The sequence below is a fragment of the Thermostichus sp. MS-CIW-23 genome (assembly GCF_054059455.1).
Genome location: NZ_JBSSCC010000005.1, coordinates 1 through 57,671, shown reverse-complemented (window position 1 = coordinate 57,671; position 57,671 = coordinate 1). Strand labels below are relative to the sequence as shown.

Annotated in this window: 46 protein-coding genes, 1 tRNA gene and 2 pseudogenes (1 of these 49 running past the window's edge); 18 read left to right on the top strand and 31 right to left on the bottom strand. The window is 59.2% G+C overall.

Annotation, left to right across the window (positions count from 1 at the left end; translation table 11 throughout):
- The 3 genes from ACVW0B_RS03185 to ACVW0B_RS03175 all read right to left on the bottom strand — a co-directional run.
- Positions 1-1,018 carry the 5' portion of a cobyric acid synthase gene (locus ACVW0B_RS03185; RefSeq protein WP_457490960.1) on the bottom strand. Its footprint begins 482 nt before the window's first position, so only the first 1,018 of its 1,500 coding nucleotides appear in the window; its start codon is at positions 1,016-1,018; its stop codon lies off the left edge, out of view.
- Positions 1,019-1,221: 203 nt separating this feature from the next.
- Positions 1,222-1,293, bottom strand: a tRNA-Gln gene (locus ACVW0B_RS03180).
- Between the two features lie 52 nt (positions 1,294-1,345).
- Entirely contained in the window at positions 1,346-1,927 is a 582-nt protein-coding gene (locus tag ACVW0B_RS03175) for an FHA domain-containing protein (RefSeq protein WP_457490935.1), read from the bottom strand.
- Between the two features lie 270 nt (positions 1,928-2,197).
- On the opposite strand from ACVW0B_RS03175, the gene ACVW0B_RS03170 reads away from it, so the two are divergent.
- From ACVW0B_RS03170 to ACVW0B_RS03160, 3 genes are all read left to right on the top strand, one after another.
- Positions 2,198-3,034: an inositol monophosphatase family protein gene (locus tag ACVW0B_RS03170; protein WP_414352174.1), complete on the top strand. Its 837-nt coding sequence runs from the start codon at positions 2,198-2,200 to the stop codon at positions 3,032-3,034.
- Positions 3,035-3,221: 187 nt separating this feature from the next.
- Positions 3,222-4,079 carry an ABC transporter substrate-binding protein gene (locus ACVW0B_RS03165; RefSeq protein ID WP_457490934.1) on the top strand — a complete coding sequence of 286 codons (858 nt, stop codon included), beginning with the start codon at positions 3,222-3,224 and terminating at the stop codon, positions 4,077-4,079.
- Entirely contained in the window at positions 4,037-5,098 is a 1,062-nt protein-coding gene (locus ACVW0B_RS03160; protein WP_457490933.1) for a DnaJ domain-containing protein, read from the top strand. The genes ACVW0B_RS03165 and ACVW0B_RS03160 overlap by 43 nt, the downstream gene beginning before the upstream one ends.
- A 16-nt stretch (positions 5,099-5,114) precedes the next feature.
- Here ACVW0B_RS03160 and ACVW0B_RS03155 read toward each other — a convergent pair whose 3' ends face one another.
- The 4 genes from ACVW0B_RS03155 to ACVW0B_RS03140 all read right to left on the bottom strand — a co-directional run bounded on the left by ACVW0B_RS03155 (position 5,115) and on the right by ACVW0B_RS03140 (position 9,138).
- Entirely contained in the window at positions 5,115-6,698 is a 1,584-nt protein-coding gene (locus ACVW0B_RS03155; RefSeq protein WP_457490932.1) for a CPBP family glutamic-type intramembrane protease, read from the bottom strand.
- 98 nt (positions 6,699-6,796) lie between these two features.
- Complete coding sequence (trmB, locus tag ACVW0B_RS03150) at positions 6,797-7,516, bottom strand: tRNA (guanosine(46)-N7)-methyltransferase TrmB (RefSeq protein WP_457490931.1); 720 nt, start codon at positions 7,514-7,516, stop codon at positions 6,797-6,799.
- A 92-nt stretch (positions 7,517-7,608) separates the two neighbouring features.
- Positions 7,609-8,529: an L-lactate dehydrogenase gene (locus tag ACVW0B_RS03145; RefSeq protein ID WP_011433746.1), complete on the bottom strand. Its 921-nt coding sequence runs from the start codon at positions 8,527-8,529 to the stop codon at positions 7,609-7,611.
- Between the two features lie 249 nt (positions 8,530-8,778).
- Complete coding sequence (locus ACVW0B_RS03140) at positions 8,779-9,138, bottom strand: hypothetical protein (protein ID WP_457490930.1); 360 nt, start codon at positions 9,136-9,138, stop codon at positions 8,779-8,781.
- Between the two features lie 695 nt (positions 9,139-9,833).
- Between ACVW0B_RS03140 and ACVW0B_RS03135 the strand changes: the two genes are divergently transcribed.
- From ACVW0B_RS03135 to ACVW0B_RS03125, 3 genes are all read left to right on the top strand, one after another.
- The gene (locus ACVW0B_RS03135; protein WP_457490929.1) at positions 9,834-10,163 is read left to right on the top strand and encodes a hypothetical protein; all 330 of its coding nucleotides are present in this window, start codon (positions 9,834-9,836) and stop codon (positions 10,161-10,163) included.
- Positions 10,164-10,386: 223 nt separating this feature from the next.
- Positions 10,387-12,117, top strand: coding sequence for a diguanylate cyclase domain-containing protein (locus ACVW0B_RS03130; protein ID WP_457490928.1), 1,731 nt, complete (start codon positions 10,387-10,389; stop codon positions 12,115-12,117).
- A gap of 36 nt (positions 12,118-12,153) precedes the next feature.
- Complete coding sequence (locus tag ACVW0B_RS03125) at positions 12,154-13,878, top strand: ABC transporter ATP-binding protein (protein WP_457490927.1); 1,725 nt, start codon at positions 12,154-12,156, stop codon at positions 13,876-13,878.
- A 20-nt stretch (positions 13,879-13,898) separates the two neighbouring features.
- Here the strand turns inward: ACVW0B_RS03125 and ACVW0B_RS03120 are convergent, their stop codons facing one another.
- The 3 genes from ACVW0B_RS03120 to ACVW0B_RS03110 all read right to left on the bottom strand — a co-directional run bounded on the left by ACVW0B_RS03120 (position 13,899) and on the right by ACVW0B_RS03110 (position 16,623).
- Positions 13,899-14,810, bottom strand: a complete 912-nt coding sequence (locus ACVW0B_RS03120; protein ID WP_457490926.1) for a carbohydrate kinase family protein — start codon at positions 14,808-14,810, stop codon at positions 13,899-13,901.
- Positions 14,811-15,050: 240 nt separating this feature from the next.
- Entirely contained in the window at positions 15,051-15,920 is an 870-nt protein-coding gene (locus ACVW0B_RS03115) for a M48 family metallopeptidase (protein ID WP_011433741.1), read from the bottom strand.
- Positions 15,921-15,954: 34 nt separating this feature from the next.
- The gene (locus ACVW0B_RS03110; protein ID WP_414332314.1) at positions 15,955-16,623 is read right to left on the bottom strand and encodes a hypothetical protein; all 669 of its coding nucleotides are present in this window, start codon (positions 16,621-16,623) and stop codon (positions 15,955-15,957) included.
- A gap of 175 nt (positions 16,624-16,798) precedes the next feature.
- On the opposite strand from ACVW0B_RS03110, the gene treY reads away from it, so the two are divergent.
- A complete protein-coding gene (gene treY, locus ACVW0B_RS03105) occupies positions 16,799-19,600 on the top strand; it encodes a malto-oligosyltrehalose synthase (RefSeq protein WP_457490925.1) in 2,802 nt (933 codons plus the stop codon).
- Positions 19,601-19,604: 4 nt separating this feature from the next.
- Here treY and tpiA read toward each other — a convergent pair whose 3' ends face one another.
- The 3 genes from tpiA to ACVW0B_RS03090 all read right to left on the bottom strand — a co-directional run bounded on the left by tpiA (position 19,605) and on the right by ACVW0B_RS03090 (position 22,348).
- On the bottom strand, positions 19,605-20,357 hold the full coding sequence (gene tpiA / locus ACVW0B_RS03100; protein ID WP_457490959.1) for a triose-phosphate isomerase: 753 nt from the start codon (positions 20,355-20,357) through the stop codon (positions 19,605-19,607).
- 216 nt (positions 20,358-20,573) lie between these two features.
- Entirely contained in the window at positions 20,574-20,984 is a 411-nt protein-coding gene (locus tag ACVW0B_RS03095; RefSeq protein WP_414342337.1) for an FHA domain-containing protein, read from the bottom strand.
- Positions 20,985-21,154: 170 nt separating this feature from the next.
- Positions 21,155-22,348, bottom strand: a complete 1,194-nt coding sequence (locus ACVW0B_RS03090; RefSeq protein ID WP_457490924.1) for an RNA-guided endonuclease InsQ/TnpB family protein — start codon at positions 22,346-22,348, stop codon at positions 21,155-21,157.
- A 255-nt stretch (positions 22,349-22,603) separates the two neighbouring features.
- Here ACVW0B_RS03090 and ACVW0B_RS03085 point away from each other — a divergent pair, with 255 nt between their 5' ends.
- Genes ACVW0B_RS03085 through ACVW0B_RS03070 form a run of 4 tightly spaced genes read left to right on the top strand, consistent with a single transcriptional unit; the run spans position 22,604 to position 25,800 of the window.
- The gene (locus ACVW0B_RS03085; protein ID WP_049749648.1) at positions 22,604-22,909 is read left to right on the top strand and encodes a rubredoxin; all 306 of its coding nucleotides are present in this window, start codon (positions 22,604-22,606) and stop codon (positions 22,907-22,909) included.
- A gap of 8 nt (positions 22,910-22,917) precedes the next feature.
- A complete protein-coding gene (locus ACVW0B_RS03080) occupies positions 22,918-23,907 on the top strand; it encodes a photosynthesis system II assembly factor Ycf48 (protein WP_457384559.1) in 990 nt (329 codons plus the stop codon).
- A 30-nt stretch (positions 23,908-23,937) separates the two neighbouring features.
- Positions 23,938-25,041 carry an undecaprenyldiphospho-muramoylpentapeptide beta-N-acetylglucosaminyltransferase gene (gene murG / locus ACVW0B_RS03075; protein ID WP_457474441.1) on the top strand — a complete coding sequence of 368 codons (1,104 nt, stop codon included), beginning with the start codon at positions 23,938-23,940 and terminating at the stop codon, positions 25,039-25,041.
- Between the two features lie 3 nt (positions 25,042-25,044).
- Positions 25,045-25,800, top strand: coding sequence for an endonuclease III domain-containing protein (locus ACVW0B_RS03070; protein WP_457490923.1), 756 nt, complete (start codon positions 25,045-25,047; stop codon positions 25,798-25,800).
- Positions 25,801-26,108: 308 nt separating this feature from the next.
- On the opposite strand, the gene ACVW0B_RS03065 is transcribed toward ACVW0B_RS03070, so the two are convergent.
- The 6 genes from ACVW0B_RS03065 to ACVW0B_RS03040 form a co-directional block, all read right to left on the bottom strand.
- Entirely contained in the window at positions 26,109-27,980 is a 1,872-nt protein-coding gene (locus ACVW0B_RS03065; protein ID WP_457490922.1) for a chloride channel protein, read from the bottom strand.
- 7 nt (positions 27,981-27,987) lie between these two features.
- Positions 27,988-28,776, bottom strand: a complete 789-nt coding sequence (gene map, locus ACVW0B_RS03060; protein ID WP_011433730.1) for a type I methionyl aminopeptidase — start codon at positions 28,774-28,776, stop codon at positions 27,988-27,990.
- 195 nt (positions 28,777-28,971) lie between these two features.
- On the bottom strand, positions 28,972-29,547 hold the full coding sequence (locus ACVW0B_RS03055; RefSeq protein ID WP_457490921.1) for a DUF2062 domain-containing protein: 576 nt from the start codon (positions 29,545-29,547) through the stop codon (positions 28,972-28,974).
- A 152-nt stretch (positions 29,548-29,699) separates the two neighbouring features.
- Positions 29,700-29,861 carry a hypothetical protein gene (locus tag ACVW0B_RS03050; protein WP_457406372.1) on the bottom strand — a complete coding sequence of 54 codons (162 nt, stop codon included), beginning with the start codon at positions 29,859-29,861 and terminating at the stop codon, positions 29,700-29,702.
- A 319-nt stretch (positions 29,862-30,180) separates the two neighbouring features.
- Positions 30,181-31,242, bottom strand: coding sequence for a DUF1611 domain-containing protein (locus ACVW0B_RS03045; protein WP_457474444.1), 1,062 nt, complete (start codon positions 31,240-31,242; stop codon positions 30,181-30,183).
- Positions 31,242-32,294 carry a dipeptide epimerase gene (locus ACVW0B_RS03040; RefSeq protein ID WP_457465874.1) on the bottom strand — a complete coding sequence of 351 codons (1,053 nt, stop codon included), beginning with the start codon at positions 32,292-32,294 and terminating at the stop codon, positions 31,242-31,244. The genes ACVW0B_RS03045 and ACVW0B_RS03040 overlap by 1 nt, the downstream gene beginning before the upstream one ends.
- A 178-nt stretch (positions 32,295-32,472) precedes the next feature.
- Between ACVW0B_RS03040 and ACVW0B_RS03035 the strand changes: the two genes are divergently transcribed.
- From ACVW0B_RS03035 to ACVW0B_RS03015, 5 genes are all read left to right on the top strand, one after another.
- Positions 32,473-34,110: an acetolactate synthase large subunit gene (locus ACVW0B_RS03035; protein WP_457490958.1), complete on the top strand. Its 1,638-nt coding sequence runs from the start codon at positions 32,473-32,475 to the stop codon at positions 34,108-34,110.
- 156 nt (positions 34,111-34,266) lie between these two features.
- A complete protein-coding gene (locus ACVW0B_RS03030; RefSeq protein WP_457490920.1) occupies positions 34,267-36,348 on the top strand; it encodes a GspE/PulE family protein in 2,082 nt (693 codons plus the stop codon).
- Positions 36,349-36,479: 131 nt separating this feature from the next.
- Complete coding sequence (locus ACVW0B_RS03025) at positions 36,480-37,622, top strand: type IV pilus twitching motility protein PilT (protein WP_414352159.1); 1,143 nt, start codon at positions 36,480-36,482, stop codon at positions 37,620-37,622.
- Between the two features lie 197 nt (positions 37,623-37,819).
- On the top strand, positions 37,820-39,046 hold the full coding sequence (locus ACVW0B_RS03020; RefSeq protein ID WP_011433722.1) for a type II secretion system F family protein: 1,227 nt from the start codon (positions 37,820-37,822) through the stop codon (positions 39,044-39,046).
- Between the two features lie 72 nt (positions 39,047-39,118).
- Positions 39,119-43,930: an alpha-2-macroglobulin family protein gene (locus ACVW0B_RS03015; RefSeq protein ID WP_457490919.1), complete on the top strand. Its 4,812-nt coding sequence runs from the start codon at positions 39,119-39,121 to the stop codon at positions 43,928-43,930.
- Between the two features lie 6 nt (positions 43,931-43,936).
- Here the strand turns inward: ACVW0B_RS03015 and ACVW0B_RS03010 are convergent, their stop codons facing one another.
- A complete protein-coding gene (locus ACVW0B_RS03010) occupies positions 43,937-45,811 on the bottom strand; it encodes an Rqc2 family fibronectin-binding protein (protein WP_457490918.1) in 1,875 nt (624 codons plus the stop codon).
- A gap of 264 nt (positions 45,812-46,075) precedes the next feature.
- Here ACVW0B_RS03010 and ACVW0B_RS03005 point away from each other — a divergent pair.
- Positions 46,076-46,292: pseudogene (locus ACVW0B_RS03005) on the top strand (hypothetical protein); the annotation flags it as partial.
- A gap of 43 nt (positions 46,293-46,335) precedes the next feature.
- Here ACVW0B_RS03005 and ACVW0B_RS03000 read toward each other — a convergent pair.
- The 8 genes and pseudogenes from ACVW0B_RS03000 to purF all read right to left on the bottom strand — a co-directional run bounded on the left by ACVW0B_RS03000 (position 46,336) and on the right by purF (position 52,517).
- Positions 46,336-46,941 carry a DUF3727 domain-containing protein gene (locus ACVW0B_RS03000; protein ID WP_457490917.1) on the bottom strand — a complete coding sequence of 202 codons (606 nt, stop codon included), beginning with the start codon at positions 46,939-46,941 and terminating at the stop codon, positions 46,336-46,338.
- A gap of 103 nt (positions 46,942-47,044) precedes the next feature.
- The gene (locus tag ACVW0B_RS02995) at positions 47,045-47,281 is read right to left on the bottom strand and encodes a gas vesicle protein GvpG (protein ID WP_457490916.1); all 237 of its coding nucleotides are present in this window, start codon (positions 47,279-47,281) and stop codon (positions 47,045-47,047) included.
- 189 nt (positions 47,282-47,470) lie between these two features.
- On the bottom strand, positions 47,471-47,860 hold the full coding sequence (locus ACVW0B_RS02990; RefSeq protein ID WP_414342319.1) for a hypothetical protein: 390 nt from the start codon (positions 47,858-47,860) through the stop codon (positions 47,471-47,473).
- 578 nt (positions 47,861-48,438) lie between these two features.
- Positions 48,439-48,540 (bottom strand): annotated as a pseudogene (locus tag ACVW0B_RS02985) (IS630 family transposase); the annotation flags it as partial.
- Positions 48,541-48,630: 90 nt separating this feature from the next.
- Positions 48,631-49,869 (bottom strand): pentapeptide repeat-containing protein, encoded by a 1,239-nt coding sequence (locus tag ACVW0B_RS02980; RefSeq protein WP_457490915.1) that lies wholly within the window; start codon positions 49,867-49,869, stop codon positions 48,631-48,633.
- Positions 49,803-50,300 (bottom strand): thiol-disulfide oxidoreductase DCC family protein, encoded by a 498-nt coding sequence (locus ACVW0B_RS02975; protein WP_414413258.1) that lies wholly within the window; start codon positions 50,298-50,300, stop codon positions 49,803-49,805. Before ACVW0B_RS02975 ends, ACVW0B_RS02980 begins: the two co-directional genes overlap by 67 nt.
- Positions 50,301-50,311: 11 nt before the next feature.
- Positions 50,312-50,836, bottom strand: coding sequence for a peptide deformylase (gene def, locus ACVW0B_RS02970; protein ID WP_011433713.1), 525 nt, complete (start codon positions 50,834-50,836; stop codon positions 50,312-50,314).
- Between the two features lie 52 nt (positions 50,837-50,888).
- Positions 50,889-52,517 (bottom strand): amidophosphoribosyltransferase, encoded by a 1,629-nt coding sequence (purF, locus tag ACVW0B_RS02965; RefSeq protein WP_414413259.1) that lies wholly within the window; start codon positions 52,515-52,517, stop codon positions 50,889-50,891.
- A gap of 346 nt (positions 52,518-52,863) precedes the next feature.
- Here purF and ACVW0B_RS02960 point away from each other — a divergent pair, with 346 nt between their 5' ends.
- Positions 52,864-53,520 carry a hypothetical protein gene (locus ACVW0B_RS02960; RefSeq protein ID WP_457490914.1) on the top strand — a complete coding sequence of 219 codons (657 nt, stop codon included), beginning with the start codon at positions 52,864-52,866 and terminating at the stop codon, positions 53,518-53,520.
- Between the two features lie 33 nt (positions 53,521-53,553).
- Here ACVW0B_RS02960 and ACVW0B_RS02955 read toward each other — a convergent pair whose 3' ends face one another.
- The 3 genes from ACVW0B_RS02955 to ACVW0B_RS02945 all read right to left on the bottom strand — a co-directional run.
- On the bottom strand, positions 53,554-54,951 hold the full coding sequence (locus ACVW0B_RS02955; RefSeq protein ID WP_457490913.1) for an aminotransferase class III-fold pyridoxal phosphate-dependent enzyme: 1,398 nt from the start codon (positions 54,949-54,951) through the stop codon (positions 53,554-53,556).
- Between the two features lie 139 nt (positions 54,952-55,090).
- Entirely contained in the window at positions 55,091-56,806 is a 1,716-nt protein-coding gene (locus ACVW0B_RS02950; protein ID WP_457490912.1) for a succinate dehydrogenase/fumarate reductase flavoprotein subunit, read from the bottom strand.
- Positions 56,807-56,918: 112 nt separating this feature from the next.
- Positions 56,919-57,671 (bottom strand): RNA-guided endonuclease InsQ/TnpB family protein (locus ACVW0B_RS02945; protein ID WP_457490911.1); only part of this gene is annotated, 753 nt, incomplete at its 5' end.

Below are 57,671 nucleotides of genomic sequence, written 5' to 3'. Positions count from 1 at the left end.
TATGGCCGGAGTATTGGCGCAGTTGCTCGGCCAAGCCGGTCTTTTGCAACGCGAACAGATCGTTGAGGGTGGTTTTGCTGCCGGGCAGGATGACCACATCCGGGGATCCCAAACTTTGGCCGGGGTGAACCCAGCGCAGATGGACGGTGGGCTCCGCCAACAAGGGGTCAAAATCCGAGAAGTTGGCTACCTGGGGCAAACGCACCACAGCAATCTCCAGGCGCCCTTCCCTCAGGGCTTGGCCACCGGCCCGGTCGCGGCGATCTTCCCAAAGCAGGGGGTTGGCTGCAATTCCCATCGAATCCTCTTGGGGCAGAACCCAGTCCACCCAAGGCAAGACCCCGACAACTGGGATCCCGGTGTAGTTTTCCAGCCAATCCAGGCCGGGCTGCAACAGTTCCCGCGAGCCCCGAAACTTGTTGATGACAATGCCCCGGATCAGGGCCCGTTCTTCGGGTTCCAGCAGTTGGAGCGTGCCCACCACATGGGCCAGCGCCCCACCTCGGTCGATGTCCGCCACCAGCCAAGTGGGGGATCCCAAATGCAAGGCAACCCGCATATTTGCCAAGTCCCGATGTTTGAGGTTCACCTCTGCCGGACTGCCTGCCCCCTCGCAAAGGATCCAGTCGTACTGCTGTTGTAGGCGAGCAAGGGCTTCTTTGACCGCTTGCCAGGCCGGCGCAAACCAGCGCTCGTAATACTCTCCGGCGCGGTAGGTGCCCACCGCCACTCCGTTCAAGACGATCTGGGAAGTCAGGTTGCCCTGGGGCTTCAGAAGAATCGGGTTCATTTCCACCGCAGGGGGGATCCCGGCAGCCCAAGCTTGCAGAGCCTGCGCGTAGGCGATCTCTTTGCCCTCTGGGGTGACATAGGCGTTGAGGGACATATTCTGAGCTTTGAAGGGGGCGACCCTTTTTCCCGCTTTCTTGAGAATGCGACAGAGGGCTGTCACTAAAAGGGTTTTGCCCACATGGGAAGAAGTTCCCACCACCATCAAGGATCGACCTGAACAGCTCACCCCGGATCCCTCACCCTTGGTTTCTGGTTGTTGCCATTCTCTCCGCGGCCAGTCCTGCCAAGCCAGGGCCTCCGTTGGCAAAAGCGACCCCATGATTCCTCAGTTCCCCAGAGCAACGCGCCCTGCTGATGCCCAGAGCCTCACCCTCCGGTCTGCACGGGATCCCAGGGGCTTGCGCTTTGTGCTTTCGACAGGATTTTAAGCTGGGGCAGATGGATTCGAACCACCGAATGGCGGGACCAAAACCCGCTGCCTTACCGCTTGGCGATGCCCCAATTCACATTGCTTAACCGGCTTAATTAATTTAGCGATTCAGCTTTAGATCTGTCAACGGTTGCGGTGGCTTCCTGTGTCGTGGGGAAGCTGAAGCTCTTCGCCAAGGCCAGGGCCGATGTCAAAGGGGTTCACAGGGAGAATGCGGGCCACCTCGAAGAAATAGGCGCGGATCTCTGGCCCGAAATAGATGACATCTCCGCTCCTCAGGTAGTGAGTAGCCACCCGCGTGCCGTTGACAAACACCCCATTGGTACTGGACTGGCCCTTGCGGTTGCCGTCGATCAGGCAATAGGTAAACCCTGTCCGGTTGGACTTGGTGGGCACCCGCACCAGGTAAGCGTGGTGACGCGAGACAAACCGATTGACGATCTGGATGGCGTTGGAGGGATCCCGTCCAACCGTGTAGATACTCTCCCGCAGGATGTAGCTGCAGGGCCGGACAGGATGGCAGATGGACAGGGTGAACTCCGGATGGGATACCGGCTGCTCAGGGACTCGATCGAACAGATCTGCTGGCAGATCAAAGCTGTAGCTAGAAGCAAGAGGATCCCCCCCACCAACCGCCGTGGTGGAGGCAAAGAAATCGTCGTAGCTATGTGACAACGGCCTTCCCCCCTCAACGCTCAACGCCATTTACAGCAGCTTGGCTTTCCAAATTCAAAGTCTTATCTATAGTTCCCCAAAACCCTACTGCTTTCAAAGGAACTCTGGTCTTGGCGGGCTGCCGGAAAACCCACAAGCCCCAGTGTACTGTACTATACACTATAGGCAGTCTTGGAGATACCCCCTTTCCCAAAAAATTGGGTTTGGGTCGGGCCTATTTTGGCTTTCAGGGATCCCTTGGGAGCCACAGCCTCAGGCGGGCTATTCTGAGTAGCAGGTTTTTAACCTTGAGGTGAGGGTGTGACGGAGGCCCTGCTGCGTCGGTTGGATGTGGCCACAGAAGCTGCCCTGGAGGCAGGAGCTTTGCTGCGCAGTTATGTGGGGGGCACCCTTGCCATTGAGGAGAAACGTCCGGGCGACTTGGTGACTGCGGCGGATCGCGCTTCCGAGGATCTCATCTTGAAAATCTTGAGGCGGCACTTCCCCGAAGATGTCATCTTGACCGAGGAATCAGGCCAGCAGGGATCCCCGGAGGGCGCCTACGCTTGGATGATCGATCCCCTGGATGGCACCACCAACTTTGCCCACGGTTACCCTTTCGCTGCCGTCTCCATTGGTTTGCTGCAGGGGCGGGAGCCAGTTTTGGGGGTTGTTTGTGATGTTTTTCGCGGGGATCTGTTTCGCGCCGTCCAAGGAATGGGGGCCACCCGCAACCGTCAACCCATTCGAGTCTCCACAACGGCTGAATTGTCTCGGAGCCTGCTGGTTACCGGCTTTGCCTACGATCGTCGCGAAACCCCCGACAACAACTACGCCGAGTTTTGCCACTTTACCCATCTCACCCAAGGAGTACGGCGCGGCGGATCTGCAGCTCTGGATTTGGCCTATGTGGCCACCGGCCAGTTGGATGGCTATTGGGAGCGGGGCCTCTCCCCTTGGGACATTGCCGCAGGGATCGTCCTGGTGCGGGAGGCAGGTGGCAAGGTGACTGCTTACGATGGCGGCCCGGTGGATGTTTACAGTGGCCGACTGTTGGCCAGCAATGGCTGGTTACACGCTGCTCTGCAAGAAGAATTGGCCCAAGTACAGCCTTTGCCGGTCTCCTTTCCCATGCGGCGGGATCCACGCCCAACCTAGAAAAACCGGGAAAGCTTGCCGGTTGAACGAGTTGAATTCGAGACAGAAGTAGTTGAAGAATAATCAAGAAGACTACAAAACATCCGTGTCGGGCAGGGTAGGTAGAAGATTGGTTAGCAAGCTCCACAGAAAACAGCGACATTGCTGCCGGGCGGCACAGTTCGGCCTGGCTCTCCTCTTGGGAGCGATGGCCCTTGGGGTTGCCACTGCTGGCCCCGGTTACCCTCAGCCGGCACAAGGGAAAGTCGCCCCCACCGAGCAGGCACAGCCCCCTGATTCCCGTTGGACTGAGATCCAAGCTCGGGGGCGCATTCGAGTTGGCTTGGATCCCAGTTTGGGGCCGGCTTATCTCTACACCGACTTGGAGCGACAAACCTACGCCGGCTTCGAGTGGGATATCCTGGAGGCGTTGGCCCAAATCCTTCAGGTGCAGGTGGATCCCATCTATGTGGCCTGGAGCGAACAGTTGGCGGCTCTGCAAGCGGATGAGGTGGACTTGATCTGGGGGGCGCGGGAAGCTTTGGGATTGGATCCGGAGCAGTTTCTGGCCACCCGGCCCTACTACCTCAGCCCGCAGCGCTTGGTGGTACGGGATCCCTTCCCCGCCTCCGGGCCAGAGGAACCGGCCATTGAAGCACTGTCGCAATTATTTGGCCGCAAAGTGGGCATTGTAGTTAACAGTACGGGGGCAGCCCTGCTGGAGGCGTACAACGAGAGGAGAGGCAACGCCATTCGTCTCTTTGCCACCAGTAACCCTGAGCGCTTGTTTGCTCAGCTACAAGCCGGCCAGTTGGATGCCGTGCTGGTTGATCAGCCTGTTGCCGCCCTGAACCTGCGCCAAGCTGGATCCCGACTGCGCCTGGTGGGGCCGCCCCTGTTCCCCATGCCTCTGGTGGGAGTAGTATCCTCTCAGCATCCTTCCCTGAAGGAAGCTGTGGATGGGGCGATTTCCAGCCTGATCGAAAACGGAACCTTGCAGCAGATTTTAGAGAAGTGGCAACTATGGGATCCAACTCTAATGTCCCCCGCCTCAACCGAGGACTAGCCCGCTACGAGACTGACCATTTCGCCATCTTGGGCGTCCCTCTCACCGCCGACTCCAAGGGGATCCGGCGCGGCTACCTGCAGGCGGCCAAGGCCCTCCACCCGGATCGGTTTGTGGGGGATCCCGAAGGTGCAGAACGCGCCAACATCCTCTTTGCCAAGCTGGTCAACCCGGCCAACGAAGTGCTGACCAAAGAGCGGGAGCGAGGGGAATACGAAACGGTGCTCAAAATGCGGATTAAACGCCTTTTGGAGACGCCCCCCCCGGATCTTTGGCCCTCTGGGGAAGCTGTCAAGGGCTTGGCCGAGCACCCCCATTGGCAAGAAGAGTATGTCAGGCGGGTGGAGAAGCTGGCCAAAGAGCAATACAGCTCCATGGAAACCCTGCTCGAGAAAACCGAGCAATTGAGCGAGCTGAACCTGGCCTATTTGTTGCTCAAGGCCGGCTACCAGGGGAGCCTAGCCCCTGCCTCTAGAACTACTACCGCGACCGGGATCCCAACCCCTTCCCCCAGCCGTACCACTGTGGGTGGGATCCCAGCCTCCCCCGTCGTTGCTCCGCCCAGCCGTCCCCCTGTTCAGCCCGTTCCCACCCCACCTCCGGCTCCCAAGCTCAGCCCTGCGGAAACCCGCTTTATCCAAGCCTTGGACATGATCGAGCGCAAGCAATACCGGGATGCGGTGCAGTATCTGAACTTTGCCATCAGCGCTGAGCCCAACGTGGCCCGCTACTACCTGCACCGGGGCATTGCCCACCTGAAGCAGGGGAATGCTGGCATGGCCAAAGCAGACTTTATGCAAGCCAGTCGCCTAGAACCTGCAAACGCCGAGTTGATGGCAGAAGTGCGCCGTTGGATGCAGCAAGTCACCACCCAACAGCCCGTTCCCGTCCCCAAGGACTCCGTCCCGCCAACGCGAGTGGCCAGCCGTCAAACGTCACAGGCTCAGAAAGTGGTGCCGCCTCCCCGCAAAGAAGACAACGGCGGGTTCTTCAGCCGCCTCTTCGGCAGGAAAAAGTAGGCAGACAGAGACCCCCTTAACGCGCTCCTCCCAGCACCAGCAGCGTCACCAGGGATCCCGTATTCCAGAGGCTGTGCAGTAGGATGGGAGCCAGCAGGTTGCGGCTGTGGCTGTACACCACCCCCAGCACCACCCCCAGCATGGTCAAAGGCAGCAGATCGGAAAGGTTGAGGTGGGCAAGGGCAAAGGTAAAGGCGCTGAGCACAATGGCGGCCCCCATAGGCAGGTAGCGGCTTAGGGTGGGCAGCCAAAAGCCCCGGAACAGCACCTCCTCAAAAACAGGGGCACAGACAGACACCACGGCCAAAAACACCAACCGCGCCCCCCAGCCATGGCTATCCAGCAGCAGGGGCAAAATGGGATTCCCACCCCCCGCCTGCGGTAGCAGCAATTGCGACAGCGCCGCTGCCAGCACCACCAAAGGCAAGGCCACCCAGTAGCCACACAGGCCCCACAGCAGCCAAGGGTCCCACAACCGCACCTGCAGCACCCTCTGCCAGCCGGGGTAGGTGTGCAAGAGACGGTACAACAACCCCGCCCCCAGCACAGCGCCGGAGTTGTAGGTGAGAAACAGGGCTACCGCCTGCTGCCAAGGGCTGAGCTGCCGTGCCCCCAGGCCGAGGATGATGATGTAAAGTCGAGGCACCAAAGCGTTGAGGGCAATAAACCCCAAAAACCAGCCGGTCAGCACCGCTTGCGCCCCGATCCCCGGCCAAGGCACTTCCCAAGCAGGGCCCAGGAGCGGACGTTTGCGCCAAAGGCTCCAGCCCAGCCAGCCCAACAAGAGCATCAACCCCAGCAGCGCCCCCAGCACGGGGATCCCGCCCACCACCGCCAGTCGAAACAGAGCCGCCAAGGCCAATTTTTCCTGCTGTTGGTTGAGGGCATTCAGGCTATCGCTGCGCTGCTGCAGTCGGTAAAGCTGTTGCAGGGCCACCGCCTCAAACCAGCCATCCAGATGATTGCGGATCTGCACTTCCGCTTCTGGCAAGATGCGCCGCGGTGTTCCCCACAGCCCTTGCAAAACCCGCGCTGCCCCCTTTTGGCTCGATTCCAGCTCCACGGGACGTTCCAGGTCGATGATCTGCTGCCATTGCTGCCGAGCAGCTTCCAGATCTTCTTGGTAGGCATAGAGCAAGCCAAGGCGCAGCCAAAGCGCATCCAGCTCCGTCTGCAAATCTTGCATGGAGGCCAGAAGGGCAGGATCCACCTCTGGAGATTGGGCCAGTTCTGGGCTGGCCGCCTCAGATTCGCCAGCAGGAGTTAAACGGGCCAGCCGTTTCAAACGTTTCAGGCGTTCGGTGTAGTTATCGGCGGTCTGCTGATAGCGATTTTGGGCCACCTTGAACACATCCTGACCCAAAAGCGCCCGTGCCAGATCCTGATAGCGGGGATCATCGAGGGTGCGGGAAGCTTGCAGGGCGAGATCGGTTTGCAACAAATCCAACTGCGTTTGGGGCGGCGGCTGGAACCAACTGCTGGAAAGAGAAAGCCCGACAATCACAATGGCCAATAGGCTCAGCAGGTTGAGGATCCCACGGCGAACAGAAAACCAAGCAGAGGAGGGGTCGGCAGAGGCCGTGGTTTCAGAGTGAGACATTGCGGCGACGGATCCAACTCAAGCGGGTTATATCCTATCTTCTGTATTGTCTTGGCGGAATGGAGTTGTTATTACTGCATTACGGATTTGTCCTGTTGTCACCGTCGCTCCAGCCAATAGCGATAGATGGGCAGGCCCAGTTGTAGGCAGTGCCACTCCCGCTCCGTGGGGATGCCGAGGGGATTGGAGTCCAAAGGCCCCTGGTGGGGATCCCAAAACTGCGGATGCTCTAAAAATCGAGCTGCCATTTCTTCGGCCACCTCTTGGATATCCGATTGCAGGAAGACGGGGCTGCCCGGTCGCAGCAGCAGAGCCAGATCCGCCACCAGTTGGGGTTGGACAATCCGCCGTTTGTGATGGCGCTTTTTGAACCAGGGATCCGGAAATAGGATGGTTACGCGGCTGAGATCCCCCGGCGCAAACAGATGCCGCAAAGAGACATTGATGTTGGCAAACAGAAAATGGACGTTATCCAGCCCCAGCTCGTCCCGCCAGGCATTGGCCCGTTCCACCAGCGCCTGCCGAATCTCTACCCCCAGGAAGTTCCAGTCGGGCTGCTCCTGAGCAATGCGCAGCAGAAATCGTCCGCTCCCTGTGCCGATATCCAGATGAAAGGGCTGCCCCAGCCGCCGGTATACCCGTTCCCAATGGGGTGGGGGGGTGGGCTGCTGATACTGCGCCTGCAGGGGATTGACGTGCTGCCGTACCCGGTGACCGAGGCCCCTCTGTAAGGGGATCCCGGCCCAAGGCGGAGAAGGGGGGCGCTTCTCCAGTTGGCCCTCAGGCGATTGCTGCCCCTGTTGCACCTCTGCTTCCATAGACCACCTCCTGCCGCCAGCTGCGGCCCTCGCCCACTGACCAAGGGATCCCCCAGCTTGGAGGGGAGCGACAAAAGTCCAGGAGATCTAGGCTACCACCGGATGCTGTCGATGACTTGCCGCAAGATCTGGGCCGAGCGGTGCAGCTGCTTGCGCTCGCTCTCGGTGAGGGACATGGCCAGCGTGCGTTCCACCCCCTGCCGCCCGACCACTCTGGGCAAGCTGAGACAGACCTCTGGCAGATCGTACTCCCCTTGGGTGAGGCTGCTCACGGTTAAAACGCGGTGTTGATCCCGCAGCAGGGCTTGGACAATTTGCGTCACCCCTAACCCGATGGCGTAGCTGGTGGCCCCTTTGCGACGGATGATCTCGTAGGCAGCGTTGCGCACCTGCTCGAAGATATCCCCCAAATAGGCGGGATCCCAGTCCGGCGAGAGTTCCCCAATCGGGGTGCCGGCGATGTTCACCTTGCTCCAAACGGCCACCTCGCTATCTCCATGTTCGCCGATGATGTAGGCGTGCAGGCTACGCGGATCCACCCCCAGGCGCTCCGCCAAAAGATAGCGAAAGCGGGCTGTGTCCAAAACCGTCCCCGACCCGATCACCTGCCCTGCCGGCAACCCCGACAACTTCAGGGAAACGTAAGTCATGATGTCAACGGGATTGCTCACCACCAAAAGGAGTGTGTCAGGGCAATGCGCCATCAAGGCCGGGATCAAGCCTTTGAAGATCTCGACGTTGCGCTGCACCAAATCCAAACGGGTTTCTCCAGGCCGCTGCTTAGCCCCTGCCGTTAAAATCACTACATCTGACCCGGCGCAATCCGCCAGTTCCCCTGCCCGTATCCGCGTCGGCTCCACAAAGGGGATCCCGTGCACCAGATCCATCACTTCCCCTTCCAGCTTGTTGCGGTCGATGTCGTGAAGGACCAGCTCATCCAGAGTGTTCTGGATTACCATCGAGTAGGCACAGGCCATGCCCACCTGGCCGGCGCCGATGATGGATCCCTTCAAAAGGCGGCGAGAAGTCAGCCCCTCGACCTGCTGCTGGGAGCGCTGCTTGGGTTGGTGCTTAGAAACAGTCATGGCTGCAGCCGCTACTCTTCGTTCTCCAGCTTAAGCCTGCCTAGAGGAAGAAAAAAACAGGCTACCGCTCTCCAGAAGAACTGGAAAGGCGAGAAGAGGCAGGATCGGTTGCCGCAGCGGACTGGATCCATCTGAAACAATAAAAACAGTAAATAGCCCTCTAACCTTCAACAGTCCTCAACCCGGCTGCTGGGTTAGCCGCTGCCAAAGCTCGAGGGGAATGCGCTCGTGAGGACACTTTAGGGACCGAATCTGAGCCAAATCTTCCGGAAAGTAATGCAAGGCTACCCGCGCTGCCGGATCCAAAAGGCTGCGCCGTCGTCGGTTACATTGCTCCGCTTCTCCCAGAAACACGTCCAGCCAGCCATCTCGCTCTTGGTAGCGAATCCTCAAAGCAGAGAGAGAAGGCAGAGCAGAGGAAACTTCTTTGCGGTAGAGCCGAAAGCCCTGCTCCAGACTCCAGCCCAACCACCACTGAGGCGCCCATTGCCCCAACTGCCTACACCACACCCCCGCCTGAACCTGTTGCCATGCCATGCTTGCCACTCCGCAGCTTGTTCTCCTGAGAAGACTTAACTGCAAATCTTTAGCAATTGCTACTTGGGTAAGCACTCTACCAGACTCCTCAAGCTTAATGCAAGTCTTTATCAAAGAGGATCCCTACTTTGCCGGCACGCTATTGAAAGTTAATCTCAATAGAGCTATGCTGTTACTCGGTTGAGTGGTGGAGTTGTATCCATCAGTCTTCCTCTCTTGCCTTGGATGCATCGGGGATCCCACGCCCGCGGAATTAGCCATCCTGGGTCTGGCAGGGATCCCTTTTCCAGGGCTAGCTGAGGTTCTTTCTAATGAGAGCAGTTCTAACTAATAGGAGCCTGGTTCCTTCCCAAGCGTGTCGATGTACGGGTAGAACAAGTTCGGGAGCCAGAAGCGGTTTAACCTTGAAAACGGCAGCGCAGGTCTCCTCACGCCGGCAGGACAGAGTTCTTGATTAACCTGCAAGAGTTGCTTCAAAGAATATCCCCGCCGGAACACCTGAAAGCTCGTGCCAGCGCTGGGATCTTTTGTACTGAGTGATACAAACGCTTCTTCAGCAATCTGTAATTAATGAGCAGATATCTGTAGGGTGAATGCTTATAAGATGAATGTTTATAAAAGGTAGGGCGTACTGCAGAGCCGTCTCTTTCGACTCCTCCTTCCCGTTGTCCGAATCTACTGGGTACTTCTAGCCTATGGTTGAAAGGGGGACTGCTGGGCCAGACCAGGCTGGCAGCGTTTATGATGCGCTGACGCGGGCTGATCTGTGGAATCCCCAAGTCATGTACCGTGGGCGCCCGGTACAGGCTCGGGGACGGGCTGTGCTGCGCACCATGTTCGAGAGCGTCAGCGATGGGTTGTTTGTCCTTGAGTGTCTGCCCCCGGAGCCAGAAAGAGGCTCACCTCAACCGCGCTATCGGTTTTTGGTGGGTAACCCGGCTTTTTGCAGGATGTTTTTTCTCTCCTCTCGACCTATCGAGGGAGAAGAGCATGCCTCTAACCCCCAAAACCCTGAACTTTGCTGAATTTACTGAGCTTTAGGCGGTTTGGCAAAAGTCATTGAGAGGGATATAGTAGACCAAGTTTCCCCCTGATCCTTGAGTCCACCGCAACGGTTGCCGGGAAGTGAAGGGGGAAAGCGCTCGGGGGGTATTCCTCAGGGCTTTGCGGGATACCGCCTTCCTGCTCAGAGATAGGCAGGATGCGATCGCTTCTTTCCTGAACCATGTTCAGGAGAGTTCAGCGTGAATGTATCAGCTCCAGAGTTGTCTACCGCCTTCTCTGGCTGCGCAGATTCAACTGCACACCGAACACTGCCTCAGCCATGGCCGGCAAGTGAGCTTTGAGCTGAGCCTAACGGCCTCTGCCGCTCCCGACCCAGAGTCGACCCATGTTCTAATCGTTACCCTTTCTCCAGTAGTTGAGGAGAACAAGCCGATCAGCCGAATTGTCGGCTCCTGTCAGGACATTACAGCACGCAAGCAAGTGGAGTGGCAGCTACAGCGCAGCCAAAAGCAACTGTTGGAGCACAACCGGGCTCTGAGGGAGCTCACCCGGCACAAAGCCCTCAGCCAAGGAGACTTACAAGCTGCTCTGCGGCAGATTTGTACTACAGCCGCCCATACCCTGGGGGTGGCACGGGTGGGGGTCTGGCTCTACACGTCGGAGCGCTCCAGCATTCGCTGCATCAATCAATTCGAGATCACCCCAGACAACCCCGAGGGATCCCATACTCAAGGGGCGGAGATCTGGGCCAAAGACTATCCCCGTTATTTTCAAGCCCTGGAGCAAGAGCGCACCATTGCTGCCGACCAAGTGGTGGCGGATCCCCGCACCGCCGAGTTCGGCAATTCCTACCTGACAGCAATGGGAGTGGTCTCGATGCTGGATGCCCCCATTCGACTGGAAGGACGGATGGTGGGTGTTCTCTGCCACGAGCACATTGGCTCCCCTCGCCACTGGACCTTAGAAGAGCAAAACTTCGCCGGATCCCTGGCGGATTTGGTGTCTCTGGCCCTCGAGATCTCGGAGCGCCGGCAAGTGGAAGAGGAGCTGCGCCAGGCTGAGGAGCGCTATCGCAATTTTTTCGAGAATGCGGTAGAGGGCATTTTTTTCACCGATGCGGCAGGTCGGTATCTCTCCGCCAACCCGATGCTGGCCCAGATCTGCGGCTACAGCTCCCCCGAAGAATTGATGCGCGAAGCGAAAGAGGCGGGCAAGCGGCAGCTCTATGTGGATCCCAGCCAGTGGGAGGAATTTGTGCGGCTATTGCAGGAGCAGGGATCCGTGCGCGGTTTTGAGTATCGGCTGCGGCGGCGGGATGGCTCGATCATCTGGGTCCGAGAAAAGGCCCGTTTGGTTAAAGATAAAGCCGGAAATATCCTCGGCTATGAAGGCATCTGCGAAGACATCACCGCCCAAAAGCAGAGCTTAGCCTACATGGAGTTTCGCGCTCATCATGATGCCCTGACAGGTTTGGTGAACCGCGAATCCTTTCGAGAGCGGCTGCAGCAGGCCCTGCAGCAATACTACAGTGAATCTCTGGCCCTCTTCTTTGTGGATTTGGATCACTTCAAAGACATCAACGATACCTTCGGCCACGGTGTCGGCGATGCCCTGTTGCAGGGGGTAGCTGAACGGTTAACCAAGTGCGTTCGCCCTGGAGATATCGTCGCCCGCTGGGGAGGGGATGAGTTCACCCTGCTGCTGCCCCGAATTGGCAGCCCCACAGTGGCAGCGCGTCTGGCTCAGCGGATTGTCGATGCCTTTCAAACTCCCTTCTCCTGCGAGGGCCATTCCCTTTCCGTGACCTGCAGCATTGGCGTCGCCCTCTACCCCCAAGACGGCGTAGAAGTGTCCACCCTTTTGCACCATGCCGACTTGGCCCTCTACCAGGTCAAGGAAAATGGCCGCAGCGGCTTTCAGCTCTACCGGCCAGTTTCAGGGATCCCGGCAGCAGTCCGCAACACTATCCTGTAAGCTGGTTGGGTCAGAGGCCCTTCTGGTTTGTGATTTGTGCATCCGGGTCGTAGCTATCGCCGTCTCATTCCCTTCATTCGGCCCCATCTGTGGATGTTGTTGCTGGGGCTAACCTGTACCCTTGGCTTTGTGCTAACCATGCCCGCCCTCGCCTACTTGATCGAGTGGGTGGCCCGCTCCATTGGTGCCGGGGATCTGGGGCAATTGCGGATGCTGGCCTTGATTGGGGTGGTGTTTTTCTTGGTGCGCGGCGCTTTTCAGTATGGCCAAGACACCCTGATGGCGAGGGCCTCCTTGCAAATGGTTTTGGAATTGCGCCAACAGATTTATGCCCACCTGCAGGCGCTGGATCTGGATTATTTTTCCGGCAGCCGCACCGGCGATCTGGTCTATCGCCTTACGGGGGATCTGGATCGGGTGGGAGAGGTGGTGCAACGATTTTTCCATCGCTTCATCCCCAGCGTGCTCACCATCTTGGCGGTGGTGGCCTACCTGTTCTATCTCAACGGCATTCTCACCTTGACCACCTTGCTGATAGCCCCCCTGATGGGAGCCTTGATCAGTTGGTTTGGGGATCGCCTTTTGTTTCGCTCCCGCCTCAACCAAGAGAAGATGTCGGATTTGGCCGCCCTCTTGACTGAAGTGTTTGCTGGCATCAGCCTCACTCGCGCCTTTGCGGCTGAGGACTACGAAATTCGCCGCTTCAGTGCCATTGCCGAAAGCAACCGCCTGGCCCGGTTTCAGACCGAACAGGTGAAAGCCATTCAAGACCCGGTGGTGGGTTTTCTGTACGCCATGAGCGTGTTGGGGGTGTTTTGGGTGGGCGGCTGGCAAATTAGCCAGGGCAACCTGACCGGCAGCCAGTTTCTCGGCTTTATCGCCGGTGTTGCCATGTTGATCGACCCTATTGTTCACATCACCAACAACTACAGCGAGCTGAAACAGGGTGAGGCTTCGGTGGAGCGGATTTTCGAGCTGCTGAACACCCGCTCCCAAATCCGGGAGCTGCCCGGGGCCCGCCCCATGCCTCCCATTCAGGGTTGGGTGGAGTTCGACCAAGTTTCCTTTGCCTACAAACCGGATCAGCCGGTGCTCAAACAGATCAGCTTTCAGGTGTCTCCCGGCGAGATTGTGGCCCTGGTGGGATCCTCCGGCGCCGGCAAATCCACCCTGGTGAGCCTGATTCCCCGCTTTTACGATCCCCAGCAGGGCTGCATCCGCATCGACGGCATCGACATCCGCACCGTCACCCTCAAGAGCCTGCGCCGGCAGATCGGCATTGTGCCGCAGGAGATCACCCTGTTTTCGGGAACCATTGCCAGCAACATCGCCTACGGACAAGAGCATTTTGACCTGGAAGCGGTACGCCAGGCGGCCCAGGTGGCCAACATCGACACCTTTATCGAGAGCTTGCCCGATGGCTACGCCACCCGCGTGGGAGAACGGGGGGTCACCCTCTCCGGTGGACAACGGCAACGGCTGGCCATTGCCCGCGCCGTGCTCCTCAACCCCAAGATCTTGATCCTGGACGAGGCTACCTCTGCTTTGGACAACGAGTCAGAAGCGTTGGTGCAGGAAGCGCTGCAACGGCTGATGCAACGCTGCACCGTTTTTGTGATTGCCCACCGCCTCTCGACAGTGCGCACCGCCCACCGCATTTTCGTCTTGGAGCAGGGGCAATTGCTGGAGCAGGGAAATCACCGAGAATTGCTGGGCAAAGGGGGTCGCTACGCCCAGTTTCACCTGCGCCAGTTTCATTGAACCCTTGGCCTCTGGATCTCCTAGATCCCCCACGCCTGCCGGAAGGGCCGGTAAAACTCCGGATCCGCAGGCGCTCCCCCCGGGATCCCACAGATGGCCGCTGCAAATTGCACGGCTCGTTGCACCAGAACTGCCTCCGGCCATCCCCGCAATAGTCCCAGGATGGCTACGGCGCTAAACGCATCTCCCGCCCCCACTGTATCCACCAGCTGAGGCGCGGGCACTGGGTCGGCCCGATAGACCTGAGCAGGGGTGATCAGCAGCGCGCCTGCCGCTCCCAAGGTCAGAAATAGACCTTTCAGGTTCAGATGAGCCTGGAGGATCTGTCCTTGCTCCAGCAGGTCTCCAGGAGGGATCCCTTCCAGTTGGGCCACTTGCTCCAGCTCTGCCTGGTTCAGCTTCAGCCAATCACAGGTGCGCAGCATCTCCTGGATGGCGTCTGGATGCCACCAGGGATCCCGCAGGTTGAGATCCAGAAACACCGGACAGCCCAAAGCGGGGATCCCCTCTTGAAAGTGGCGATGGGCTGCCTCCCGGCGGGCTGCCAAGCTGCCCCGGTAGAGCAGGCTGGGCTGGAGAGCTTGCAGAGCCCCGATATCCAACTGGATGTAGTCGTAGGCTTGGTCGGGCAAGATGGCAAAGGTGGGGATCCCTTTGTCATCCAGGGTTACTTGAACCTTGCCGGTGGGGTGAACAGAATCCTGCTGCAGACCCTCCAGGCGCAGCCCCTGCCGTCGCAAGGCCCCCAGCAGCTCTCTGGCGGCCTCGTCCTGGCCAACACGGCTGAGCAAGAGGGGATCGGATCCCAGCCCCTTGAGGTTCCAAGCCACATTCAAAGCCGCCCCACCCAGCACAACCTCGGTGGGGAAGCAGTCGAAAAGCACCTCTCCCAAGATGAGCGGCAAACCCAGGGGCACATGAGAGGGATCCATCTTGAGCACTCAGCTAGAAATCGCAGGAGCCCCGTGCTGTACCGGTAGGATCAGTGTCGAGAGGAAAGTCCGCCTCCATGGTTATAATTGTACTGCGGACACCAGAAACGGTTGTTTAAGGCACTGGTAACGGTCGATTGGGGGTGCTGTAAACCACCCCAGAGGCTCGTGGTTGGCTTGCCAACTGCAGGGCTACTAAAAGCCCGCTCTGTACTGCTTTAGCGGTCGGAGTCGGGTAGTTTACGAAGCAGCCGTTGACGTCCGCGGTGCGGAGCCCAATCCCTGGAGCTCCAGGATCTGCTGATAGGTGTTGCTGCGGAACCAACGCTCGATTTCTCTGGCCCGCAGCACCGGCAGCGGATGGGTGCGCCCCACCGTTTGCATCTGCTTCAGCTCCATCTGCCACAGATCCCCGTCCAGCTCATCATAAGTACGGGCCTGCTCCAAAAAGGCGTCCACGTTCAGCTTGGAGGCCAATTGCGGGGATCCCCCACACAATTTCATCAACACCGAGATCACCGTCTTGGCATCTTGGGCTACCAACAGCGCCGCCCGGTCACAGGTAAACTCGGCACACCGCAGCCAGTGCATCAGTTGATCCTGCAACGCCTGATAAAACAACCCCCCGAAGGGGAGCAAGCTGGTGGAGAGCATGAGAATGTTGGCCATCGTCAAGTAGACCCCGTGATTGCACTTCAAGTGGCCCAATTCATGGGCGATCACGGCCTGAATTTCCGGTGGCTCCAACAGATCCAGCAGAGAGCTGTGCAAGACAATGAAGGGCTTTTTCCCCTGCATGGCAAAGGTGTAAGCATTGGGCGTGGGGTTCTGCCGCACGTAGAGCTGGGGCACCTCCAGATCCAAGATGCGACAGGCCTGCACCAAAAGCTGATGAATTTCCGGCAACTGATGCTCGTTAATTTGGATACTAGAAGCAATGTTGTCCAGATAAAATATCTGTCCTGCCGTTGAGCCAAGCCAATTTTGAATCAGCAGGCCCAGCCCCGGCACTTGCTGCAGAGAGCGGGTGGCTTGCAGATCCACGGGATGACGAAATTGGTCGGCCCGCAGGCCCAACAGAATGCGAGGTTCTCGTTGAATGGACGACATAGACAATAGACAACAGAGGGAGAAAGGACTTCGGTTACAACTCGTAGGGCACAAACTGGCGGTGGCGATTCAACAAAAATAGCCGCTCCGGCGGCGGATCCGGCAGGGTCGGCTTGTCAGTAAAATCAAACGGGTTTTCTCCAGAGGGGATCTCCCAATAGACCACATGATCTTGAATGCGAGTGCCATCGGTAACAAAGCGCCCAGTATCGGCGGCAGCACGCTCAGCGCGGCGATAGAGTCGCCCTTGCCAGGTCAAGTGCGGGGGCAGCCCCAATCCCAAAAACAGTTGCTGCCGACTGGATTCCTGGTTGAACACCGTTTGCAGGCGATCCGCCCAGATCCTTGCCAGATCTGCCGGTTGGGGAGCAGCATGAGCCTCTGCATCGGCTGGAGTTACCTCCAACAGCAGTTGCTGGTTCAAAAGAATCCGAGCGGCTTGAGCTGGGGGATCCCCGCTGCCGGTCGTCGAGGGATTGGGACTGGGGATATCCAGACTGACCTGCACCTGAGGGCTGCTGGCCTGTAGCAAAATCTCTTCCAACCGTTGCTTCAGCAGACGGAGGCGAGCGGGGGCATCGGGGGTGCGCAGGGTCAAAACCAGCTCACTCCCCACCCGAAACTCGCTTTCTGCCCAGGTTGCCTCACTCCGCCAACTCCCCATCAGCCCACCCACGAGCAGGATCCCTGCCCACCTCGCCATCCTTGCCGGCCCCCTTACCGGGGGTGAAGCGCTCCTCTGTGGCCTTGACAAGTTCACTAACCTCGCCTCTCCCCTGCAGGACTCCTTGATCTTAGCCGCTACCCTAGATACATCTGTTCTCTTGACCCTATGCCGTTGACAAGCTCGGCTTCTTTGTCATTGTTCTAAGGTCATCATGCGGATCCCGACTTCCACCTATCGCATTCAGTTTCATGCTGGGTTTGACTTCGACGCAGCACGACAGATTGTTCCCTACCTGAAGTTGCTGGGCATCAGTGACTTGTATGCCTCTCCCATCTTCCAAGCCCGCAAAGGCAGCACCCACGGCTACGACGTGGTGGATCCCAGGCAGATTAACCAGGAACTGGGGGGAAGCGAAAAGTTTGAGCTCTTGTGGGAAGCCCTCAATCAGCAGGGAATAGGCTGGATCCAGGACATTGTGCCCAATCACATGGCCTACGATGGCCAGAACCAGATGCTCATGGACGTTCTGGAGAGTGGCCCCAACTCAGATTTTGTCGACTACTTTGATGTTAATTGGAATCACTCTTACCTGGGGATCAAAGGCAGAATCTTAGCCCCTTTCTTGGGAGATTTCTACGACAAATGTTTGGAGTCGGGTCAAATCCAGCTTCGTTATGATGCCGATGGCCTAAGTATTAACTACTACAACTTGAGGTTCCCCCTCAATATTGACACCTATGCGGATGTTTTTACCTACAACCTGAGCAAGCTGCGGCGAAAATTGGGACGCAGCCATCCCGACTACGTCAAGTTACTCGGGATCCTCTTCAGCCTGAAATTCATTCCCAGCAAGGAAGATCTCCTAGAGCGCACTGATCAAATTAGCTTTGCCAAGCATTCTTTGTGGGAACTCTACACGTCTAGCCAACCTATCCAGAGCTTTTTTGACGAGAACATTGCCATTTTTAACGGCAAGCCAGGGGATCCGTCAAGCTTTGACCTGCTGGATAGTCTTCTGGCGCGGCAACATTTCCGCCTTTCCTTCTGGAAGGTGGGTGCTGAGGAGATCAATTATCGTCGTTTCTTTACCATTAACGAGCTGATCTCGCTGCGGGTAGAAGATCGCGAAGTGTTTCGCAAAACCCATCAGCTTATCTTTAAGCTTGCAGAACAGGGACGATTTAATGGTTTGCGCATCGATCATATCGATGGCTTGTTCAATCCCGAAGAGTATCTCCATCGCCTGCGGGAACGCTGCCCAAATCTTTACATCGTGGTAGAGAAAATACTAGAGGCCAATGAAAGTCTGCCCCAAAGCTGGCCGGTTCAGGGCACAACGGGTTACGATTTTTTGGCTAAGCTCAACGGCATCTTTTGTCAAGAAGAAAATGCGGAGGCTTTTGACTCTCTCTATCAAAATTTCACAAATCTACGGCATTCCCCAGAGCAGGTTATCGAAGATAAAAAACGCTTGATCATCGAGCGCAACCTGTCAGGGGATATGGATAATCTTGCTTTTTTGCTCAAGCAGATCACCAGCCATCATCGCTATGCCAATGACTTTACCCTCTACAGTTTACGTCGAGCTTTGGTAGAAGTTTTGGTGTGCTTTCCGGTCTACCGCGTCTATATCCACGAAGGGATCCTCAGTCCAGAAGGTCAACAGGTGGTTCGTCAAGCTGTGGAGAAGGCCAAGGAGAACCTGCCCGTTTTGGTGAATGAGCTGAATTTTATTCAGCGCTTTCTCTGCCTGGAGTCTCTGGACAATTTATCAGACCAGGAGAAACATGAGCAGATCCATTTTGCCATGCGCTTGCAGCAGTTGGCTGGCCCTCTCATGGCCAAAGGGGTAGAAGATACTGCTTTTTATGTGTACAACCGCCTTTTATCTCTCAATGAAGTCGGCGGGGATCCCTGTCGCTTTGGCCTTTCGGTGCAAGAGTTTCACCGCTTTAATCAAGAGCGGGCAGCTCGGTGGCCTCTGTCCATGAATGCTTCTGCCACCCACGACACCAAGCGTGGCGAAGATGTGCGGGCCCGGCTGAATGTGCTTTCTGAAATCCCCGCCGAGTGGGAAAAGCACATCAACCTTTGGCATGAACTGAACCTCGGCTACAAAGTCCGCAGCAAACAAGCCAAGCGCTCAGAACTGCCGGATCGCAATGACGAGTATTTGCTCTACCAAACTTTGCTCGGCTCCTATCCCTTCCAACCGGAAGAGGTGCCCCAGTTCGTACAGCGGGTCAAAGATTATGCCATCAAAGCAGTGCGGGAAGCTAAGGTCCACACCGCTTGGCTTCGCCCCGATACCGAGTACGAAGAAGCCACTACCGCTTTTATCGAACGGATCCTTCAAGGCCCTAACCCCTTTTTGGAGTCCTTTTTGCCTTTCCAACGGAAAGTTGCCCACTTTGGCATTTTTAATTCCCTCTCGCAGACGCTGATCAAGCTCACCAGCCCTGGGATCCCGGATATTTACCAAGGCACGGAGCTGTGGGATTTGAGCATGGTGGATCCCGACAATCGTCGGCCTGTGGATTTTTCCCGTCGCCTCGCCTATTTGGAAGAAATTCAACGGCGGGTTAAACAGGATCCTCTCCAACTCATTGCGGATTTGCTACTACACCGCAGCGACGGACGCATTAAGCTGTTTCTGATTCATCATGTGCTCAAGGCCCGCCAGGAACAGCCCCAATTGTTTCTCGAGGGCAGCTACATTCCTCTGCAAATCAGCGGATCCCATGCTGACCATGTTGTGGCTTTTGCCCGTCAGCACGGCAAGCAGGTATTGCTCACGGCGGTGCCGCGTTTTTTAACAAAGTTGATCGACGAAACCCAAGATCCTCTGGGAGAATCCGTTTGGGCAGATACCGAAATTCATCTGCCGCGTTGGAAGCGGCTGGACTGGGTGAATGGGCTAACCCAGGAAAGGATCCCTGCCGGCGAAACCTTGCCGGTGGGCGTTGTCTTGAAATCCTTCCCGGTAGCCCTGCTGTGGGGACAATCCCGCTAGCGGCCTAGGCGGGAGCTAGGGCCTGAAAGTTGACGATGCGGGCAAACTCTTGGGGGTCTAGGCTGGCCCCTCCCACCAACACGCCGTCGATCTCAGGCTGGGCCATCAGCTCATCGATGTTGCCGGCCTTCACCGAGCCGCCATACAAAATGGGCAGTTGGGCATTGCCCAGGTGTTGCCGGATCAAGCCGATGACCCGGTTGGCCTCTTGAGCTGCACAAGTCTGGCCGGTGCCGATGGCCCAAATGGGCTCATAGGCAATCACCAAGTTCCCCAGATCGATCCCCGGCAAGGCGCGATCCAATTGCCCCACAATCCAAGACTCGGTCAAGCCTTGCTCCCGCTGCTGCTGGCTTTCTCCCACACAGAGGATGGGGGTAAGGCCGTGCCGCTGGGCGGCTGCCAGACGCCGATTGACGGTTTCGTCCGTCTCGCCGAAGTACTGCCGCCGTTCGCTGTGGCCGACGATGACATAGCGCACCCCCAATTCCGCCAGCATGGGGCCGGAAATTTCCCCGGTAAAGGCCCCCTGATCCTCCCAATGTAGGTTTTGTGCTCCCACGGCTATGTCGGATCCGCGGCTTTGCTCTGCCACCACCGCCAGGTCTGTAAAGGGCACACATAGGATGATCTGCCGCTGGGATGCTGACCCTGACGGCGATGATTGTAGGGCCAGGCCCAGCTCTTGCAGAAACTCGCGAGCCTCAGCCTGAGTCTTGTGCATTTTCCAGTTGCCGGCGATGAGGATGGGGCGCAAGATGGATCCTCCCTTAGAGACAACAGAAGGAAGGGATCCCGCAAGCAGAAAGCCCAATAAAACAGCAGGGATCCCAGCTTTGTTTTTTCGTATGACACAGTTTACCAGCAAGCGATCCCGAAAATACGGCGACGGGATCCCCTCTCCAAGCGCCGGTTAACCCTTCAACCAGCATGCAGACGAGACAGGCCAAGACCCAACAGGGAAGGCAGCTTCCTACAGCCCAACGATCTGGGTGTTTTCAAAGGTAGCCAGAATTTCATCCAGATCTTTGTTCTGCAGCGAGTAGGTAGCGGTGGCATCGTTGCCAAACTGAATCTCGTCCCCGTCCTCCAGATCCCGAAATTCCACCCGTTGCCCACGCACGTAAAGGCCGTTGGTGCTGGGGGTGCCCTGAATGTCTCCGTCGATGATTTGGTAAGTGAACCCATCGGGAGAAGAGGGGGATTCTGTCTTAACCAAAATGGCGTGGTAGCGAGAGGCGTACTGGGAGTCGATGCGAATGCTGTTGCGTGGATCCCGGCCTAAGGAGTAGAGCTCAGCCGTCAACCAGTAGGCTTTTGGCCCATGACGATCCTTGACGATGAGCACGTGATTGAGGGCTGGTCGGCGAGGGGGCGTGGTCATGAAAGGCACCCGCTTGCACAACACTGAGGGCAAGATAGCCAAAACATAACATAGGATCCCCCTGGTGGATCCCTGTGTCCACCGGATAAGTCTCTTCAGGTCGGCATCCCAGGCTGGTGCGGGATCCCCCTGAGCAACAAGAAAGGGTGTAAACTACCCGGCTCCGACCGCTAAGCGGTACGGAGCGGGCTTTCAGTAGCCCTGAGCCTGTTCTGCTCTACCAGAGAACAAAACAAGCCCGGACCTCTAGGCTGGTTTACGACAGCCCCCAAGAGCGCAATCACATTCGCACCATTCAAGTCCGCATCTCCTTCCCATCCACAGTGCCCACACTTGAACGACTTGCCACTGCGGTAGGATTGCGCAGGATCGGGATGGATATGCAAACACTTGTGGCAGGTCTGCGACGTGTAGGCGGGCGGCACAAGAATCAGAGAAACCCCTGCAACCCTCGCCTTGTACTCCAGAAACTGACGTAGTTGGTAGAACGCCCAACTGTTGGCCCTGCGCCTTTCGGTTTTGCTGCGGGGTTGTTGATTGACTCTTTTCCGGATCCCTGTCAGGTCTTCCAGGGCAATAGCGCTGTTTGTCGCCTTTGCCCTAGAGACAATAGCTTTGGAGATGCGATGATTGACCCACGCCTGAAAGCGTCTCTCCTTGCCAGACAGCCGTTGCAGCAGTTCTCTGCATCTGCGCCGCGAACTGCGTGTGCCCTTACTGGCTTTGCGTTGGAGTACCACCCTCAACCGGGAGTAGTGGTCGCGGACTCTGTTCAACTGCTGTCCATTCCAGTTGTCCCCCTCTGACGTATGGGCAATATCTGTCCTTCCAAAGTCCACCCCGATCACCTTGTCGGTATCTTGTTGCTTGGGTGGCTTTTTCTCTACGCAAATCTGGATGTAGTAGGAGCCATCCTTCCGCTGGACTAGGGTGGCCGATTTGGGGTTAGAGCCAGCCAGCATCCCACGCTGGTAGTTGCCAATGGCTAGTTCAAAGCGCTCTCGCCCTTCCACCGTGGTCAGCGACACCGTCCAGTCTTTCTCGCGAAATGAGAAGATACGTGCATCGTAGGTAACGAACCTACGCTTGAACTCTTTAACCGGACGGTTGCTCTGTCTCGCCACTTTGCGAGCGCCCGCCACCCGTCTGCACACCTGTTGAGCCAAGTTACTGGACAAGCCGAACCGAGCTCGAATCTCGTAGTAGCAAAGGGATTGCAGTTTGACCGCGTTGACGATCTTCTCCGGCGTGTTCTGGTTGACCCAGTTCAAGGCTTGGCCAAAAGCCTCCATCGTCGCGTCCAATTTGGCGGCTTGCGACTGGGACGCCTTGAGCTTACAGGAGACGGTCAGGACTTGGCTCATAAGTTCATTGTACTTCATCAAAGCGCATTCCTCCCGGCACTGACCCTACGGGTACAGTGCGGGGCTCCTGCGATTTCTAGCTGAGTAGATTTTTGTAACAATTCCTCTCATAATAGAATCGACGATGCGGATGGCTCCCTGACCATGAATGGCTCGCAACCGGATCCCGGTGTTCAACCCCGTTCTCCCAAGACACCGAGGCTCATTGAGTTGCCGGAAGATGAAACCGATGCGCAGCTCAGCGATCCCCTGCGGATGCAGCGCTACGAATGTCGTTCTTGTGGCTATGTTTACGAACCGGCTAAGGGGGATCAGCTCAATCGGATCCCGGCGGGCGTACCGTTTGAGGAATTGCCAGCCGATTGGAAATGTCCGGTGTGCCGAGCCGGTAAGCGCTCGTTCCAAGCAGTGGGCGCCAAGGGCAAGCCTTCCGGTTTTCAAGAGAACTTGCGCTACGGCCTGGGGGTGAACGTGATGACCCCTGCCCAAAAGAACCTGCTGATCTTCTTGGGACTGGCGCTGGGATTTTTATTTTTGATGAGTTTCTATTTCGTCGAGTGAGGGTCAAGATGTTCAAACCCCTGAGGCTGGTGCTGCTGATTGCTGTCTCGGTGCTGCTAATGGCGGCGCGGATGCCCAACATGCGGGTGGTCCCCTGGCAGCAGGTGGAAGTGCCCACCCAGAACATTCTGCTGGACATTGCCTTCACCGGCACCACCCCTTCCCATGGCTGGTTGGTGGGAGACAAGGCGACGCTGCTGGAATCCCGCGATGGGGGTCTGCACTGGCAGGTGCGGGAGCTGCCGGGTCTGGAGCCGGAAGCCTACCTGGCCTCCATTAGCTTTGCTGGGGCAGAAGGCTGGGTGGCCGGGCAGCCGAAGATCCTCCTCCACACCCTGAACGAGGGATCCGACTGGACTTCCATCCGCCTCAACAACCAACTGCCAGGGGAGCCGCTCTTGATCCAGGCTCTGGGCCCTGGCGCCGCCGAAATGGTGACCAATGTGGGGGCCATCTACCGCACCGAAGATGGCGGTCAGACCTGGCATGCCCAAGTGGATGAGCCGATTGGGGCCATCAAAAACATTGCCCGCGGCCCTGAAGGCGAATATCTGGCGGTGTCGTCGCGGGGCAGCTTCTACTTTCTGTACACCCCAGAAAGCCGCGCCTGGAAGCCCTATCCGCGAGAAAGCTCCCGCCGCATTCAAAACATGGGCTTTGGCCCCCACGGCAGCGCTTGGAAATTGAACCAAGGGGCGGAGATCGCCTTTACCGATGACTTCACCTCCGGCCAGTGGTCGTCGCCGCTGCGTCCGGGGCGGGCCCTCAGCTTTGGCTACCTCAATGCCGCCTATCAAAACGACCACGACCTGTGGGTGGTGGGGGGTGGCGCTACCCTGATCCACAGCCCTGATGGTGGCAAAACCTGGGAGCAGGCCAAGAAACTCAGCAACATCCCCGCCAACTTCTACAGTATTGAGTTTTTCGGCCCCGAGCAAGGGTTTATTCTGGGGCAACGGGGCACCCTCTTGCGCTATGTCAGCTCCAACAACTCCTGAAGGTCTCAGGGATCCCTAACCGGCACACGGGTGGACACACGCGCCAAGGATCCAGCTTCACGCCCGCGGCTGCTGGTTGCTGCCAGCGGCACTGGTGGCCACATTTTTCCGGCCTTGGCCGTTGCCGAGCAGTTGCCCGACTGGCAGATCGAATGGCTGGGGGTGCCGGATCGGATGGAAGGGAAGCTGGTGCGGGAGCGCTATCCCTTGCACCGGGTTGTCATGTCCGGCTGGCAGGGATCCCCTCTCCGCAAGCTGCAGGCCTTGGCCCAACTGGCCCGTGCGACCCTACAAGTGCGCCGACTCCTTATGTCGGGACGGTTTGATATTGTCCTGACCACCGGCGGGTACATTGCCGCTCCGGCCATTTTGGCCGCCCGTTCGCTGGGGGTGCCGGTGTTGCTGCACGAGTCCAATCGGATCCCGGGCAAAGTGACCCGTTGGCTGGGGAGATTTTGTCAGGTGGTGGCGCTGGGCATGGCGGAGACGGCAGAGCATTTGCCAGGGGTGGCCGCCCAAGTGGTGGGCACGCCAGTGCGGGCCGAGTTCTACACGCCCCAGCCTTTCCCTGCCGACCTCCCCATTCCCGACGGGGATCCCCTCATTGTGGTCATGGGGGGTAGCCAGGGGGCGCGGGGCCTCAACCGCATGGTGGCCGCCTGTGCCCCAGCTTGGTTGGAGGCGGGGGCCTGGATTGTGCATTTGACCGGCGGCAGCGAAGCTCAAGATCCGGAAGCCAGGATCCCCAGCCATCCCCGCTACCGGCCCTTTCCTTTCCGTCGAGATGTAGCTGCCCTGCTGCAGCGGGCCAACTTTGCCATTAGCCGGGCCGGGGCCATGAGCCTGGCGGAGTTGCTGGTCACCGCCACCCCGGCCATTTTGATCCCCTATCCCTTTGCCGCTGAGGATCATCAGTATCAGAATGCTCTGGCCTTTGTGGGGCGCGGTGGGGGGGTGGTCATGCGAGAATCCGAAGAGAACTTGGACTTGCTGCGGCAAACGGTGTTGACCTGGTTGGCTCAGCCGCAGGTGGTTGCCCAAATGGCCGCTCGCTTGCAGGCCGCAGCTCCTCCCAATGCCAGCAAGGTTCTTGCCCGCCTGTTGCAGGAGATCCGCCAGAGTTCTGCCCGTTAAGCCGTGGTACAGCCAAGATTGGACAGCCTTTCCCAACGCCCGCCTGCGCCCGCCAAAGCGGCGGAGTCCCCAACCCTGCTGGCAGAACTCCCGCCCGCCGACAGGATGGAATCGCTGTTGATGCGGCTAGAACAGTGCTTTGGGATCCCCCAGCGGGCTCCCGATGGCCTTTCCCCCCGCCCGGATCTCCTGGACGAGTTGGTGGGCACGATCCTTTCCCAGAACACCACTGACACCAACAGCAGCCGTGCCTTCCGCGCCCTCAAAGCCGCCTTTCCCTCTTGGGAAGCGGTCTTGGCTGCCGACCCGGCAGATCTGGCCCAGGTGATCCGCTCCGGCGGCTTAGCCCACCTCAAGGCAGTCCGAATTCAGGAGATCCTGGCTGCCATTCAAGAACGACAGGGATCCCTGAGTCTGGACTTTCTGAGAGAGCTAGACGATGCTGGCGCCCTCGATTTTTTGCTCTCCCTGAAAGGGGTAGGGCTGAAGACCGCCACCTGTGTGTTGTTGTTCGGGCTGGGTCGGGATCTCTGCCCGGTGGATACCCATGTGCATCGAGTGGCCAACCGTCTGGGCTTGGTGCGGGCCAAACATCCCGACGACACTTTTGCTCAGCTTTCCCCTCAGATCCCCAGAGGCAAAGCCTATTCCCTGCACGTCAACTTTGTCCGGCTGGGCAAGCGCATCTGCAAGGCCCGCATGCCCGAATGTGGCCGCTGCCCGCTGCGTCCCACCTGCCCCTCTGGGCGGCAGCGTTGATCCCGACAGCAGGGCTGATACATTCACGCTGAACTCTCCTGAACATGGTTCAGGAAAGAAGCGATCGCATCCTGCCTATCTCTGTTCGCGTCAGCGGGACGGAGTCCAAACAGGAAGGCGGTATCCCGCAAAGCCCTGAGGAATACCCCCCGAGCGCTTTCCCCCTTCACTTCCCGGCAACCGTTGCGGTGGACTCAAGGATCAGGGGGAAACTTGGTCTACTATATCCCTCTCAATGACTTTTGCCAAACCGCCTAAAGCTCAGTAAATTCAGCAAAGTTCAGGGTTTTGGGGGTTAGAGGCATGCTCTATTCTGCGGGCGCAGTAGAAGCATCTGGGATCCCCTCTTGTCCGTTCCTGCCGGCGTCTCTCTCTGCTGGGGGAACTTCCAACTCCAGGGCTTGCCGCACCGATTGAATCTCTTGGGAGAGCAGCACCCGCTCTCGATCCAACAGGCCGACGATCTGCTCCGGGTCTTCCCGCGAGACCACTGGCAATTGGCGCAAATCGTATTCGTACATCGGCTCAGCTGCCACCGCTACCGCCTCATCGGGGAAGGTGGTGAGAACCGGAGATTGGCTGACCTCCTGTACGGTTAGCTCCGCCAACTCCGCCGCCTCCTTGTGGGCCAAGGCCCGCTCCAGATCTTCCAGGGTGAGAATGCCCCGCAGCCGCTCCTGTCCGTCCACCACCAACGCGCTATGGCACTTTTGCTGCAGCAAACTCTCCAGAGCTTCTCGCAGCGGTGTGTCTTGCCGAAGCAAAAGAGATGGGGGTACCATCACCTCTTGCACCGTCAGCTCTCTAGGCTCCTGCCCAAGGACTCCGTCAAGCGTTGCGTGGCGATAGCGACGGGCGGAAGGGTAGATGGCCGGCGAATGCAACTGCTCCGTCAGCCAGATGCTCAAACCCACTGCCGCCATCACCGGCAGCGCAATGTGATAGTCCCGCGTCATCTCAAACAGCAGCAAGATGGCCGTTAGCGGAGCCCGCACGCTGGCCGCCAACACCGCCGCCATGCCCACCATGGCGTAGGCAGCAGGGGGAGACAAGGCAATCAAGGGCAAAGCTTGAGATAGCACCTGACCGTAGCCTGCCCCCAGCACTGCCCCCATGAACAAAGCCGGGGCAAAGGTTCCCCCCACAAAGCCGCTGCCCAGGCTCAAAGCGCTCAGCAACAGCTTGCCCAATAGGAGCAGGCCCAGATGGCCAAGAGAAAAGGGAACGGCCTGCAGAATCGACTCAATGGTTTCATAGCCCACCCCCAACGCCAATGGGATCCCCAAGCTCGCGCAGCCCAGGATCCCGCCCCCCAAAATGGGCTTGCTCCAAGCTGGCCAGGCCGCCAGGGGGCCACTGTTGAACAGGTGCTTGCCCCACTCCAGGGTGTAGCTGAAGGCCATAGAAACCAGGCTGGCCAAAAAGCCCAAGCCGAGATACAGAGGTACCTCCAGCAAGCTGTGGATCTCGTAGTCCGGCAAGACAAAAGCCGGCTGGGTGATGGTGGGCAAAAGAAAAGCGGGTTGTGCCCCCAACCCCACCTGGGCAATCAAGGCGGAGACCACCGCCGCCAACACCACCACACTGACGGCAGAAGTGGTGAAGGTGCGGGCCAAAGCCAGCTCCAGTGCCAAAAACACCCCGGCAATGGGCGCGTTAAACCCTGCCGCCAGGCCAGCCGCTGCTCCGGCAGCCATCAACAGTTGCACCCGCTCCCGCGAGAGGCGTAGGTTTTGCCCCAGCAGGGATCCCAGCAAAGCGCCACTTTCCACACTGGGGGCCTCAGGGCCAAGGGAAGCTCCCGCGCCCAACGAGATGGCAGCCGCCAAGAGCTTGAGCGGGATCCACCAGGGCTGAAGTGCCAAAGGACGAGCAGGACTCACCAAGCCGGAGAGGCTCAAGTTGGGAAAGGGCACAACTGCCCCCAAAGCGCCGATCAGCAGGCCCCCCAACACCGGCGCCAAAGCCAGCGGCCAGGATCCCAGCAGCCACAGGCCATAGTGTTCTGCAGCCCTGCCGAGGCCATCCACGAGGGTGTCCTGCAGCAGATAGCGCCACCAGCCAATCAAGTAGCGAAATCCAACCACCGATAGCCCCGTGCCCAACCCCACTGCCGCCGCCAGCAGCAGCAGCAGGTTCTCGGAGGAGAGGCGCAGGCGGAGAGCGGGGGCGCTGTTCATGATCGGCTCAGGGGCTTTGGGAAGGCAGGGTCAAGATCTCTACACCGGTTTCGGTAACGGCGACCGTATGTTCAAATTGGGCCGAGAGCTTGCCATCCAAAGTGACCGCCGTCCACCCGTCGGAGAGCACCTTCACCTCCCAGGTGCCCTCGTTGATCATCGGCTCGATGGTGAACACCATGCCGGGGCGGAGTTTCTCCCCTTTTCCCCGTTCGCCGTAGTGGGGGATCTGGGGAGCAGTGTGGAATTGCCGTCCCACCCCATGCCCGACAAAATCGCGCACCACGCTGTAGCCCTGGGCCTCGGCATATTCTTGGATGGCAGCGCCAATGTCGCCGACTCTCCCCCCCGGCTTGACGGCAGCAATGCCCCGCCGCAGACATTCTTCGGTCACCTCCACCAAGCGCCGCGCCCGCTCAGAAGGCTGTCCGACAAAGAAGGTTTTGGACGTATCGCCGTGGTAGCCATCCAAAACCGGGGTGACATCGATGTTGATGATGTCGCCTTCTCGCAGGATCTGCTTGGGGCTGGGAATGCCGTGGCAGACCACGTGGTTGACGCTGGTGCAGATGGACTTGGGAAAGCCATGGTAGCCCAAAGGGGCGCTTCTGGCCCCATGCGCCCGCGTCCATCGCTCGGCCTCGTCGTTAAGCTCTTGGGTGGTGACCCCTGGCCGCACCATCGGCTCCAAGTGCTTGAGCAGATCTGCCGCCAGGCGACAAGCCCGCCGCATTTTCTCCAGTTCCCGCGAAGAGAGCAACACAATGGGCTGAGGGGCTTGCGTGAGCTGGTTCATACCCGTCTGCAAAGCGGATCCCAACTGCTCCCCCCATCGCTGGGAGCGACGGCTGAGGTCTGTCAACAACGCTCGCATGTCTTCCATCATGAGACCTTATCTGTGAAAAGCTCTGTGAAAACGGATGGATCTCTGCACCTGCAGACTGTCCAGGATTGGGTTCTCAGTTGGGATTCTGAATCGCCTTGCGCCCATTCACAGACCCCTGCCGGCCATTTTCTGCCGCCGACGAATCTGCTGCACCAACCACAGCCCCAGAAAATAGCTGACGAGGGATCCCCAAAAACCGACAAACGCACAGCCGACAAACAGCGTGCCCGACATCTCCAAGCCCCACTGCATCCAGTTTTGCCAGGTAGCCGCCACCAGCTCTGTGGAAGGGGATCCCAGCAGCCATTTCCCCACCTGGTAGTTAAACGCATAGATGGGCACATAGGTGAAGGGGTTACTCACCCAGGTCCCTGCCACCGCCGCCAGCTTGTTGCCCCGAAACGGAACAGCCAACACCAGAGCGGCCAACGTTTGAAAGCCGAAGATGGGGAAACAGCCGGCAAAAACCCCTACCGCCAAGCCACGGGCAATTTCTTTTGGCGACGATTGCAGCCGCAACAGGCGCAGATAAAGATAGCGCAGCCAACGCTTCCAGGAAGGATCCCGGCGGGCTAGGGTCGGCCCTGGTTGAGATCCAGAGTAGGATCTGGAATAAAGCTTAAGGGATCCCGGCGAAGGCCAGGAGAAAGAGGGCAGCCTCAACCAAAAGAGGGGGCTCATGGTGGCAAGGGGGCAACTGAGAGAAGGTGTTAAGTCCTGTAAATCCAGTGTATCTTTCCTGCCCTTGGCGACAAAGGGCTATCGGCAAATCTGGGCCGGCAGCACCTGGGTGATCCTGAGGGATCAGTTTGCTCAGTTTACAAAGTAAGCAGTTAGCTGAGCTTGTCCACCAAGGCCAGCACGAAGTTAAGACCCAAGTAAGAAACCAGCACCACCAAGAATAGGAACAGGGCAATGTTCAGCCCGGATCGCAGGGCAGAGGGCAGGGATCCCGATTTCATTTTGGGATCAGGCTTTTCGGGGGGAGTTGTCATCTGGAGTTCTGGGGAAGACTGTGAATCTAGGATCCCATCTTGGCTGTGCAGGTGTACCCATCGGCTTGCTGGGAGATTTGCGCAGACCTCACCGGGATGAACACCCTCTACGAAACCATTTATACCTCTGGACACAGGAGCAAGCCCAGCTCTTGGCCCCCGGCCAATGGGAGCGACTTGGATCGAGAATACCTGGCTGAGGAGATCGCATCTCAGAGAAGACAACGGCACCGGGAACCATCTGAATCGCTCACCTGTTGAAGATGATGAGTTTTTCCCAGATGGACAATGGGAGTGGATCCGCTGTCTACAAACTGAGTTATCCTGCCGCCAGAATTGCCTCCAACAAGGGATCCGCCCCAAAACGCACCACATCCGTACAGGGCCGTCCGGTCTCGGCTTCCACCCGGCGGATCTGCTCTAGGGCTGCTTCTTCCTCCCAGCCGAAGGTATTGAGGGCAATCCCCACCACGGGCGCGGGGGCAAAAGCCCCGGCAGCCGCTGCCACCTGTTCATACAGCTCGATCACCTTGGGTAAGGGCGGGATGGGCACGTAGTCTATCCCCTTGATGTGGGTCTGGCCGGCGCGGTGTACCAGGATGAGGTGGGTGGGCTGGGATCCGCGCAACAGGGGCAAGGTGGCCGTAGAGGCGGGGTTGAGCAGGGATCCCTGGCCTTCCAGATGCAGAATGTCGTGGTCAGAGCCATAGCGTAAGATCAGTTGCTCCACCGCCCCACTGGCATAGTCCACCCGCACCGCATCCAAAGGGATCCCCTCGCCGCCGATCAGGATCCCGGTTTGCCCGGTGGCCAAAAAGCGGGAGCGCAGGCCCCGTCTCAGGCTGGCCCGGTGCAGCTCCAAGCTGGTGGACATTTTGCCCACGCTCATGTCGGTGCCCACCGTCAACACCCGTTTACAGGGCAGGGTGCGGGCCAGGGCTTTCCCCACCGACAGGTTGGGGGGCTCGCGGCGAATATCCCAGATCCAGGCCCCCGGCTGCAACCACTGCCGAAACTGGGGATCCTCGGCCAAAGGCGTGTGCAGCCCATTCACCAGAGACAGGCCAGCTCGCAGGGCCAGGCCCAACTCCTCCCGCCAGGCTGGCGGCAACTGCCCCCCTGAAGGGGCGATCCCAATCACCAGAACTTCAGGCCGGTGGGCCAGCGCCTCCTCCACCGAGGCCACGATGGGGATGTCTTTGGCAATTCCGGTCAGATGGGCCAGGGATCCCCCCGCCTGCTCCCGGTCGATCACCGCCACCACCGGGAAAGAGCCGTAGCGCAGCAGCCCCAGCCCCGTTTTCCCATGCTCCCCCAGCAACCCCCCGTGGAGCAGGATGGCCACGCGACTTTCGCTGGACAGGGATCCTGGCTTTCCCATCATTCCTCCCTCAGCTCTACCCCCAAACCCGGTCGGTCGGTGGGGAGCAGGCAGCCGTCCTGCAGGATGGCCCCGGCAAAGGGATCGTCGATGAGGTTGAGGTGGCTATCCAAGTCCAGGTAATCCACCAGGGGAGCCAAGTGGGCTGCCGCCGTATTCCCCAGAGCTGTGTTGCTGTAGCAGCCCAACATCACCTGTAGGCCGTGGGCTTTGGCGGTGTGGATCATGCGCCAGGCTTCGCTGAGGCCTCCGCACTTCATCAGCTTAATGTTGATCCCGTGGACGCGATCCACCAGAGGGGGGATATCGCGGCTGTCCATACAGCTCTCATCCACAAAAATGGGCAGCTTCGACTCGTGCCAGAGGGTGATCAGCTTCGCTTCCTGCCCCCTCTCCAAAGGCTGCTCCAGGTAGCTCACCCCTTGCCCCGCCAGCCAGTTGCTCATGCTCAGGGTTTGCTCCACCGTCCAAGCGCCGTTGGCATCCACTGTAATCAGGGATCCCAGCGGGATCACCTCTTGTACAGCAATCAGCATGTTCTGATCCGCCATCAGTCCTGAGCCGCTGCCCAGCTTGATCTTAAAGGCCCGCGCTTGGGTCTGTTCCATCCAGGCCAAGGCGCGCTGGCGGGCCGCCTGCGGGGTGGAGATGCCGATCGTCATCGTCGTGGGCGGAATGCGGGAGCGATCCAGCCCCCACAACTGCCACAGGGGCCTCCCCAGCCGTTTGCCCATCCAATCGTGCAGGGCCATATCCACCGCTGCCCGCGCTGCCGAAGGGATCCCGGCCCGCAGCAGTTCTGCCTCGATTGGCTGTCGCTCCCAGGGGGAATGGCGGCGCAGGATCCCTTTGGCCACGTCCAAGCCCATCAGGATGTCGTCCAGAGACTGGTGGTAGTCGTCGCTCACCGAAAAAGGGCAAGCCTCTCCCCACCCTTCAACTCCCTCCTCCTCAATTCGCACCCAAGCCAAGGTTGTCTCGCTGTGGGTACCTCGGCTGATGGTCAAGGCGTAGCGCTTGTGAACGGTGAAAGGTTCGACGTAGAGCCGCATGGGCATCTCCAGAAGAGGAAGCTTGGAGGGGCAATTGGGCCTGGGCCGCCCCTTTGAGCTTAGCTTGGTTCCCAGCCCAGCCTGCCCCCGTCCCCAAGCCCAGAAAACAAGTTATCCCTTGCCCCGTCCGCCGTCTATGGTGGGATCCAGATCCACCGTTCTCCATACCCTTGCCACCATGAATACCGCCGAACTGCTGGTTCGCTGCCTGGAAAATGAGGGGGTGCAGTACATCTTCGGCGTTCCTGGCGAAGAAAACCTGGAAGTCCTGCAAGCCCTGCGCCGCTCCTCAATTCGCTTTATCACCACCCGCCACGAACAGGGGGCCGCCTTCATGGCCGATGTCTATGGCCGGCTGACGGGCAGAGCGGGGGTGTGTCTCTCCACCTTGGGGCCGGGCGCCACCAACCTGATGACCGGAGTTGCCGATGCCAACCTGGATGGAGCACCCCTAGTGGCCATCACCGGCCAAGTGGGCACCGACCGCATGCACATCGAATCCCATCAATACCTGGATTTGGTGGCCATGTTTGCCCCCGTCACCAAGTGGAATGCCCAGATCGTGCGCCCCAGCATCACCCCGGAGATCGTGCGCAAGGCTTTCAAATTGGCCCAAACCGAGAAGCCCGGGGCCGTCCACATCGACTTGCCGGAAAACATCGCCGCCATGGAAGCCAGCGGCACTCCCTTGAGGAGAGATCGCCTGGACAAAACCTACGCCTCCTATCAAAGCCTGAACGAAGCGGCGTCCCTGATCTCCCGCGCCCGCAACCCCTTGATTTTGGCCGGCAATGGGGCCATTCGCGCCCAAGCCAGCAGCGCCCTCACGGAATTTGCCACCCGCTTGAACATCCCCGTGGTCAACACCTTCATGGGCAAAGGAGTGATCCCCTACACCCACCCCTTGTCCTTGTGGGCCGTTGGCCTACAGCAGCGGGATCTGGTCAGTTGTGGTTTCGACCGCACCGATCTGTTGATCGCCGTCGGCTACGACCTCATCGAGTACTCTCCCAAGAAATGGAACCCCGACGGCACCATCCCCATCGTTCACATCGCCGCCCTGCCGGCTGAAATCGACAGCAGCTACATCCCGCAAGTGGAGGTGGTGGGAGACATTTCCGACTCCCTGATGGAGATCCTGCGCCGCTGCGATCGCACGGGCAAGCCGGATCCCTATGGCCTCAGCCTGCGGCAGAACATCGTCCGCGAGTACACCTGCTATGCCCACGATCAGAGCTACCCGATCAAGCCCCAAAAGCTGATCTACGACCTGCGCCAAGTCCTGCAACCGGAAGACATCGTCATCTCCGATGTCGGCGCCCACAAGATGTGGATGGCCCGCCTCTACCACTGTGACAAACCCAACACCTGTCTCATCTCCAACGGCTTTGCCGCCATGGGCATCGCCATTCCGGGGGCCTTGGCCGCCAAATTGGTGCATCCCGACCGGCGCATCGTGGCCGTAACCGGAGATGGAGGGTTCATGATGAACTGCCAAGAGCTGGAAACTGCCCTCAGGGTGGGCACTCCCTTTGTAACTCTCATCTTCAACGATGGCGGCTATGGGCTGATCGAGTGGAAGCAACACAATCAATACAACGAGGCTGCTTTCGTCAAGTTCGGCAATCCAGACTTCGTCAAGCTGGCGGAGAGCATGGGCCTCAAGGGCTACCGTGTCGAAAAGGCTGCCGACCTGATCCCCATCCTGAAGCAGGCCCTCGAGCAGCCGGTGCCCACCCTCATCGACTGCCCTGTCGATTACGGCGAAAATCTTTACTTGACCCAGCGGTCGCAAGCGCTGGTCTGCGAGGCTTAGGGGACGAGATGGATGTGAATGCGAGATTTGAGCCGAGTTGGGGCATAGTAAGCCCAGGGTTGGCGGCCTCTGGGAAGTCCAGACTTATGTATCTTTACCGTTGACCCTTAGCAGCCAAGTGCAGTGAAATAGAGGCATTGTGGGTGACCCGCCAGCATGAGCGATCTTCCTTCCCCTCCCTTTACCTCGCGCCGCGCCGGCGCTGCCAGCAAAGCTCTGGCCATCGCCAACGTCAGCATTACCCCCTTTGGCCGCAAGTTAAAGGAGCTGGGCTTTGCCGACGATAAGCAGATCCAGGACATCCAAAACGCCCTCAAAGCGGATCGAGAGGGCAACAGCAAGGCCCTGGCTCTGGTGGTCAAGGATATCGTGGGCAAAGAGATCACCCCTGACCTGGAGCGGGCTTACAAACGGCAGCAGCTCTTTGAACTGAAAATCATCTACGGGATCCCCTCCCTCGACATCGACCTGGAGCCGGTGGAGATCTCCGAGATGATTGGGCTGATCGACTCGATCTTGCCCCTCGACATCTGCAACCGCTACAAGTTCTTGCCCATTCGCCGTCGAGACAATCAGGTGACGGTGGCGATGGTCAAGCCAGACAACCTGCAGGCGTTGGATGACATCCAACGGCGCTTCCGCATCCAGGGGCTCAAGCTGCAGCGGCGGGTCTTCACCCAGCGGGATTTCGAGACCCTGATCAACCGCTACATGGATGCGCAGGCGGAGCTGCTGGCCATCAAGGGGATCAACGACGCGGCTGCTGCCCAACAGGCGGCTGCTGCCCAACAGGAAGAAGAGGTGGTGGTCAACACTGCCGAAATCGATCTGGATGCTATTGAGGATGTGGCTGCCGATGAGGTCGGCGAGGGATCCCTGGAGCAGCAGGTCAAATCGGCAGATGATGCCCCGATTATTAAACTGTCCAACCAGATCCTGGTCAAGGCCCTGCAGGATGGGGCGTCCGACATCCACATCGAGCCACAAGAAGAATACCTGCGCATCCGCTTCCGCAAAGATGGGGTGTTGCGGCAGGCTTTTGAAAACTTTCCCAAGAAGATCGTCCCCGCCCTCACTGCCCGCTTTAAAATCATCTCCGACCTGAATATTGCCGAGCGGCGCATGCCCCAGGATGGGCGGATCCGGCGGGTCTTCAAGGGGCGCAAGGTGGACTTTCGGGTCAGCACCCTGCCCTCCCGCTATGGGGAGAAGATCGTGCTGCGGGTTCTGGACAACTCCGCCACCCAACTGGGGCTGGACAAGCTGATCACCGACCCAGAGACCTTGGAAAGCTTCAAGGAGATTGTCAAGCGACCCTTTGGCCTAATCCTGGTAACTGGGCCAACGGGATCCGGGAAAACCACCACCCTCTACTCGGCCCTGGCGGAGGTGAACGACCCGGGCATCAACATCAGCACCGCCGAGGATCCCATTGAATACTCGCTGCCGGGGATCACTCAGGTGCAGGTGATCCGAGAAAAGGGCATGGACTTTGCCATGATCCTGCGGGCCTTCTTGCGGCAAGACCCGGATGTCATCCTGGTGGGGGAAACCCGCGACCACGAGACGGCCAAAACCGCCATCGAAGCCTCCCTCACGGGCCACTTGGTGTTGACCACGCTGCACACCAACGATGCCCCTGGCGCCATTGCCCGTCTGACGGAGATGGGGATCGAGCCTTTTATGATCTCCAGCTCGTTGCTGGGGGTGCTGGCTCAGCGCTTGATGCGCCGAGTGTGTACCGAATGTCGGATCCCCTACCACCCCACGCCGGAGGAGCTGGCCCGCTATGGCCTTACCCTCAGTGGCGACGGCGAGCAGCTCACCTTCTACAAAGCCAACAAGCTCTCCCCCAAAGAAGTGGAGCAGCGCAAGGCCACCGGCAAGCCCATCTGCGAGAAGTGTGGGGGCGTGGGCTACAAAGGTCGGGTAGGGGTGTACGAGTTCATGCGCATGAACGACCGCCTTGCGGACTTGATCAACAAAGAGGCCCCCACGGAGGTGATCAAAGAAGCGGCGGTGGAAAGTGGCATGAAAACCCTGCTGGCCTACAGTTTGATGCTGGTGAAGCAGGGCCTCACCACGCTGGAGGAGGTGGATCGGGTGACCCTCACCGACAAGGGTCTGGAAAGCGAGCTGAAGGCCCGTGCCAAGGCTCTCAGCACCTGCCGCAACTGTGGCGCGGCCTTGCATGTGGACTGGATGGACTGCCCCTATTGCCTGACCCCGAAGTTTTAGGAAGTCGGCTTGGCACTTGACGATGTTGGGGTGCCGACTATAACAGTCCTATACAGTTGCCTTTCTCACATGGCTTTGGCCGGCGGCTCTTTTGATAGACAGTTCTACTCGCCTTTGGAGAACCCAACCCTATGCCCCAACTGATGATCGAAGACCTCATGGAAGCAATCGTCCAAAAGGGCGGTTCCGACATTCATATCTCGGCGGGTTTGCCCCCCTACTTCCGCATCAATGGTCACCTTGAGCCGACAGAGCATGAGCCTCTCTCGGCAGAGGAGGTGCAGCGGTTGATCTTCAGCATGCTGAACAACAACCAGCGCAAGCAGCTGGAGCAAAACTGGGAATTGGACTGCTCCTATGGGGTGCGGGGGATCGGGCGCTTCCGCGTGAACGTCTACCGCGATCGCGGCACCTATGCTTGCGCCATGCGGGCCCTGGCTTCTGAGATCCCCAACATCGACAAGCTGGGCCTGCCGGATGTGTGTAAGGAAGCAGCTCGCCTGCCGCGGGGCTTGGTGCTGGTAACCGGCCCAACGGGATCTGGCAAATCGACTACGCTGGCTTCCATGATCGACATGATCAACCGCGAACGGGCCGAGCACATCCTCACCATCGAGGATCCCATTGAGTATATCTACACCCCCATTCGCAGCATCATCCACCAGCGGCAACTGGGGGAAGACACCAAGAGCTTTGCCAATGCCCTGCGGGCAGCGATGCGGGAGGATCCGGATGTGATCCTGATCGGGGAGATGCGGGATCTGGAGACCATCCAGTTGGCCATTACCGCCGCCGAGACGGGCCACCTCTGCTTTGCCACGGTACACACCAGTTCTGCCGCCCAGACGGTGGATCGCTTGGTGGATGTGTTTCCGCCCGAGCAGCAGCAGCAGATTCGCGTGCAGCTCTCCAACTCCCTCAAGGCCGTCTTCTCCCAAACTCTGGCCCGCCGCCTCAATCCCAAGCCAGGAGAGCCTGGACGGGTGCTGGTGCAGGAAATCATGGTGGTGACGCCGGCCATTGCCAACCTGATTCGGGAGGGCAAAACTGCCCAGATCTACTCGGCTATCCAGACGGGGGGCAAGCAGGGCATGAAAACGCTGGAGCAAGATCTGGCTAACCTTTACCTACAGGGCAAGATCGACTTCGATACGGCCATGTCTAAGACCTCTCGCCCCGAGGAGTTGCAACGGCTTTTGGGCAACGTTACCGGGCCCTCGCCAGCCGCGGCTGCCCAGCAACAGCGGCCACCAGCAGTTGCCACCCGTCGCTAAACCTCGTTGCCACCAGGCAGTGCTGGGATCCCGGGGTGAGGGTTCATTGCCGATCTCTAGCCGCTGACTTGATTTGTGGCTAAGCTCTAGCTGAGAGATTGTTGATCTGCCCAAGGTTTGGGCTGACTTCTCTTTTGCACCTGCGAAACATTTAAAGCCATTTCGTTATTTAGAGCGATCTAGCCGGGGGTACAGCCATGCCGCGCTACAAGGTTCGGGGGTTAAAGGCCGGTCAGCCGGTACGCCTGACGGTGGTGGCCAACAGCTTGACCGAAGTTCGTGCACGGCTGCGCCGAGACGGGATTTTTGCCAAACAGGAAGACATTCAGGAGGAGAAACCCTTCTTTTCCTTGGATACGTCTTTCGATTTCTCAATGCTGGGATCCATCGACATTCGCGACAAGGCAGTGTTCTCCCGGCAATTTGCTGCCTTGATCAACGCCGGCGTGTCGATGGTGCGCTCTCTCACCATCATGGAGGAGCAAACCGGCAACCCCAAACTCAAAAAGTACCTGCGGGCTATCCGAGCGGAGGTGGAGGCGGGGAAAAACCTCTCCGACTCCATCCGCCCTTATCCCGACGCCTTCGACGGCCTCTACTGCAGCATGGTGCAGGCGGGGGAGGTGGGCGGCGTGCTGGACGAAGTGCTCAACCGCCTGGCCAAGCTGCTGGAGGACATGGATCGCCTGCAGAAGCAGATCAAGTCAGCCATGACCTACCCGGTGGTGGTGACGATCTTGGCTGTCTTGATTTTCTTGGGCATGGTGCTGTTCATCTTGCCCACGTTTGAGAGCATCTACAACGACTTGGGTGGGGAGCTGCCCGCCTTTACCCAGTTTTTCATCAACATCAGCAAGTTCCTACGCACGCCCCAGTACAGCTTGGGGCTGGTGGGCTTTCTAGGGGCCGTCTATTTTGCTTTCCGGCGCTTTTACCGCACCCCTGCCGGCAAGGAGACCATCGACGCGCTGGCCCTCAAGCTCCCTATCTTCGGGGATCTGATCCAGAAGTCGGCGGTGGCTCGCTTCTGCCGCACCTTTGGCGCTCTCACCCGCTCCGGGGTGCCGGTGCTGACTTCCTTGGAAATTGTGCGCGACACCTCCGGCAACCAGGTGGTGGCCAACGCCATTGACGCCGCCCGCCAATCCATCTCAGAGGGAGGGCAGATTGCCCCTGCTCTGGACAAGGCCAAGGTCTTCCCAGTCATGGCCATTCAGATGATCAGCGTGGGGGAAGAGACAGGGGAGCTGGACGCGATGCTGATGAAGACGGCGGATTTCTACGAGCTGGAGGTGGAGGAGGCGGTACGCGCCCTCACCAGCCTGCTGGAGCCGTTGATGATCGTGATCCTGGGCGGTATGGTGGGCTGCATTATCGTGGCCATGTACCTGCCCATGTTCAACGTGTTCGAGTTGGTGAAGTAGTGGATTGGGCTGACCCTTGAACCCCCAGGGCGGCCAGGGCACAGGGTAGGAGCAACAAAGGAAAGGGATCCCATGCTGAGGCGATGGTTGGTGGCCCTGGTGGTGTTTTTGGGGGTAGGGCTGGCGGTTCTGCTTTCCGAACAGCCGACGGGATCCCTGGCGGGACGGGTGGAGCTACCGGCAGGGGTAGCTCTGGAGAGCGTCCGGGTGATCGCCGCCGGCCCGGCCACTCGCAGCTCCAGCTTGACCGCAGATGGCGAATATCGCTTGGATCGATTGCCTGTTGGGGAATACCAGGTGACGGTGCAGGGATCCGGACTGGAAACGGTGGGCAGCCAGGGATCCGTTCTGGTGCGGGAGGGGGCAACGGTTCGGATCCCCACCTTGCGCCCTCAGCTTGTCCCCCCCGGTCTCTATCTCTACAGCACCAGCCAGGTGTTTACGACCGCAGAACCGGCGCGGCTGCAGTGGCGGGCCACCAGCCTGGGCTCGGTGCAGCTCAGCCTCTATCGCTTTTCCCTGACAGAGCTGCAGGGATCCCCTCTCTTGCGAGATTTGGCGGATGCTGGCTATGGCTCCCTGAATCCGGCTCTATATCCCACCCTGCGGCGGGAGCTTGTGCGCAGTTGGCAGCAGCCGGTGCCACGACGAGCGGGAGAGGGGTGGACAGCCCAAACCTTGGAGCTGGGGATCCTGCCGCCGGGGGCCTACTGGGTGGAGGCGGAGGGCCGGGAGCCGCTGAATGCGGCTGCACCCTTGCCCCGTTTCGACCATTGGTTTTTGGTGAGCGATCTCGGCCTCATCCAGAAGCAGGATGCCAGCCAGTTGGTGGTGCAGGCGGTGCACCTGCGGGAGCTGCGTCCCCTGGCCGGGATCCAGATCCAAGTTTTCGGGGAGTGGGGGGATCCCCTGACGGCCACCACCGATGCAGAGGGGCTGGCCCGCTTTGGCCTGCCGGCGAGAGAGGTTTCTTCCCTGGTGGTCTATGGCCGCAGTGCCGACAACACCCTGCAGGCTTTGTCCCGCAGCTACGCCTATGGCTGGAACCAGCCCCACCGGATCTACGCCTACACCGATCGTCCCCTCTACCGCCCTGGCCAAACCGTCTATTTCCGCGCCCTGGTGCGAGAGCAAACCCGCCTCACGCCGCCCCCCCCAGGACAAGCAGTGCAACTGACCCTTACGGCCCCCAACGGGGATGTGTTGAGCGAACAAACCCTGGCCACCAATGCTTTTGGCAGTGTCCATGGGGAGTTTCAACTGCCAGAAGAAGCGTCCCTGGGCAGCTACGGCCTGGAGTGGCAGGTGTCAGGGCCGCAGGGATCCAGCCGCGAATACACCTCTTTTCAGGTGGAAGCCTACCGCAAGCCGGAGTTTGAGGTGGCGGTGGTGCCCGACCGACCTTGGCTGGTGCGGGGGGGATCCCTGAAGGTGCAGGTGGAGGCCGAGTATCTTTTCGGCGCGCCGGTGGCCGCTGCCCAGCTTCGCTACCGAGTTTACAGCAGCCCCGACTGGAGCCTGCGCTATGGGCTGTTGCCCCGTTCTGCCGAGGAAGACTATTTCGCCGACGACCTGGGAGAGGAGCAGGGCTACTACGGCGGCTACGGCCAGTTGGTGGCGGAAGGAGAAGGGGTGACGGATGCCCAAGGGCGGGCGGAGTTTCGCCTGGATCGCCTGCTGCAGGATCTCAACTGGGAAGAAGACAGCTACTGGGGCCCCCAAGAGGTGCAGCAACTGCGCATCGAGGTGGAGGTGACCGATATCAGCCGCCGGACGGTAACAGGATCGGCGCGGGCCTGGGTCACGGCTGGCGAATTTGCTCTGTTTGCGGAAGTGAACCGCCATCTGCCGGCTCCGGGGGATACCCTCACCTACCGGCTGCAAGCCCGCGATTACGATGGCCGCCCCGTCAGCGCCACCGGAGAGCTGAGCCTGGAGCGCTGGCGCTGGGATCCCAAGAGCAACACCTACCAACGGCAAGGTACCCTGCTGCGGCAGCCTTTTCAGATTGTCAACGGGGAAGGCAGCCTCGACCTCCACCTGCCCGCCGACCTGGAGCCGGGAGACTACCGGGTGCGGTTGACGGCATGGGATCCCCGCCGTCAAAGTGCTCCGCACCGCTGGCGCGAACGGGTGCAGGAGGTGGACTATCTCTGGGTGGTGGAGCCGGGCAGCCCCCTGCAAAGTTGGGGATCCCTGCCCAGCCTGGAAGTGGTGGCGGATCGGCAGATCTACCAGGTGGGGGAAGAGGCCCAGATCCTGATAGTCTCGCCGCTGCCGGATGTGGCGGTGCTGGTGGGCATTGAGGGATCCCGGCTGCACCAGGTGCAGGTGCTGCGTCTCCAGGGGCATACGGCCACGCTGCGGCTGCCCATCCGCGGCGACTATCGTCCCAATCTCTACGTCACTGCCACTGCCATCGGCCCAGAGCGGCGGCTGTACCGAAGCGAGGCCCTGCTGCGGGTCTCCCCCTTGGATCGCTTTTTGCAGGTGGAGCTGCAGACCGATAAGCCCAACTATCGACCGGGCGAGACCGCCCAAATCCAAATCCGCACCCGCGATGCCCAAGGGCAGCCGGTGAGCGCCGAGGTGGGCCTAGGGATTGTAGACAATGCCCTCTACCTATTGCGACCCGACTTCACCCCGGATATTCGCCGCTTCTTCTATGGGCGCCAGTACAACCAAGTTACCACCACTACCTCTTTCCCTCAGCAATATCCCGGCGGTGCTGACAAGCTGGCCGGCCAAGTGCGGGAAGACTTTCGCGATACCGCCGCCTGGTTTCCGGATCTGGTCACCGATGCCGATGGCCTGGCTCAGGTGCAGGTGCGCTGGCCCGACAACCTGACCACCTGGCGCTTGACCGCCCGCGCCGCCACTGCCGACACCCAGGTGGGATCCGCTCTTGCCACAGTCTCGGTTAGCAAAGACCTGTTGGTGCGCTTGGCCGCTCCCCGCTTTTTCCGGGTGGGGGATCAGCTCACCTTGGCGGCCATTGTGCAAAACCGCACGGGTCAAGCCCAAGCGGTGGAGGTGCGGCTGGAAGTTCCTGTTCCTGCCGGTGGGATCTTGAAATTGCAAGGCCCGGAACGACAACGCCTCACCGTGCCGGCCCAAGGAGCGGGGCGGGTGGAATGGCCTCTCCAGGTTCTGGGGGCCGGAGATACCTCTCTGCGGGTCTGGGCGGAAGGGAATGGGCTGAAAGATGCGTTGCAACTGCGGATCCCCAGCCAGCCCTTTGGGGCGGCGCATCGCTTCTCCCAAGTGGGCCAACTGGGAACCCCGTCTGGCTTGCGTGAAGGGGAGTCTGGCAGTCTGGAGTTGCCGCTGGATTGGCCCGCCACCTGGGTGCCGGGATCCCGGCAACTTCACCTGGAACTGGCCGCTAGCCCGGCAGCAACCCTGCTGGGGCCGCTGGATTACCTGGTGAAGTTCCCCTACGGCTGCACCGAGCAAACCCTGAGTCGCTTCTTGCCCGCCCTAGCCGTCGCCCAAGTCAGCGAGCAGTTGGGCTTGAACCTGCGCTCTCAAACCCTGGAGCGGCTGCCTCGAGTGCTTCGATCCGGCTTGCAGCGACTGGAGGGATCCCAGAACTACGATGGGGGCTGGGGCTGGTGGGCCCATGACCGGAGCAACCCCTATCTGACCGGATACATCCTGCAGGGATATCATCTTGCCCAAGCTGCTGGCTATGCCCTCAAAGAGTGGCGGGTGCGGCAGGCCTTGGACTATCTGGCCGCTCAACTGGCCCAGCCACAAGCCCTCTCCCCGGATCTGCAGGCTTTTGTCGCCTACAGCCTGGCCCTCTGGGATCCCGCCTTGGTGACTGCCGACCTGCCGCCGCCGGAGCGGCTCTCCACCTTTGGCCTGGCCTACCGAGGGCTGGCCGCCCTGCAACTGGGCCAAGGGAACACTGCCCAGGCGGATCTGGATCAGGCCCTGCAACGGCGGCAACAGGATCCCCAAGGGCGCTGGTTTATCCCGGCTGCCTCTTCCTTGGCAACCCACGAGCGCTCCACCTACGACGACATGGAGGTGGCCGGCCCGCTTTTGCAATTGGCCGTTCGCTTGCAGGATGACCGGGCTGCCCAGATTGCCGAGGCCCTTCTCCAGCAGCAGCAAAACAACCGCTGGCGCACCACCAAAGCCACCGCCGATGCTCTCCTCGGCCTATCTGCCTACTACCAGGCCCAGCAGCAGCAGCTTCCCAGCCCCGGCGAGGTGCGGGTGTTGGATGGGACAACCGGATCCCTTCTCGGTCGCTGGCAGGCCGGCGCTGGGGATCCCCGCTATGGGCTGGATTGGGCTGACGCAGAAGTGGGGAACCTGAGCAGCCTGCGCCTGGAAAAGTCCGGCCCTGGCCCCCTTTACTACAGCTTGAGGGGAGAAGCCTTCGTCCCCAACCCTCTGCCCTCTCAAGCCCAAGGCTTTGCGGTGAGCCGCAGCTACTTCCGCCTACAGCCCCAGCTCCAACCCAACGGGGAGATCCGCTACCGAGAGCAGCCGCTGCGCCCTGGCGACACAGTAAGGGCCGGAGAAATCCTCCTGGCCCGGTTGACGGTGGAAGCCGAGCGGGACAGCCACTACGTGGTGGTCGAGGATCCCCTGCCCAGCGGCGCCGAGATCACCTCCCAGGATCCGCGAGAGTTCACCGGCTTGGCCCCAGACTACTGGTGGGACTGGTTTTGGACCCGCCAAGAGAATCGGGATGACCGCGTGGCCTTTTTCAGCACCGAGCTCAAGCAGGGTCGCCATGAGTTTGTCTATCTCTTCCGTCCGGAGATCCCCGGCCAATTCCAGGTGGCTCCTGCCTTGGCAGAAGAAATGTACGACCCCAGCCGCTATGGCCGCAGCGCCGCTTACTCCCTCAAGGTTCTTCCCTAGATTCCCTCAAGCCTGCTCGTGGCATGGGCCAGAAACGAAGCCACCGGTCGCGTCGGTGTTCACGAGGGCTGACGCAATGAGGAATTGAGCACGGCTGGGCCGCCCCCAAAGCACCTGCTCCTGTTTGTAAACGACCATGCCGGGCGGGGATCCCTTGGGTTTAAACACCAGTTTCGGGCGAGTGTAGACTACCGGCACCTGTTCGCTGAGGCGACCGCGGCTGAAATGGGCCGCCAAATCAGCAGCCGCCTGCAGATCTTCGCTTTCTGCTACAGCCCCGGGGGGCAAGCGCAGCAGCACATGACTGCCGGGGATCTCTTGGGCATGAAACCACCAATCGTGTTCCTGAGCCACGCGAAAGGTGAGCTGATCATTTTGCAGGTTGTTGCGCCCCACCCAAATGGAGAAGCCACTGGGGCTGGTAAAGCGGTGGGGGTTGAAGGTTGCCGGTGAGGCATGTTTTGAGCTCGCCCGCAGAGACTCTGTCCCGCTGTTGCGAGTGGGACTCTCCAAGTAGCGCTGTTCAATCAGCTCGGTCTCAATTTCCTTGAGGGTGGTCAAGTCTTGGGGATCCCGATAGGTTTCCAGCTGCTGTAGAGACGCTTCCACCTGCTCGAGGTAGAGGATCTCTTGGCCAAGCGCCTCTTGTAGGGGCCGGATAGCATCCTGGGCCCGTTTTTGTTTGCGGTGCTTGCGGTAGTAGGCTTGGGCATTGAGAATGGCATTTTTTTCGGGGTCGAGAGGGATCTTGACCGTCTGGCCGCTGGCAAAATCCGGCAGCTCGATGTGGTGCAGCCCTGGCCGCCAAAGGTGGAGGTGGGCCATCAACAAGTCGGCAGCCTGCTTGGAGGCTTCCGCTTGGGTGGAGTCGGCCAGCATTGCCTCAAATTGCTCTCGCCGCTGATAGAGCTTTTTCAGCAGGGTGGATACCCTTTGCAGCAGACGGTGGCGCTCTCGCTCAAACTGTTCGCGGTTAAGCTGAGCCTGGTAGTAGCCTTCCAGAAGTTGGTGCAGATTGAGTCGAGAAGGTTGTTGCAGGGACTCCGTCCCGCTAACGGGAACGGCACCGCTTGCCCAGCCGAGAACGGTGTATCCCTGGGGAGTTGGGGCCGGGTCAAACTGGCCGGTTTCCAGACGGGTTAACCAGTCTTGCCACCTGGCAAACAGCGCCTGCCAATCCTGGGCAGAGAGGTGATCGCTGGGGGTTTGCGGCGGGATCCCAGCCTGATGACACATCGCTTCCACCAAGTGCCGACTGAGGCCGCGATAACAGCGCAACAGCCGTTGGCCGATGGGGCCGGGGATCAGGGCAACGCGCTCTTGCCAGCAGGAGAAGGGCTCGGATCGCTGCGGGATCGGATCGGTTAGGGCCGGAGGAGCCTCGTAGGGCAGGCCCGGCTGTACCGGACGGATCCGCGATTGGCGCTCGCTCACCCCATGACCACTGGCCAAAATCATGCCCGCCTCGTCCACCAAAATGGCATTGCTGTGCTTGCCCATCACCTCCAGGTAGAGATGGCGATAAGGGGGATCCCCGGGCCGAGGGGCAAAGCGCAAGTCAATCACCCGTTCCCAATCCTCCAGCAGAGCCAGCTCCGTCAGAGCCAAACCCTTCAGGTGCCGTTGGAGGAACTGGCTAAATTGAAAGCCATCCGGCTCTTTGGGAGGAGGCTGACAGAGGTGGAGACGGGCCGCCTGAGGATGCCAGCACAACAGCAGGCAGGGGCGGGCAGTGAGGGTGCGCAAGCCAATGACCACCGTCCACAGATCGGTCTGTTGGATCCATTCCACGCGGGCAGGCAACACTGGATCCCGACCTGTCTTAGCCTGGGTTAGATCGGCGAGCACAGCACGCAGGGTGGTTAAATCAACCGGCTGCATCCCTGTTGCTCCTTATCGCTAGGCAACGCTCAGGCGGCTGGTCTGAGGCTGGCTTATTCTGACCCTTGGCCCGCAGATCCGACGCCCCCGACAGATGTTGAGACGGGTCTGGAGTGGCTGGTGAAAAACTCTGGGCAAGTTTTACTGGGTAGTTTCACCACCTCTATCCCTATGGTGCTCCGCACCGCCGAGGCGACTGGCTGGGCAGGAGCATGACTCTAGTCAATAATAAGCTCAACTATACTGAAAATAATGTATAATATGTTCAGTACGGATTACTACCAGTTGATCTTTCTGTTTACTTTCGAGTCTGCCAACATGGTAGCCAAAGCAAAGCAGAAAATTGGTAGTAAGACGACACGGAAACTGCGCTTTGGGTATTCTACTCAAAGCTTTGCGGGATACCGCCATTCTGGTTGGAAACAAACAGAATGCTATCGCTGCACAGTTGAACAGTGATGTTCAGCAGTGTTCAGCGTAAATGTATCAGTATCCAACTCGGCAGAACAGAAGGGGTTGACCGCCTAATCTTCGTCTTCATCTTCTTCGTCATCTCCGTCTTCCCATTCCTCATCGAGATCCAGCAGCAGGGCATAGAGCTGATCAAAAAGCTCTGGCGGCTCATCGGGGGTGAGCAGGTAGGGATCCCCTTCGTCAGGCAGAGCGGCGTAGAGCAAAACGGGATCGAGGGGGGTAAAGATGCCGTATTTCTTCTCTTGGTAGAAAAAGGTAGCTAGCAGTTGAAACTCCTGGGCATCTTCCTCGCTCTCGCCCAGCTCGAACACATCTTCCTCTTCGACTGGGGGCAATTCCCCCTGAACCGTGAGGATGTCGAAGCCATTTTGCTGCAAGGTGAGGTTCAACTCCCCCAAGACAGCCTGGATGGTGGGCAGGGCAGCCTGTAACTCTTCGGGATCCGGCTCGTCCAGGATCCCTTCCATGTTGGCATCGCCGTTCACCGCTTGGCTGGGTTCTTCTTCCCCTTCCCAAACCAGCACTTTGATCACAGCATCAACGGGAGTCACCAGAGCATAGGTCTGCTCGTCGATGACCACCTGCCGCAGGATCTCGCACTTGAGAGGCTGGTTTTGCTCGTCGCGGAGCACCAAGGTTTCATGGGATCCAGTCATTGAAAACAGCCCAGGAAAGATGGGGGTGTACAGAAGCTCATTCTCCCATGTTCTGCCCCCCCTGCAATGCTGAGGGATCCCTTCCAGGCCCACCGGCAGAACTCTATGCTTCGGCTTCTCCTTCTGCTTTGGTTAAGGCTTCCAGGGCCAGCAAAATCTCCTCTTCTCGGCGGGCGTAGGTTTCTTCGTCAATTTCTCCCAAATCTAGCTGAATTTGCAGGGCCGTAAGTTCTTTTTGCAGGTTTTCTTTGCTATCCAGCTGTGCTTCGGCGCGTTCTCGGATCTGCTCTGCTAGCCAAAGCAAACTTTGGGCCGGCCAAGTCAACAATTGCCAAACCATCCCAGGGCCCCTAAAGCAGATGATGAGTCTTCGTAATCCTATCAATTTGGATTCTCAGGTGGCCATTGCCCCGGCCTAGCCGTGAAACTTTTTGTTCCCTTCCTCCCCAAGCTGGAAAGACTGGGACACGCACGAAGCGCCAGGGGAAACACTGGCTATTGGTGCTCAGGCAAGTCCTAGCCGCGAAGACTAATCCTCTCGCTGGTGCTTCTCGATCCACTCCATGAGCTCCCCCTCGGAATGGGTACACAGGCGCTCTCCCGTGATTGGGTCTTGGACAGACCACCAGACCATGCCGCTGCCATCTACCCACTGCCGCACCCGCAGTTCATCGCAGGCCGCCAAGACTGCCTTCAGGCTCTGCCAAAGGTGGCGCAGTCCTCTGAAGAGCGCTGAAGAGAAGGGATCCCTGCCGCCGTACTCGGCTGCCAGCTGCCGCTCTTCTTGTTTCAGCAGCTCCATCAAGCGGGTGTTGTTGGCCGCCCTAGCTGCTTCCAAACGACGGGCCAGGGAGGCTGCTATGTTTTGGCGATGGCGGGCCAGGAGACTTGTCCCCCTCATTTCAGCGATTGCACTCATAAGGCTGCTCTACATACCAGTACCTCTACACGATCAATCCTACCAAAAAATCTGTAGTCAAGGATACGAAAAGTGCAAAACCATCGGTCCTGCACGCTAACGTGCGGGATCCGATCCCAGTGCCCTGCCTGGGAGCTGCCGGAAGTTAATCCAACAAGGGGCCACCTGAGCAGCTCAGATCAATCGGCGGCTTCCCCGGACGGATTTAACGGGGGCTAATCCACAGGCAGCAAATTCAAGCGGAGCGGCAACCGGAGTTTTTCCGCGTCTTGCAGGAAAAAATGCTTGCAAGCCTACTTCCACGGAGCTGCCACAACTCGGAACGAGCCGACCAAAACAGCTTAGGCAGGAGGTGGAGAGGAAAGGGATGGAGGGCTATCGACTTCAATGGGGCCTAACCCTCTCCTTTGAACGATGGTCTGTAGCTCCTGCATCAACTCTTGATCTTGAGAAGCGGTACGTGCTCCTAACTCGGCAGCCCATTCTTTCAGGCTTTGAATTTGGTCACGAGCAATGGCGGCTAGAGGAACCGTTTGGCGGGTGGTGCCCCAGGAGTAACGATACAGCCTGTTAAGGAACTAAGGGGCACAGTAGCAACACTTAGCAAACCAACTTCGGAAGCAGGACGGGTTGATAAGTAATAAAGAGGTCTCCACTATCTGCTCTATGCTACACTTCCCAGCTTCTAGCGAATGGGTTGGCATATCCCTCTCTCCTTCCTCTTGAATACTTGTATCCTATTTTTAATAGGCTGTAGCAACAATGTGAATCTAAAGAAAGGTGTACTCGTCGTAAAGGGATCCCTTGAACAAAGCGCCGTTCAGGTTAGCTCCCCGCAGGTTGGTGCCCCGCAAGTCGGTTTGGCTCAAGTTGGCTTCCTGCAAGTCTGCTTCTCGCAAATCAGCTCCTCTTAAATCCGCTCCGGTCAAGTCCGCTTGCTGCAGGTAGGCTCGGCGCAAATACGCATCTGCAAGGTTAGCTCGGGCCAAGCTCCAGCCGGAACGCGGCTGGTTGAGAACCCGCCAAACTTGTTTCCACTTGGGATCCAATTGGGTCTGGGCGTCTAGGCGTGTCCCCTGCAGGACGGCCTGGCTGAGATCTGCCCCTTGTAGGTTGGCTGAGGTTAAGTCGGCCCCGCCGAGGTGGGCTTCGCGGAGATTGGCGCCGCGCAGATCGGCATGGACAAAGTTAGCCTCTCGCAAATTGGAGCCCTGCAAGTCCGCTTGCAGTAGGCGAGCTTGGCGCAGGTTAGCCTTTTGCAAGGAAGCCCTGCAGAGGATGACTTGGCTGAGGTCTGCATCGGCAAGGTTGGCTTCATCCAATTGGGCCGAGTGGAGATAGCCCCCGCAAAGATTTGCCTCCGACAGATCCCTGCCCACCAGATCTCGTCCTTCCTGCTCCCAGTTGAGGATTTGCCACACCTGGCGCCACTTTTCTGCAATTTGGGTCTCAGGGGTAAGGTGGGCGCTCCGCAGCAGGGATCCCCGCAAGTCCGCTCCCACGAGATTGGCCTGATGCAAATCGGCGTCAGCCAAAACGGCGCTGCTTAGGTTAGCCCCCATCAGGTTGGCTTGGCGCAAGTTGGCTTGCCGGAGATTGGCCTGGCTGAGGTTGGCATGGCTCAAGTCCGCCCCTTGCAGATGGGCTCCCTCAAGGCGGCTATGGCTGAGGTCAGCGTAACAAAGAATGGCTTCAGTTAGGCGGGCATTGTTCAAATCAGCAGCTTTTAGCTGGGCCCGCCATAGGTTAGCCTGACGTAGGTTTGCTCGACACAGATTGGCTTGTTCCAGGAAGGCTTGGCGCAGGTTGGCATTCACCAAGACAGTTCCCACCAAAATGGCCCGGCACAGAACTGCTTCAGCCAGACAAAGGCCAGAGAGGTCGGCCCTGCTGAGGAGGATCCCTTGCAGATCTGCTTGGTAAAGCCCCAGGGCGCTGAGATTCAGCTGCTTGAAATCCCGTTCCCCCTGAGCGTATTGGTGCAGCAGTTGCTGGACGGGGCTGAGCATGATTCCTTATCTACCAAATCCACCAGGAGATCCTGGCCGCGAACACAGACAGGGTAAGCCGATAGGTAGAGGGTGTTACGGCAGCCAAACCACTCGTAGCGGTGATCCCGGATCTGTTTGTAGCCCAGATCCCCCAGAAACTTCAAGCCAGGAAAGTTGCGGTACAGAGCCAGCCACACCTCCCCGCTCGGCAAAAGGGCGGCAATTTGTTCAATGGCAGCGGATCCCTGCCAGCGGCGCTCTGGGTGCTCCAGATCGATGAGAATCATCCCCAGCTCCACCTGCTCCGGTGGGATCCCCCATTGGGCCAGGGTAGAGGTATCTTGCATGGGGGCATAGCAAAACTGCCGTCCGCGATCCAGTTGCTCCAAGAGCTGAACGCCGGTGGCACAGAGGTTGCAGAGGCCGTCGTAGATAACCATGTAGGGCATGGTGGGATCCCTCAGGCGGGCTGACCCAAAATCTGGGCTTGGTACTGGGCTTCGGTAAGCAGTTGCCGAGGCTGCCGCTGCAGGAACACCCGACCCATCAGGTGATCGTATTCGTGCTGAAAGATCCGCGCCGGAAAATCCTGCCAGACCACCCTTTGCTGAACGCCTTCTGGAGTGTAATACTCCACCTCCACTTCGCGGGCGCGGGCCACCAGACCACGGCAATTGGGCACACTCAAGCAGCCTTCCCAACCCAGCACCTGTTCAGAACTGCAAGCCAGCAGACGGGGGTTAACCATCACCAAAGGCTGCATTTGCGGCGCTTCCGGGTAGCGGGGATTGGGACGAGAGGCCACGATCAGCACTTGGAGCAGGGATCCCACCTGAGGAGCAGCCAAGCCCACCCCCTGCGCCTCTTTCAGGGTAGCCAGCATACCTTCTATAAGATCCTGCAAGGCCGGCGTTTTGAACTCCGTCACCGGCTCGGCCACTTGCGTCAGGATGGGATCCCCCAATTGGCGTAGGCGAAAAGTCATGGCTTGCCCCAAGCAATTCTTCTTCTCAGTCTAGCGGGGATCCCTGAGCAGCCTAGCGGCTCTTGCCAGTAGCCACCAGTTCCAGGGCCAGCTTGGAGCGCTTCAGCCCTTCTGGGATGGGGATGGGGTAGTGGCCGGTAAAGCAAGCGGAGCAGAACGAGTTGGGATCCCGGCCCGTGGCAGCCAGCATGCCTTCCCAGCTCAGGTAGGCCAAAGAATCCACTCCAATCTTCTCGGCGATTTCCTCTACGGAATGCTGGGCAGCAATCAACTGATCCTGGCTATCGGTATCGATGCCGTAGAAGCAGGGATGGGTGACCGGGGGGCTGGAAATGCGCATGTGGACCTGGGTAGCCCCCGCCTGGCGCAGGGCCTTGACGATTTTCTGGCTGGTGGTGCCCCGCACAATTGAGTCGTCCACAATCACGATCCGCTTCCCCCGCAGCACGTCCTCCAGGGGGTTGAGCTTCATGCGAATGCCCCGCTCCCGCATGGATTGGGTGGGCTGAATAAAGGTGCGGCCCACGTAGCGATTTTTGATCAGCCCTTCGGTGTAAGGGATCCCCGACTGGCGAGCATAGCCAATGGCCGCCGGCGTGCCGGAATCGGGAACGGAGATCACCCAGTCGGCCTCTGCCGGAGCCTCCTTGGCCAGTTGTTCTCCCAGCCGCACCCGGTAGGAGTAGAGGCTTTCCCCGTGCATCCAACTGTCTGGGCGGGCGAAGTAGATCATCTCGAAGATGCACAGCTTGGGGGTGGCCTCCGCCCAACGCACCGATTGCAGCCCCTGACGGCTGATCCACACCAACTCTCCCGGCTCCACCTGCCGCAGAGGATCGGCCCCGATGATATCCAAAGCACAGGTTTCTGAAGCCAACACGTAATGCAGCGGCTCGGCCTCGGGGTGGCTGAGGGTGCCGTCGCTGCAGATGATCTCCAGCATCTCTGACTGCAGCAGCTCATCCAGAGCGGGGTTGCTGCTCAAAAGCCCCAACACCAGCGGACGCACCCCATAGGGATCCCGTGCCCCGATCAGGCCCTCTGGCGTGCCGATCACCAGACTAAAAGCCCCCTGACAGCGGCGCAAAGCTTGGCAAGTGGCCGCGATCCAATCTTGACCTTGGTTCACCGCCTGGGCAATGGCGTGGGCAATACACTCGGAGTCGGTGCTGCTGGTTAGGTGCCGGTCGGCGGCCTCCAGTTCCTTCCGCAGCTCTTCCGCATTGACCAAATTGCCGTTGTGGGCCAGAGCCAGCGGCCCCAGGCGAGTCTCCACGATCACCGGCTGAGCATTGGCCACGCGGCTGGATCCAGTGGTGGAGTAGCGGGTGTGACCAACCGCCAGATCCCCGGTCAGTTGGGCCAAGTTCACTTCATCGAAGACCTGGGAGACCAAGCCCATCGCCTTGTGAACCCGGCAAAAGGATCCCTCAAAAGTGGCGATCCCTGCCGATTCTTGGCCGCGATGCTGCAAGGCAAATAGGCCAAAGTAGGCCAGCTTGGCCACCTCCTCTCCTGGAGCCAGGATGCCAAAGACCCCGCAAGCCTCTTGCAGCTCTTCCCGGGCATACCCCGCCCCGCTGATGTTTTCTGAGGGGTACAGGGCATCAACGCCAACGGCAGTCTGCCCCTCTGCTTCTCCACAGCCAGAAGATGGTTCTGCTCCCGCCCTTGCTGCCATGGATCCTCGTCTTGCTGTCACGCTTACCAGTCTAACTCGGCCCAGGTCATTCCCCTCTATCTGGCTTCACCCCCAAAGGGGGGAGTCCACAGGTAGGGTTTGCAAAAAGCTAAGACTCTATCTATAGTGTTAGCAGCGTGTAAGCGCTGCTGTGGCTGAGAAGCAGCCTGGCCGAGTTTTTGAGTTGGACACCACCAAGGCTCGGCTCTCCCAGAACCGGCAGGATCCCAAAGCTTTGTGTTGTGAGGAGTCAAACCCCATGAGACAGCAGCCCCATAGGTTCCGTCAGAGCTGGACGTTAGCAGCCTCCTCTGTAATAAGGGCCAGTGTAGCCGCTCTTCTGTCGTTGTCACTGGTGGCTTGCCAAGAAGATGCCGGCGAACAGCCTGCGGTTACCATCACGCCGATAGCGGTGGTGGCTCCAACGCCCACTCCTTTCCTCATCCCCAGTCCTGTCCCTACGCCGCCGCCCACCCCTCTGCCTACCCCGACCCCCACTCCCCTCTTGAATCCTTTCCCCACTCCCAGCCCCTCTCCCACTGCTTCCTTTGCGGCAGAGCCGCCTTCGATTGCCGTGGTGGCCCTGACGGACGCGCGACAGACGGTACCCTTCAACGTGCTGGTGGCCGTGACGACTCCTGCAGGTTTGGGGGCCGGCATCAGCTTCCGGGTGGAAATCCGGCAAAGCCCCCTCACCCTCACCTTTGATTTCACTGCCGCTGCCGTCGGCTGTCAGCCCAACAGCAGAGCCTGCATCGGCACCATCCCCATTACCATTCCTGCTTCTGCTCCCACCGGGGATTATGAAGTGACGGCAATGGTGGCGGATACCCAGGGCCGAATTGCTTCGGCCAAAGCTCCTTTACGGGTGTTGCCTGCGCCCAGTCCCTCCCCCTCGCCAACGCCGACCGGCACCCCCAATCCCTTTCCCTCGGTATCCCCTTCGCCCAGACCCAGTCCCTCTCCCAGTCCTTCGCCGACGCCCAGCCCCAGAAGCTTCTAACTCCCTCAGGCAGTCTCTCTTGTCGATTCAGGACTAAGGTAGCTCTTGAAGAACTCGCTTCAGGGTGGCGATCAGGTTTTCAATATGGGCTTCCTCGATGATCAAAGGCGGGGAAAGGGCAATGGTATCACCTGTAGTGCGAATCAATACCCCACGTTCGTAGCAGCGCAAAAAAGCTTCAAAAGCCCGCGCTGTCGGTCGGCCAGGGATCCCTTCCAATTCAATTGCCCCCACCAAGCCGAGGTTGCGCACATCGATGACATGAGGCAAGCCCCGTAGGGAATGGAGAGCCTCCTCCCAGAGGGGAGCGAGGTTGGCAGCCCGCTCGAACAAGCCTTCTTCTCGATACAGGTTCAGGGTAGCCAAGCCGGCGGCACTGGCAACTGGGTGGCCGGAGTAGGTGTAGCCGTGGAAAAACTCGATGGGGCTCCAGGACAGCGTCCTGCTGTTGTCCCCTGGACGGTGCAGGTCATCAGCGGAACCAGCAGCCTCCATGAAGGCGCTGTAGATCTCTTGCTTGACGATCACTGCGCCCATCGGGATGGTGCCATTGGTGAGGCCCTTGGCACAGCAAATCAGATCCGGCACCACCCCAAAGTAATTGGCCGCAAAAGGGGATCCCAGACGCCCAAAGCCGGTGATCACCTCATCGAAGATGAGCAGAATGCCGTATTTGTCGCAAATGGCCCGCAGCTTTTCCAAATAGCCCACCGGCGGCAGCAACACCCCCGTTGAACCGGCAACCGGCTCTACGATCACCGCTGCAATCGTGCTGGCATCGTGGAGAGCGACGATCCGCTCCAAGTCTTCTGCCAAGTGGGATCCCCAGCGAGGCAGGCCGCGGCTAAAGGCGTTTTGCTCCAGGTTGTGGGTGTGGGGTAGGTGGTCTACGCCGGGAATGAGGCTGCCAAAAAACTTGCGGTTGTTGGAGATGCCCCCGACCGAGATGCCCCCAAAGCCAACGCCGTGGTAGCCCCGTTCCCGGCCAATCAGCCGCTGCCGGGATCCCTGTCCGCGTAAGCGATGGTAGGCGATGGCCATTTTCAGGGCCGTATCCACCGCCTCAGAGCCAGAGTTGGTGAAAAAAACGTGATCCAGTCCGGCAGGAGTGAGCTGGATGAGCTGCTCTGCCAGTTGAAAGGCTTTGGGATGGCCCATTTGAAAAGCTGGGGCGTAGTCCAGTTGGGCCACCTGCTGTTGGATTGCTTCCACAATAGGGAGACGACAGTGGCCGGCATTCACACACCACAGCCCGGCAGTCCCATCTAGGATTTGGCGGCCATCGTGGCTGGTGTAGTACATGTCTCGGGCGGCCACCAACAGGCGCGGGTTGGCTTTAAATTGCCGATTGGCCGTAAAGGGCATCCAAAAAGGCTCCAGATTCAGCTCCGCTTGCAGGGCGACGGCTGCTTTCTCCAGGGTTTCTTGCATGGCTGGCCCTCCGGCAGTAGACGAGATTTCAAGCTGGCGAAGATGGAATCCCTAGATATTGGATAATTTTGAAAGGGGCTCCATCCTGCTAACGGGAACGATAGAGCAATCCTAATCGGCCTGGGAGGCCTCTGGAAAGTTAGTATTTTCGCTCCTGAGGGGGAAACCGGGTGATCACCACGGGGCGATAGCTGATCTGAGGGGATCCCTCGCGAAAGGCAGCCAAGGTGTGTTGTAAAAACCGTTGATCATCCCGTTGGGGGTAATCTTCCCGCGCGTGGGAGCCACGGCTTTCCCGCCGTTCCAGGGCGCTGGCGAGGATCAAAGCCCCCACCGTCATGAGGTTGTCCAGCTCCAGCGCTTCGATCAGCTCGGTGTTCCACACCTTGCCCCGATCGTCCAAGCGCAAATCCCGCTCGTAACGCTGGTGGATCTGCTGCCATTTTTGGATCCCCTCTTGGAGAACCGATTCGGTGCGGTAGACCCCACAATGCTCGGTCATGCAATCTTGAAATTGCCGCCGCACCTGATCAATGCGGCTCTTCCCTGATCGTTCCAGGAGCCCGGCAATCCGGCTGGCGGCCTGTTTGAGTAGGGATCCCTCGTCCACTTTCGGCAAGGCTCGACCTCTGACGGCCTCTACCATGGCTGCCCCTGTGCGCCGCCCGAAAACAACGCACTCCAGGAGAGAGTTGCTGCCCAGCCGGTTAGCCCCATGCACCGAAACACAGGCCGTTTCACCGGCAGCGAACAGCCCTTCCACACGGGTTTGGACATCCCGCAGTACCTGCCCCTCCACCGTCACCGGGATCCCACCCATGCAGTAGTGCACCGTCGGTCGCACTGGAATGGGATCGACAACCGCATCGATGCCCAAGTGGCGATGGGCCTCCTCCCAACAGAAGGGCAGCCGAGTGTGGATCTTTTCTGCCCCCAGATGCCGCAGGTCTAAGTAGACAAAATCTTTGCCGTCAATACCACGCCCGGCCCGCACCTCCGTAACAATCGCCCGCGAGGTGATGTCCCGTGGGGCCAATTCCATCTGGCTGGGGGCATAGGCGGCCATGAAGCGCTCCCCCTTCCCATTGATCAGATAGGCCCCCTCTCCGCGCACTGCCTCTGAGATCAACACCCCCACCGGATACAGGCCCGTGGGATGAAACTGCACAAACTCCATATCCTGCAGAGGCAGGCCGGCCCGCGCCACCATTGCCATGCCATCGCCGGTGGAAGCAAAGTCGTTGGACGTGGAGTTGTAGATGCGCCCATAGCCGCCTGTAGCCAACATAACCGCCTTGGCCCGCACCACCTCCAGCCGCCCGCTGGCCTGCTCCAACATCACCACGCCCTGGACTTGGTTTTCTGCCAGGATCAGATCCAGCACATACCATTCGCTGTAGAGTTTGACCCCAAAGCGCTTGAGGTTGCTCACCAACTCGTGTAAAATGGCTTGCCCAGTTTTGTCGGCGGCATAGCAGGTGCGCGGGTGGCTGTGTCCCCCAAAGGCCCGCTGGGCAATGCGGCCATCCGGCAGGCGGGAGAACAAGACCCCCAAGTGTTCTAGGTCGATGATCACTTCAGGAGCTTCCCGGGCTAGAATCTCCACCGCATCTTGATCCGCTAGGTAATCGGATCCCTTGACGGTATCGAAGGCATGAGCCTCCCAGGAATCTTGCGGATCAACATTTTGTAAGGCGGCGGCAATGCCCCCTTGGGCTGCTACCGAGTGGCTGCGAATGGGATGGGTTTTGGACACCAAGGCCAGGTCGAGGCTGGGATCCCGTCGCATAACCTCCAAAGCCGCTCGGCAACCGGCCAGCCCTCCCCCGATGATGACAATGTCGTGTTCCAGCATGGATGCAGGCAAGCTCTCGCAAAGGATTCCGCCACAGCCAGGATGGCGTTTTCCCATTATGGCCGGCCCCAGCAGCCTCTCCAGCAGCAGGTAAACTACCCGACTCCGACCGCTAAGCGGTACGGAGCGGGCTTTCAGTAGCCCTGAGCCTGCTCTGCTCTACCAGAGAACAAAACAGGCCCGAACCTCTAGGCTGGTTTACGGCAGCCCCCAAAAGCGCAATCACCTTCGCACCGTTAAAATCCGCATCCCCTTCCCAACCGCAGTGCCCGCATTTGAACTGCTTACCCTTGCGATAGGATTGAGCGGAGTCGGGATGAATACGCAGGCACTTGTGGCAGATCTGCGAGGTATAGGCCGCAGGGACAGCTACCACTTTGACACCCGCCCTCACAGCCTTGTATTCGATAAACCGCCGCAGCTGGTAGAACGCCCAGCTATTGCTACGCCGCCGCTCCTCACGACTGCGGGGGTGTTGATTGGTGCGTTCCCGAATGCCGCTCAAGTCCTCAATTGCAATGCAGGCAGAAAGAGATTTTGCTGTTTTAACGATGCGCTTAGCGATACTGTGGTTCACCCAAGCTTGAAAGCGTCTCTCCCTGCCAGACAGCCGTTGCAGCAGTTGACGGCATCGCCGCCTGCAACTGCGGGTGCCCTTACTGGCCTTGCGCTGAAGAGACGCTCTTAACCGACAGTAGTGATCTCGGACTTTGTTCAGCTGCTGTCCATTCCAGTTGTCTCCTTCGGAGGTATGGGCAATGTCTCGCCGTCCCAGGTCAACACCAATCACCTTGTCGGTGTTCTGTTGCTTGGGGGGCTCTGCCTCGACACAAATCTGGATGGAGTAGGAGCCGTCCTTCCGCTG

Bases quoted from the DNA above. Each gene is read 5' to 3' on its own strand.
- ACVW0B_RS03175 (WP_457490935.1), bottom strand. From the start codon at position 1,927: ATGGCGTTGAGCGTTGAGGGGGGAAGGCCGTTGTCACATAGCTACGAC.
- ACVW0B_RS02990 (WP_414342319.1), bottom strand. From the start codon at position 47,860: ATGAGTGCAATCGCTGAAATGAGGGGGACAAGTCTCCTGGCCCGCCAT.
- ACVW0B_RS03160 (WP_457490933.1), top strand. From the start codon at position 4,037: ATGGGATCCAACTCTAATGTCCCCCGCCTCAACCGAGGACTAGCCCGC.
- ACVW0B_RS03090 (WP_457490924.1), bottom strand. From the start codon at position 22,348: ATGAGCCAAGTCCTGACCGTCTCCTGTAAGCTCAAGGCGTCCCAGTCG.
- ACVW0B_RS03025 (WP_414352159.1), top strand. From the start codon at position 36,480: ATGCCCCAACTGATGATCGAAGACCTCATGGAAGCAATCGTCCAAAAG.
- ACVW0B_RS03065 (WP_457490922.1), bottom strand. From the start codon at position 27,980: ATGAACAGCGCCCCCGCTCTCCGCCTGCGCCTCTCCTCCGAGAACCTG.
- ACVW0B_RS03165 (WP_457490934.1), top strand. From the start codon at position 3,222: ATGGCCCTTGGGGTTGCCACTGCTGGCCCCGGTTACCCTCAGCCGGCA.
- ACVW0B_RS03040 (WP_457465874.1), bottom strand. From the start codon at position 32,294: ATGCGGCTCTACGTCGAACCTTTCACCGTTCACAAGCGCTACGCCTTG.
- ACVW0B_RS03115 (WP_011433741.1), bottom strand. From the start codon at position 15,920: ATGTCGTCCATTCAACGAGAACCTCGCATTCTGTTGGGCCTGCGGGCC.
- ACVW0B_RS02955 (WP_457490913.1), bottom strand. From the start codon at position 54,951: ATGCAAGAAACCCTGGAGAAAGCAGCCGTCGCCCTGCAAGCGGAGCTG.
- purF (WP_414413259.1), bottom strand. From the start codon at position 52,517: ATGGCAGCAAGGGCGGGAGCAGAACCATCTTCTGGCTGTGGAGAAGCA.
- ACVW0B_RS03055 (WP_457490921.1), bottom strand. From the start codon at position 29,547: ATGAGCCCCCTCTTTTGGTTGAGGCTGCCCTCTTTCTCCTGGCCTTCG.
- ACVW0B_RS02975 (WP_414413258.1), bottom strand. From the start codon at position 50,300: ATGCCCTACATGGTTATCTACGACGGCCTCTGCAACCTCTGTGCCACC.
- ACVW0B_RS03155 (WP_457490932.1), bottom strand. From the start codon at position 6,698: ATGTCTCACTCTGAAACCACGGCCTCTGCCGACCCCTCCTCTGCTTGG.
- ACVW0B_RS02995 (WP_457490916.1), bottom strand. From the start codon at position 47,281: ATGGTTTGGCAATTGTTGACTTGGCCGGCCCAAAGTTTGCTTTGGCTA.
- ACVW0B_RS03130 (WP_457490928.1), top strand. From the start codon at position 10,387: ATGTATCAGCTCCAGAGTTGTCTACCGCCTTCTCTGGCTGCGCAGATT.
- ACVW0B_RS03120 (WP_457490926.1), bottom strand. From the start codon at position 14,810: ATGGATCCCTCTCATGTGCCCCTGGGTTTGCCGCTCATCTTGGGAGAG.
- ACVW0B_RS03050 (WP_457406372.1), bottom strand. From the start codon at position 29,861: ATGACAACTCCCCCCGAAAAGCCTGATCCCAAAATGAAATCGGGATCC.
- ACVW0B_RS03140 (WP_457490930.1), bottom strand. From the start codon at position 9,138: ATGGCATGGCAACAGGTTCAGGCGGGGGTGTGGTGTAGGCAGTTGGGG.
- ACVW0B_RS03135 (WP_457490929.1), top strand. From the start codon at position 9,834: ATGGTTGAAAGGGGGACTGCTGGGCCAGACCAGGCTGGCAGCGTTTAT.
- def (WP_011433713.1), bottom strand. From the start codon at position 50,836: ATGACTTTTCGCCTACGCCAATTGGGGGATCCCATCCTGACGCAAGTG.
- ACVW0B_RS03030 (WP_457490920.1), top strand. From the start codon at position 34,267: ATGAGCGATCTTCCTTCCCCTCCCTTTACCTCGCGCCGCGCCGGCGCT.
- ACVW0B_RS03085 (WP_049749648.1), top strand. From the start codon at position 22,604: ATGCAGCGCTACGAATGTCGTTCTTGTGGCTATGTTTACGAACCGGCT.
- ACVW0B_RS03080 (WP_457384559.1), top strand. From the start codon at position 22,918: ATGTTCAAACCCCTGAGGCTGGTGCTGCTGATTGCTGTCTCGGTGCTG.
- ACVW0B_RS03110 (WP_414332314.1), bottom strand. From the start codon at position 16,623: ATGGCGAGGTGGGCAGGGATCCTGCTCGTGGGTGGGCTGATGGGGAGT.
- ACVW0B_RS03035 (WP_457490958.1), top strand. From the start codon at position 32,473: ATGAATACCGCCGAACTGCTGGTTCGCTGCCTGGAAAATGAGGGGGTG.
- trmB (WP_457490931.1), bottom strand. From the start codon at position 7,516: ATGGAAGCAGAGGTGCAACAGGGGCAGCAATCGCCTGAGGGCCAACTG.
- ACVW0B_RS02950 (WP_457490912.1), bottom strand. From the start codon at position 56,806: ATGCTGGAACACGACATTGTCATCATCGGGGGAGGGCTGGCCGGTTGC.
- ACVW0B_RS03015 (WP_457490919.1), top strand. From the start codon at position 39,119: ATGCTGAGGCGATGGTTGGTGGCCCTGGTGGTGTTTTTGGGGGTAGGG.
- ACVW0B_RS03000 (WP_457490917.1), bottom strand. From the start codon at position 46,941: ATGACTGGATCCCATGAAACCTTGGTGCTCCGCGACGAGCAAAACCAG.
- ACVW0B_RS03095 (WP_414342337.1), bottom strand. From the start codon at position 20,984: ATGACCACGCCCCCTCGCCGACCAGCCCTCAATCACGTGCTCATCGTC.
- ACVW0B_RS03010 (WP_457490918.1), bottom strand. From the start codon at position 45,811: ATGCAGCCGGTTGATTTAACCACCCTGCGTGCTGTGCTCGCCGATCTA.
- treY (WP_457490925.1), top strand. From the start codon at position 16,799: ATGCGGATCCCGACTTCCACCTATCGCATTCAGTTTCATGCTGGGTTT.
- ACVW0B_RS02980 (WP_457490915.1), bottom strand. From the start codon at position 49,869: ATGCTCAGCCCCGTCCAGCAACTGCTGCACCAATACGCTCAGGGGGAA.
- ACVW0B_RS03020 (WP_011433722.1), top strand. From the start codon at position 37,820: ATGCCGCGCTACAAGGTTCGGGGGTTAAAGGCCGGTCAGCCGGTACGC.
- map (WP_011433730.1), bottom strand. From the start codon at position 28,776: ATGAACCAGCTCACGCAAGCCCCTCAGCCCATTGTGTTGCTCTCTTCG.
- ACVW0B_RS03045 (WP_457474444.1), bottom strand. From the start codon at position 31,242: ATGGGAAAGCCAGGATCCCTGTCCAGCGAAAGTCGCGTGGCCATCCTG.